50 protein-coding genes and 1 tRNA gene (1 of these 51 running past the window's edge) are annotated in these 57,671 nt (G+C 49.7%); 30 read left to right on the top strand and 21 right to left on the bottom strand.

Features of this window, described 5'->3' with window-relative positions:
- Positions 1 to 787: the 3' portion of an ABC transporter ATP-binding protein gene (locus NZM05_09285; protein ID MCS7013803.1), read on the top strand. The gene continues 242 nt to the left of window position 1, outside the view; the window shows 787 of its 1,029 coding nt (coding positions 243-1,029); the start codon falls outside the window, past its left edge; the stop codon is at positions 785 to 787.
- Between the two features lie 57 nt (positions 788 to 844).
- On the opposite strand, the gene NZM05_09280 is transcribed toward NZM05_09285, so the two are convergent.
- From NZM05_09280 to amrB, 4 genes are all read right to left on the bottom strand, one after another.
- Positions 845 to 1,726 carry a TonB family protein gene (locus tag NZM05_09280; protein ID MCS7013802.1) on the bottom strand — a complete coding sequence of 294 codons (882 nt, stop codon included), beginning with the start codon at positions 1,724 to 1,726 and terminating at the stop codon, positions 845 to 847.
- Positions 1,727 to 1,838: 112 nt separating this feature from the next.
- A complete protein-coding gene (locus tag NZM05_09275; protein ID MCS7013801.1) occupies positions 1,839 to 2,120 on the bottom strand; it encodes a hypothetical protein in 282 nt (93 codons plus the stop codon).
- Between the two features lie 135 nt (positions 2,121 to 2,255).
- A complete protein-coding gene (locus tag NZM05_09270; protein MCS7013800.1) occupies positions 2,256 to 3,188 on the bottom strand; it encodes a DUF2520 domain-containing protein in 933 nt (310 codons plus the stop codon).
- A 5-nt stretch (positions 3,189 to 3,193) separates the two neighbouring features.
- Positions 3,194 to 4,000, bottom strand: a complete 807-nt coding sequence (gene amrB, locus NZM05_09265) for an AmmeMemoRadiSam system protein B (GenBank protein ID MCS7013799.1) — start codon at positions 3,998 to 4,000, stop codon at positions 3,194 to 3,196.
- Between the two features lie 224 nt (positions 4,001 to 4,224).
- Here amrB and NZM05_09260 point away from each other — a divergent pair, with 224 nt between their 5' ends.
- Positions 4,225 to 4,992: an SDR family oxidoreductase gene (locus NZM05_09260; GenBank protein MCS7013798.1), complete on the top strand. Its 768-nt coding sequence runs from the start codon at positions 4,225 to 4,227 to the stop codon at positions 4,990 to 4,992.
- 13 nt (positions 4,993 to 5,005) lie between these two features.
- Here NZM05_09260 and NZM05_09255 read toward each other — a convergent pair whose 3' ends face one another.
- The gene (locus tag NZM05_09255) at positions 5,006 to 6,637 is read right to left on the bottom strand and encodes a hypothetical protein (GenBank protein MCS7013797.1); all 1,632 of its coding nucleotides are present in this window, start codon (positions 6,635 to 6,637) and stop codon (positions 5,006 to 5,008) included.
- A 108-nt stretch (positions 6,638 to 6,745) separates the two neighbouring features.
- Positions 6,746 to 8,464 carry a single-stranded-DNA-specific exonuclease RecJ gene (gene recJ, locus NZM05_09250; GenBank protein MCS7013796.1) on the bottom strand — a complete coding sequence of 573 codons (1,719 nt, stop codon included), beginning with the start codon at positions 8,462 to 8,464 and terminating at the stop codon, positions 6,746 to 6,748.
- 379 nt (positions 8,465 to 8,843) lie between these two features.
- Between recJ and queA the strand changes: the two genes are divergently transcribed.
- The 3 genes from queA to NZM05_09235 are packed head-to-tail and all read left to right on the top strand — an operon-like array spanning position 8,844 to position 11,691.
- Positions 8,844 to 9,884: a tRNA preQ1(34) S-adenosylmethionine ribosyltransferase-isomerase QueA gene (gene queA / locus NZM05_09245; protein ID MCS7013795.1), complete on the top strand. Its 1,041-nt coding sequence runs from the start codon at positions 8,844 to 8,846 to the stop codon at positions 9,882 to 9,884.
- A 13-nt stretch (positions 9,885 to 9,897) separates the two neighbouring features.
- Entirely contained in the window at positions 9,898 to 10,626 is a 729-nt protein-coding gene (gene ispD, locus NZM05_09240) for a 2-C-methyl-D-erythritol 4-phosphate cytidylyltransferase (protein MCS7013794.1), read from the top strand.
- A gap of 6 nt (positions 10,627 to 10,632) precedes the next feature.
- The gene (locus NZM05_09235) at positions 10,633 to 11,691 is read left to right on the top strand and encodes a bifunctional phosphoglucose/phosphomannose isomerase (protein MCS7013793.1); all 1,059 of its coding nucleotides are present in this window, start codon (positions 10,633 to 10,635) and stop codon (positions 11,689 to 11,691) included.
- A 52-nt stretch (positions 11,692 to 11,743) separates the two neighbouring features.
- On the opposite strand, the gene rfaE1 is transcribed toward NZM05_09235, so the two are convergent.
- Positions 11,744 to 12,730 carry a D-glycero-beta-D-manno-heptose-7-phosphate kinase gene (gene rfaE1, locus NZM05_09230; GenBank protein MCS7013792.1) on the bottom strand — a complete coding sequence of 329 codons (987 nt, stop codon included), beginning with the start codon at positions 12,728 to 12,730 and terminating at the stop codon, positions 11,744 to 11,746.
- Between the two features lie 196 nt (positions 12,731 to 12,926).
- On the opposite strand from rfaE1, the gene NZM05_09225 reads away from it, so the two are divergent.
- Positions 12,927 to 13,856, top strand: coding sequence for an energy transducer TonB (locus NZM05_09225; GenBank protein MCS7013791.1), 930 nt, complete (start codon positions 12,927 to 12,929; stop codon positions 13,854 to 13,856).
- 91 nt (positions 13,857 to 13,947) lie between these two features.
- On the opposite strand, the gene NZM05_09220 is transcribed toward NZM05_09225, so the two are convergent.
- Both NZM05_09220 and NZM05_09215 read right to left on the bottom strand, forming a co-directional pair.
- Positions 13,948 to 15,000, bottom strand: coding sequence for a lysophospholipase (locus NZM05_09220; GenBank protein ID MCS7013790.1), 1,053 nt, complete (start codon positions 14,998 to 15,000; stop codon positions 13,948 to 13,950).
- Entirely contained in the window at positions 14,993 to 16,078 is a 1,086-nt protein-coding gene (locus tag NZM05_09215; GenBank protein MCS7013789.1) for an RluA family pseudouridine synthase, read from the bottom strand. The genes NZM05_09220 and NZM05_09215 overlap by 8 nt, the downstream gene beginning before the upstream one ends.
- A 209-nt stretch (positions 16,079 to 16,287) precedes the next feature.
- On the opposite strand from NZM05_09215, the gene NZM05_09210 reads away from it, so the two are divergent.
- From NZM05_09210 to NZM05_09195, 4 genes are all read left to right on the top strand, one after another.
- A tRNA-Leu gene (locus NZM05_09210) sits at positions 16,288 to 16,369 on the top strand.
- Positions 16,370 to 16,538: 169 nt separating this feature from the next.
- Positions 16,539 to 17,351, top strand: coding sequence for a hypothetical protein (locus NZM05_09205; protein ID MCS7013788.1), 813 nt, complete (start codon positions 16,539 to 16,541; stop codon positions 17,349 to 17,351).
- 127 nt (positions 17,352 to 17,478) lie between these two features.
- Positions 17,479 to 18,750 (top strand): asparagine synthetase B, encoded by a 1,272-nt coding sequence (locus NZM05_09200; GenBank protein MCS7013787.1) that lies wholly within the window; start codon positions 17,479 to 17,481, stop codon positions 18,748 to 18,750.
- A 4-nt stretch (positions 18,751 to 18,754) separates the two neighbouring features.
- Positions 18,755 to 19,909, top strand: a complete 1,155-nt coding sequence (locus NZM05_09195; protein MCS7013786.1) for a DUF2029 domain-containing protein — start codon at positions 18,755 to 18,757, stop codon at positions 19,907 to 19,909.
- 42 nt (positions 19,910 to 19,951) lie between these two features.
- Here NZM05_09195 and NZM05_09190 read toward each other — a convergent pair whose 3' ends face one another.
- Positions 19,952 to 20,341, bottom strand: a complete 390-nt coding sequence (locus NZM05_09190) for a DUF2237 domain-containing protein (GenBank protein MCS7013785.1) — start codon at positions 20,339 to 20,341, stop codon at positions 19,952 to 19,954.
- Between the two features lie 168 nt (positions 20,342 to 20,509).
- Between NZM05_09190 and NZM05_09185 the strand changes: the two genes are divergently transcribed.
- From NZM05_09185 to NZM05_09160, 6 genes are all read left to right on the top strand, one after another.
- Positions 20,510 to 20,725 (top strand): hypothetical protein, encoded by a 216-nt coding sequence (locus tag NZM05_09185; GenBank protein ID MCS7013784.1) that lies wholly within the window; start codon positions 20,510 to 20,512, stop codon positions 20,723 to 20,725.
- Between the two features lie 135 nt (positions 20,726 to 20,860).
- Positions 20,861 to 22,375 (top strand): lysine--tRNA ligase, encoded by a 1,515-nt coding sequence (lysS, locus tag NZM05_09180; protein MCS7013783.1) that lies wholly within the window; start codon positions 20,861 to 20,863, stop codon positions 22,373 to 22,375.
- 222 nt (positions 22,376 to 22,597) lie between these two features.
- On the top strand, positions 22,598 to 23,770 hold the full coding sequence (locus NZM05_09175) for a hypothetical protein (protein MCS7013782.1): 1,173 nt from the start codon (positions 22,598 to 22,600) through the stop codon (positions 23,768 to 23,770).
- On the top strand, positions 23,767 to 24,255 hold the full coding sequence (locus tag NZM05_09170; GenBank protein MCS7013781.1) for a Rieske (2Fe-2S) protein: 489 nt from the start codon (positions 23,767 to 23,769) through the stop codon (positions 24,253 to 24,255). Before NZM05_09175 ends, NZM05_09170 begins: the two co-directional genes overlap by 4 nt.
- A gap of 22 nt (positions 24,256 to 24,277) precedes the next feature.
- Positions 24,278 to 25,357, top strand: a complete 1,080-nt coding sequence (locus NZM05_09165) for a cytochrome b N-terminal domain-containing protein (GenBank protein ID MCS7013780.1) — start codon at positions 24,278 to 24,280, stop codon at positions 25,355 to 25,357.
- A 51-nt stretch (positions 25,358 to 25,408) separates the two neighbouring features.
- Positions 25,409 to 26,830, top strand: coding sequence for a cytochrome c (locus NZM05_09160; protein MCS7013779.1), 1,422 nt, complete (start codon positions 25,409 to 25,411; stop codon positions 26,828 to 26,830).
- Positions 26,831 to 26,919: 89 nt separating this feature from the next.
- Here the strand turns inward: NZM05_09160 and NZM05_09155 are convergent, their stop codons facing one another.
- A complete protein-coding gene (locus NZM05_09155; protein MCS7013778.1) occupies positions 26,920 to 28,851 on the bottom strand; it encodes a BamA/TamA family outer membrane protein in 1,932 nt (643 codons plus the stop codon).
- A gap of 11 nt (positions 28,852 to 28,862) precedes the next feature.
- On the opposite strand from NZM05_09155, the gene NZM05_09150 reads away from it, so the two are divergent.
- The 4 genes from NZM05_09150 (at position 28,863) to NZM05_09135 (ending at position 34,635) form a co-directional block, all read left to right on the top strand.
- A complete protein-coding gene (locus NZM05_09150; protein MCS7013777.1) occupies positions 28,863 to 32,492 on the top strand; it encodes a putative Ig domain-containing protein in 3,630 nt (1,209 codons plus the stop codon).
- Positions 32,493 to 32,558: 66 nt separating this feature from the next.
- Positions 32,559 to 33,431: a DUF1207 domain-containing protein gene (locus tag NZM05_09145; protein MCS7013776.1), complete on the top strand. Its 873-nt coding sequence runs from the start codon at positions 32,559 to 32,561 to the stop codon at positions 33,429 to 33,431.
- An 11-nt stretch (positions 33,432 to 33,442) separates the two neighbouring features.
- Positions 33,443 to 33,835: a VanZ family protein gene (locus NZM05_09140; protein MCS7013775.1), complete on the top strand. Its 393-nt coding sequence runs from the start codon at positions 33,443 to 33,445 to the stop codon at positions 33,833 to 33,835.
- Positions 33,836 to 33,972: 137 nt separating this feature from the next.
- Positions 33,973 to 34,635 carry a YdcF family protein gene (locus NZM05_09135; protein MCS7013774.1) on the top strand — a complete coding sequence of 221 codons (663 nt, stop codon included), beginning with the start codon at positions 33,973 to 33,975 and terminating at the stop codon, positions 34,633 to 34,635.
- Here the strand turns inward: NZM05_09135 and NZM05_09130 are convergent.
- Both NZM05_09130 and crcB read right to left on the bottom strand, forming a co-directional pair.
- Positions 34,632 to 34,988 carry a DUF190 domain-containing protein gene (locus tag NZM05_09130; GenBank protein ID MCS7013773.1) on the bottom strand — a complete coding sequence of 119 codons (357 nt, stop codon included), beginning with the start codon at positions 34,986 to 34,988 and terminating at the stop codon, positions 34,632 to 34,634. The two genes, NZM05_09135 and NZM05_09130, sit on opposite strands and share 4 nt — an antisense overlap.
- On the bottom strand, positions 34,985 to 35,356 hold the full coding sequence (crcB, locus tag NZM05_09125; protein MCS7013772.1) for a fluoride efflux transporter CrcB: 372 nt from the start codon (positions 35,354 to 35,356) through the stop codon (positions 34,985 to 34,987). Before crcB ends, NZM05_09130 begins: the two co-directional genes overlap by 4 nt.
- 197 nt (positions 35,357 to 35,553) lie before the next feature.
- Here crcB and NZM05_09120 point away from each other — a divergent pair, with 197 nt between their 5' ends.
- From NZM05_09120 to NZM05_09110, 3 genes are read left to right on the top strand one after another with little or no spacing between them, the layout of a single operon-like run.
- Positions 35,554 to 37,020, top strand: a complete 1,467-nt coding sequence (locus NZM05_09120) for a phosphoglucomutase/phosphomannomutase family protein (GenBank protein MCS7013771.1) — start codon at positions 35,554 to 35,556, stop codon at positions 37,018 to 37,020.
- Positions 37,017 to 37,364: a YbaB/EbfC family nucleoid-associated protein gene (locus NZM05_09115; GenBank protein MCS7013770.1), complete on the top strand. Its 348-nt coding sequence runs from the start codon at positions 37,017 to 37,019 to the stop codon at positions 37,362 to 37,364. Before NZM05_09120 ends, NZM05_09115 begins: the two co-directional genes overlap by 4 nt.
- On the top strand, positions 37,365 to 40,244 hold the full coding sequence (locus NZM05_09110) for a T9SS type A sorting domain-containing protein (protein ID MCS7013769.1): 2,880 nt from the start codon (positions 37,365 to 37,367) through the stop codon (positions 40,242 to 40,244).
- Between the two features lie 116 nt (positions 40,245 to 40,360).
- On the opposite strand, the gene NZM05_09105 is transcribed toward NZM05_09110, so the two are convergent.
- Entirely contained in the window at positions 40,361 to 43,099 is a 2,739-nt protein-coding gene (locus NZM05_09105) for a cation-transporting P-type ATPase (GenBank protein ID MCS7013768.1), read from the bottom strand.
- A 256-nt stretch (positions 43,100 to 43,355) separates the two neighbouring features.
- Between NZM05_09105 and prmC the strand changes: the two genes are divergently transcribed.
- A complete protein-coding gene (gene prmC / locus NZM05_09100) occupies positions 43,356 to 44,249 on the top strand; it encodes a peptide chain release factor N(5)-glutamine methyltransferase (protein MCS7013767.1) in 894 nt (297 codons plus the stop codon).
- A gap of 7 nt (positions 44,250 to 44,256) precedes the next feature.
- Here prmC and NZM05_09095 read toward each other — a convergent pair whose 3' ends face one another.
- The gene (locus NZM05_09095; protein MCS7013766.1) at positions 44,257 to 44,844 is read right to left on the bottom strand and encodes an NUDIX hydrolase; all 588 of its coding nucleotides are present in this window, start codon (positions 44,842 to 44,844) and stop codon (positions 44,257 to 44,259) included.
- A gap of 242 nt (positions 44,845 to 45,086) precedes the next feature.
- Here NZM05_09095 and NZM05_09090 point away from each other — a divergent pair, with 242 nt between their 5' ends.
- The 4 genes from NZM05_09090 (at position 45,087) to NZM05_09075 (ending at position 50,452) form a co-directional block, all read left to right on the top strand.
- Positions 45,087 to 45,653 carry a peroxiredoxin gene (locus NZM05_09090; protein MCS7013765.1) on the top strand — a complete coding sequence of 189 codons (567 nt, stop codon included), beginning with the start codon at positions 45,087 to 45,089 and terminating at the stop codon, positions 45,651 to 45,653.
- Between the two features lie 83 nt (positions 45,654 to 45,736).
- Positions 45,737 to 46,336: a carboxymuconolactone decarboxylase family protein gene (locus tag NZM05_09085; GenBank protein ID MCS7013764.1), complete on the top strand. Its 600-nt coding sequence runs from the start codon at positions 45,737 to 45,739 to the stop codon at positions 46,334 to 46,336.
- A gap of 128 nt (positions 46,337 to 46,464) precedes the next feature.
- Positions 46,465 to 49,698, top strand: coding sequence for a PQQ-dependent sugar dehydrogenase (locus NZM05_09080; GenBank protein MCS7013763.1), 3,234 nt, complete (start codon positions 46,465 to 46,467; stop codon positions 49,696 to 49,698).
- 64 nt (positions 49,699 to 49,762) lie between these two features.
- Positions 49,763 to 50,452 carry a DUF4918 family protein gene (locus NZM05_09075; protein ID MCS7013762.1) on the top strand — a complete coding sequence of 230 codons (690 nt, stop codon included), beginning with the start codon at positions 49,763 to 49,765 and terminating at the stop codon, positions 50,450 to 50,452.
- Here NZM05_09075 and NZM05_09070 read toward each other — a convergent pair.
- From NZM05_09070 to NZM05_09045, 6 genes are all read right to left on the bottom strand, one after another.
- Positions 50,410 to 50,835 (bottom strand): hypothetical protein, encoded by a 426-nt coding sequence (locus NZM05_09070; protein MCS7013761.1) that lies wholly within the window; start codon positions 50,833 to 50,835, stop codon positions 50,410 to 50,412. The genes NZM05_09075 and NZM05_09070 overlap by 43 nt on opposite strands.
- Positions 50,819 to 51,802: a transketolase family protein gene (locus tag NZM05_09065; protein ID MCS7013760.1), complete on the bottom strand. Its 984-nt coding sequence runs from the start codon at positions 51,800 to 51,802 to the stop codon at positions 50,819 to 50,821. Before NZM05_09065 ends, NZM05_09070 begins: the two co-directional genes overlap by 17 nt.
- A gap of 129 nt (positions 51,803 to 51,931) precedes the next feature.
- On the bottom strand, positions 51,932 to 52,126 hold the full coding sequence (locus tag NZM05_09060; GenBank protein ID MCS7013759.1) for a DUF2283 domain-containing protein: 195 nt from the start codon (positions 52,124 to 52,126) through the stop codon (positions 51,932 to 51,934).
- A gap of 385 nt (positions 52,127 to 52,511) precedes the next feature.
- Complete coding sequence (locus NZM05_09055; GenBank protein ID MCS7013758.1) at positions 52,512 to 53,615, bottom strand: CapA family protein; 1,104 nt, start codon at positions 53,613 to 53,615, stop codon at positions 52,512 to 52,514.
- 92 nt (positions 53,616 to 53,707) lie between these two features.
- The gene (locus tag NZM05_09050) at positions 53,708 to 54,580 is read right to left on the bottom strand and encodes an endonuclease/exonuclease/phosphatase family protein (GenBank protein ID MCS7013757.1); all 873 of its coding nucleotides are present in this window, start codon (positions 54,578 to 54,580) and stop codon (positions 53,708 to 53,710) included.
- Between the two features lie 169 nt (positions 54,581 to 54,749).
- On the bottom strand, positions 54,750 to 55,112 hold the full coding sequence (locus NZM05_09045; protein MCS7013756.1) for a hypothetical protein: 363 nt from the start codon (positions 55,110 to 55,112) through the stop codon (positions 54,750 to 54,752).
- Between the two features lie 209 nt (positions 55,113 to 55,321).
- On the opposite strand from NZM05_09045, the gene NZM05_09040 reads away from it, so the two are divergent.
- Together NZM05_09040 and NZM05_09035 are read left to right on the top strand one after the other, a co-directional pair.
- Entirely contained in the window at positions 55,322 to 56,368 is a 1,047-nt protein-coding gene (locus NZM05_09040; protein ID MCS7013755.1) for a YihY/virulence factor BrkB family protein, read from the top strand.
- A partial coding sequence (locus tag NZM05_09035) for an alpha/beta hydrolase-fold protein (protein MCS7013754.1) occupies positions 56,365 to 57,671 on the top strand: 1,307 nt, incomplete at its 3' end. The genes NZM05_09040 and NZM05_09035, both read left to right, overlap by 4 nt.

Below are 57,671 nucleotides of genomic sequence, written 5' to 3'. Positions count from 1 at the left end.
AAACTATGCGCTCTTTCCGCATCTCAATGTGTTTGAAAACATTGCATTTGGCTTGCGTGAAGCGCGCATTGCAGAGCGAGAGATTCAGAAAATCGTGGTAGAGACGGCGAAGGTGCTGCGCATTGAAGAGCGGCTCTACCGTTCAATTGCAGAGCTTTCAGGTGGTGAGCAGCAGCGTGTAGCAATTGCTCGAGCACTGGCAGCACCATCCGAGCTGATTTTGTTCGATGAACCGCTCTCAAACTTAGATGTGGTGCTAAGGCGAGAGTTGCAAAAGGAGCTGAAAGCACTTCAGCGCCAAACGCGCAAAACATTCCTCTACATCACGCATGACCAAGAAGAAGCCCTAATGCTGGCTGACCGACTGATGCTGCTACATCAAGGAAGGTTGGTGGAGATAGGCGCACCAAGAGAAATTTATGAGTGCCCGAAAACCCATTTTGGTGCGACCTTCATTGGCGATGCAAACACGGTGCGAATGAAAACGCTGGATAAAAATCTGCTGACCTCTGAGACAGGTTTGGTGTTAAGACACGCTTGCGATAGCTTGCCTGCAAAGGTCTTTGATGTGGTGATACGCCCAGAGCACATCGTGCCAGTTGCGCGGGCACAGGGTGAGAATGTGTTTCGGGCAGTTGTGCAAGAAGAATTTTTCAGAGGCGCGTTCAGTGAATACCGCCTGCGCGTGGAAGGAGAGCACCTAACGATGAAAACGGTTGAACCCTTCAAAAAAGAAGGCTTTGTGCAGATTCGAAAGTTTTATCTCTTTGCACAGGTGGAAAACTAAAGCTAAGCAGCTGTTCGTGAAGCGGTATAGGCAGAGGCAAAGGAATAGTGAGCAGAGCTACTGGAGCTTGAACTCCACGTAGATAACAGCAGAAGCGGCAACAGGCTGACCGTTCAGGGTAGCAGGCTTAAAGCGGATGTCATCACTGAGCACACGAAACACCTCTTCACTAAACGAGGGGTCAGTAGAACGCAGGATAGTTACCTTTGTTACAAAACCAAGTTTATCGACACTGACTTTGGCAATCACGCCACCTTGCAAACCGCGCTCACGAGCAATAGCAGGGTAGATAATCTTTCGGTTGAGTGCTTCCATTCCACCAATGATTTCTGGTTTAGTATCAGGCTTGACCGCATCACTGGCTGCAACATCTTTGGCTGCCTGAACGGATTGGCGTAACCCTTCTTCTTTGTCAATATCATCGTCCGAAACAGTTTGCGGCTTTGGTTCAGGTTGAGCTGCGGCAGGAGCAGGCGCAGCAGGAGCAGGTGCAGCTGGAGCAGGAGCTTGAGCCAGCACAGGTGGTTTTCCCTCACGCTCTTCCTTTGGGCGAGCCGGCTTAGTTTCCTTAGCTTCTCTGGCCTCCTTTTGCACTGGCTTTGTCTCAGCCGAAGCAATAACAGTTGGCTTTTCCACCAGCCTTACATCAACGCGGAATGTGGAGGCAGCAGAAATGCTAAGTTCTTTTTGCCAACTGGGGAAACCACGCTTGTAAGCTTTGAGCACGTAGCTGCCGAAAGGCAGGTCCAGAAAGGTAAAGTAACCTGAGGCATTGGTAACTGTAGCTTGTGTGAGGTTCGGGCTAACCACATAGACTGTTGCCGCAGCAACAGGGTTGTTGCTCTCATCAGCCACACGACCAACAAGCCGACCTTGCGAGAAAGAAAGTGAGCAGAAAACAAGTGTAAAAACAGCGCTTAGAAGCAGTCTTAGATACATTGTGGAAGCCCCTCTCCAGTTAGTCGGTAAGAGCGCAAATATACGCTCGAGCGGTACTTGGACAAAGCGCCGATACAGCAAAGCCGCTGCGGCGCTATCTTTGGCAGCGGTGTTACAACTGAGAATAGTGGGAATATCGCTGCTCCAGCGCAGCAGCCAGTGCAGCACCCCCTTCCAGTACTCTCATCTGGGAAAGAATGTAGGAAAAGCGCTCATACTGCTTGGTTTCTAAGCAAACCTCAGCGGCTTTTTGCAGATACTCAAGGGCTTGACTGGTGTAACCTTTTTCAATGCAGGCTTTTGCGATGCCTTCATAGATTACAGTATCGGTCGGACTGTGCGCCTCTGGCTCCCTGCAGTAGCGGAGCACGCTTTTGTATAGACGAGTGGTCATTGCTGTGCGCAACTTTCAAAAAGAGCTTATTGAACTACCCTCACCACTGCTGAGTGCATCGCTTGGGCAGAGAGAAACCATTGTAAGCTGCAAAAGAGGAAAAAAATTAAGTGTGAGCTAAATCACAACGCTAAGTTAAGTGCTGGCTTCACGTTTAGCGAAGTGTTCCAAGGCGTCTAAAATTTCAGCCGCCTCAGTTTGTGAGATTGAGCCTTTATGGATAGCCACACGCACTGTTTCAATAGCAAGGGCAACATAGACTGGCAAGATATGCGGCAATTGCTCAGCAAGTTCGCGTAGATGCTTCCGAACAGTGCGTGCATCACCGCGCTCTATGGGGCCTGAGAGAGCGTCACGCAAATCGTTGGCATGGCGCATATTTAGCATCGTGCTTTGCATAATAGGCTCAAACACTTGATACGCTTCGTTAGGTTTGATACCTAAGCCAGCGAAAATCTCTGTGGCAAGGCTGGTAAGGGTAACAAGGTAGTTGCTAACCATTACGCCAGCAATATGGTATAGTGTTTTAGCGTCTTTGGGGATAATCATGACTTTACCACCGAGGTCATGGGCTAACTTTTTACCAATTTCTATGCCCTCGAGCTCAGTGGCTTGCAGACCAAAATAGCATTTAAAGAGGTGGGCATGAGATGAGGTGTTGCGGGTAAAGGTTTGAAACGGGTGAAGGGACAGGGTGATTGCACCTTTATCTGCCAGCGGCTTCAGAACTTCATCGGTGAGCGCACCCGAGAAATGAATAGCCGCTAAGTTTTTAAACCCCAGACGCAATGAAGCAATGGTTTCAGACACCGATGAAAGCGAGCCATCGTTGACGGCGAGCAAAAGTAAGTTGGTCTCTTGCGGAATGTGCTCCAAGCGGTCAGAGGCAAGGGGAATAGACAGTGCTTCAGCCAGCAGGTTCGCACTAGCGAGCGTGCGGTTAATCACCGCAAGAAAAGGGTAGCCTTTTTCGGACATCGCTCTGGCCAAAGCACTGCCAAGTGCGCCACTGCCCACTAAGGTGACACGAAACTGCGAGAGATGAAGATGAGAACGATGCGTAACCATTGCTCTTAGCGCGAAAAGGCCACCGCCACATACAAATCGTCTTGATTGCTACTTCGTTTTTCAGCCAATTTGTGGGCATGCTTTGCAGAAAGCTCTTTGGCCACGCGTGCGGTAATAGCCGCAATGCCAAGTCCTGTGCCCCAATCTTTGCCTTTCATAACGGCGTAGCGCATTAGCTCGCTGTAGTTCTGTGTAGCCAAGGCTTGCCAGTAGTTTGACCACTCCACCTGAAAAGCAGTTTTGAAATTGCAGAGCCCAATCATCAGGACATTTTTGCTCATCAAGACCTCGCTAAGTGCAGCGGCAGTTTCGTCGCATAAATCGACACTTTGCTCACCCATCATAATTGGCAAAATTTTGAACGTGCTATGCTTGCCAATTGTGCGCTGCAAAATTGGTAGTTGAATTTCAATTGCGTAACCTTTCGGCAAACCGTCTTCGGAGATGAAGAAGTCATCATCTTCATCACAAAGTTCGTTGCGCGCATAGTCACTGACCTCCAAGTCGCCCAAGGGGGTCTGAAAAGCCGCATAGCCTGACATCGCAATGCGGTGGAAGGTGTCAACGGCGGGGGAGATAAGCACAACCAAATCAGGTGCAAGATGCTCAACTTGCCGATAAGCTTTGGCAAGCACAGGCAGCACCTCATCGTAGGTGGAGTAAGGCAGAAGCATCGCCTTAACCTCCCCGATGGGTTCTGGCTGAACAGTTGCAAGGGCGGTATCAATCATCGCCATAAGTGCCTCAGGCGCATCTGGGTAGTGCGAACCAGCAAAGATGGGTTTGCGCACGGTGCGAAAAATTGTCAGCATACTGCTCGAGTGCGTTTGCGGTTCTAAGAAAAGCGACTCCCACATTGTCATGCGTTAATTGGTTGAAGTGAAAAAATGTGTGTGTAAAGGTGCTTTATGTTTTGAAATCTGGCTTACGAGTATAACCTTTGCTTGACCATTTTCCAATAGCAGCAAGCAGTTAGTGAGAACAAAGGTATGTTCTGACAAAAAGCCTCTCAAGTGTCACTTATTCGTACAGCCTTATGCAAAAAGCATGGTCGCTTCTTGGCAAAAAAGCACTAATTACTGGCGGCACAAAGGGAATTGGACTAGCGATTGCAGAAGAGTTTCTAATGCTTGGCGCTGAAATTTTCGTCGTGGCAAGAACAGAAAAAGATGTGCAGAACCGTCTCAGAGCATGGCGGCAGCATCGCTGGAAAGTGCATGGATTAGCCATAGATATTGATGATGCGGACGCACGTCAGGCGCTGATGAGCGAGCTAAAAACACAGTGGGGACGGCTGGATATTCTCATCAACAATGTCGGCACCAATGTGCGCAAAGCCACTATGGATTACACCACTGAGGAAGTGGAAGCGTTGGTGCAGACCAACCTGCTCTCAGCCTTCGAAATGTGCCGCCTGCTTTACCCAATGATGCGCACGCCAGAAGGCAGCGCGATTGTAAATGTCAGTTCCGTCGCTGGCTCGCGTGTGGTGCAGACAGGCGCAGTGTATGCAATGGCCAAAGCTGCCTTAGAGCAGCTTACGCGCTACTTGGCGGTCGAGTGGGCAAGTGATGGCATTCGCGTCAATGCCGTAGCACCTTGGTATATCCATACGCCCTTAGCGGAACAAGTGCTGAAAAAAGAAGACTACAAAAAGCGTGTGCTTCTACGCACACCACTTGGTCGGATTGGGAATCCAGAAGAAGTCGCACGTGCCGTGGCGTTTCTTGCGATGCCAGCTGCCTCTTACATCACAGGACAGTGCCTTGCAGTAGATGGTGGGTTTTCCATCTGGGGCTTTTGATGCAGGGGTGCGCTCACCGCATCACTGCAAGCCGTGAGCAAGATTCTTGAAAATCATTTAGCGCACCTTGCCACTCATCAAGTAGGCTCTGGTAATGCTGAGAAGCTGCTCTAAACCAGACTTTGCGCTTCTCTTTTTTTGCCGTTTGCTGAAATGCAGAAATAGACCGAGCGAGCAACTCACGCCGAGCATGTAGAGCCTGTCGCAGTGCAGCAGAAGAAAGCTGTGCGCGTTCCTTGACCGGTGCAAGAGCAGCGTCAGCAAAGCCAACTTCCCTAAGTGCGCCGTAGGCTTTTTCATGCTCCAGCAGAGTAGAGACCAGCATAGTGCGGCAGGTTTTAACCAGCCGTTCCATTTTCTTGAACTGCAGAAAGAGTGCCAGTGTATCGGCTGGCGTTGCAAGGCTAAGCGAGGTCAAATGCGCTTGATATAGCTGTCGCAAGGTATCGAAGGTGGCAAATGAAGCCATCGCCAGTGAATCGACGCGCAAAGCGGCACGCTGACTGAGTTCCAAAAGCCCTTGCTCAGACATTGCCGCGTAATTTGTTGTAGCCACATTCATTTCTGCAGCTTCTTTCAAACCTTGTTTGTAGGCTTTGACAGCTTGTTCAATGGAGGGGCGCACAAAGCGCTCTACCACTTGGAAGAGATACATCAGTGAAGCAATCTCACCAATGTTCAAGTCAAGTTGCTCAATAGGAAGTTTCACAGTGGTCATTCTTTGACTTTCATCGGGCATAGCGCTAAGAGCAAGCAGTGCATTTTTCTCGTGAGCGTAGCCTTGCTTGTAGCGCATTTCGACAACCTGCTCTGCAAGTTTGTCAATGGTTGGGGTGATATACTCATGCACATCGGGCGACACCGTGCTGTCGCTGCGTGCGTCTAAAAGTTGCCCCCGAAGTGTTTTGTAATCACTTGCTGCAATAGCGTATTGCGCTGCCGCATCTACATTAGCTTGATAGGCGGCTAAAATGCGCTTATTTGGATGAAGCGCCCTTCCTTGTGCATTGCGCAGCGTTTGCACGCTATCGCTGAGGCGGCTGAACCCATCTCCAAATTCTTCGGACAGGCGGCAGACTGCCAGAGCAACCGTCATATACTCCTCAATGCTTGCCCCTTGATGACGAAATTCGTTAAGAATGTGGGTCATTTGCTTAGCAAGCGTTTGCTTGAGCTGCAGTTTTTCGTTGGTTTCGGGAGTGTATGTAATGCGTTCTGCAGACTGCTTTGGCTCGAAGGCACTAGGCGGAATAACAAATGAAGGCTGCATTGCCTTGTAGTCAAGATACTGTAGGTCTGTGAGGTTGTACAGAGCAAGCAGCGTATACCGAGGGTTTTTCTGAGCGAGTGCTTGGTTGCGCTCTAAGGCGCGGCGATATTCCGTCTTAGCTTCCATGAATTGGCCACGCCTCTGAAAGATAGTTCCACGCCGAAATAGTGCATAAACACTTTCGGGCAAATTCGGATGCTCGCGGGCGAAGCGTTCAAATTCGGCAAGCTGCTGGTCTTCGTTTGCAGTATCAATGCTTTTGAGCACACTTTCAGGGGTGCTGCAGCCAAAGTAAAGCAGCGCAGAAAGTAAAACAAGAGCCAGTGCAAACCAGCGAGTGTGGAAAGATAACCAAGCAGTCTTCATTTCAAGCATAGTTTGAGTGAATCTTGAGCGCAAAAGAGTCAGGTTTTAAATACGGCTTACGAACTGCTTTTCACGGCAAACACAAGCAAGAAGTTCCAAATTGTGCTTGTGTAATCTCTATGCAGAGCTAAGCTGCACATCACGCAGGCGAAACTGAACAGAGGTCTGCCCGTTGTAACAGTTCTCTTCAATGGAATAGACAATATCCAGCGGGCGAGAGCGGTCTTGCAGCATATCGAGATAATGCGCAAAGTGAAAGCCCACAGCAGGGTAGATAGAACCGTGTGAATGCGAATTCGAAAGGTGAAGGCGCAGGTGCTCATTTTTCATCACTTGCACGGAGCAAGTCTGCCGAACGCCACGCGTAAGAAAAACAGGATGGCGGTTACCAGGGCCGCAAGGCTCAAAGCGCTTTAGCACCGCAAGAAAGTTCGGTGTAATCTCTTCCAACCGCAATTCAGCGTCAATAACAATCTCAGGATTGCGCTGTTCCATCTTCAAGCGCTCAGCACAGGCACGCTCAAAGGCAGCACGGAAGGCTTCAAGCGATGTAATGGGGAGCGACAAGCCAGCCGCTGCAGCGTGCCCACCAAATTGCAATAGGTGTTCTTTGCAGGCAGAAATCGCATCGTAAAGGTCAAAGTCTGCTATGCTGCGTGCTGAGCCTTTGAGAACCCCATTTGCTTCGGTGAGCACAATCGTAGGCACATAGAAATGTTCAGCGATGCGAGAAGCGACAATGCCTACGACTCCCAAGTGCCAGTCGGGCTTATATAGGACAACCGATGACGGGTATATGCTAAGTAACCGTTCTGCGTCGCGGAGTGCTTCCTCAGTCATTTGGCGGTCAATGTGGCGCCGCTCTGTGTTCAATTTTTCCAGTGTAAGAGCCAGATGTGCAGCAAGGTCGCCATTTGCTGTTGTCAGAAGTTCCACCACTTGACGGGCGTGATCCATTCTTCCTGCAGCGTTGATGCGAGGGGCGACGATGAAAACAAGGTCAGAGGTACTGAGGTGAGAGGAGTCGTAGCGGGCACAATTGAAAATCTCAGAGAATGCAAGGCGTGGATTTTTTTTCGTTTGCGCAATCCCGCGTGCAAGCAGTGTGCGGTTTTCGCCGAGAGCAGGCACAATATCAGCGGCAATTGCCGCAGCAACAAGATCGAGGTAGGCGTATGCGCGTTCCGCAGGCAAGCCGCGCACGGTGCAAACCGCCTCCGCTAACTTGAATGCCACGCCGCAGCCTGATAGCTCTTTGAAAGGGTAGTCGCAGTCAGGGCGCTTCGGGTCTAAGACAGCCAAAGCAGGGGGCCGCTCGAGACTGGATTCGTGATGGTCACACACGATGAAATCAATGCCAAGCGACTGAGCATACTTAATCGGCTCAAATGCAGTGATGCCACAATCGACTGAAATGATGAGTGAGACGCCCTTTTCGTGGGCATACTCTATGCCAGAGCGCGCAACCCCGTAGCCTTCTTTGAAGCGGTCATTGATGTAAAAGAGCACCTCAGCGCCCAGCTCACGCAAAAACAGTAGAAGCAACGCCGTGCCTGTTGTGCCATCTACGTCGTAGTCACCGTAAATCATAATGCGCTCGCCTCGCTCAATTGCCTGAGAGAGCCGCTCGGCTGCATGCTGCATATCACGCATCAAAAAAGGTGAGTGAAGCGGCGCTTCCTCTGGGCGGAAAAAGCGCTTTGCGTCGTCAAACGTAAAAATCCCGCGGTTGCACAGCGCCTTAGCAATTGGAAGGCTTGCATTAATAGCTCTGGCCAGTGCAAAAACTTTCTCAGAATCAGGTTGAAGTAGTCTCCAGCGATAGTGCTTACGCATAGTGAATCAAAGAAAGTCAAAACATACAAAAATCTGAAATCACTTAGCATGATTGCAATTGCTGCTTGCCAGTGCGACTAACGTGCATAGCCTCACGTCGGTAGCACTGGAACGTTTTTCTCTCCCTCGAAGAAGCGGCAGAGTTACTCGAAAGACTCCCATTCTTGGGTTAAGGCACGCTTTGCACCAAGCGATTTGCAAAGTTTCTGGCAATTCCGTATCTTTCGCCCCTTTTGAAAAAACGCAACCCAACCAGATGAGCACGGCGCGCACCTTACACATAGCTCAGAGACGGCGTTACTTGTGCTGTGCAGCATGGCTTTCTCCTCAGTCGAAGCATTAGCCAAAGTTTCTACAACGGATCATTGCAGCAAACGAAATGAGGCTCTCTGAATTTCGCTACAACCTTCCAAAAAGTGCAATCGCTCTTTTCCCGAAGGAGCCACGAGACAAGTGCAAGTTGATGGTCTTGGACCGCCGAAAAAAGACCATCACCGACGCAAAGTTCAGCGACATCGTGGATTACTTCCAGAACGGTGACCTTCTCATCTTAAACGACACCAAAGTGTTTCCAGCCAAGCTGTATGGGCATAAGGAAAAGACATCGGCAAAAATTGAAGTGTTTCTTTTGCGTGAGCTAAACAAGCAGGCGGGGCTTTGGGACGTGCTGGTAGAGCCAGCACGCAAGGTCAGGGTCGGCAATAAAATCTATTTTCCCGAAGACCTTGTAGCAGAAGTGGTCGATAATACCACCTCACGCGGGCGCACTATTCGTTTTCTTAACCCTGAGGTAGATATTTTTCAAGTCGTAGAGCGCATTGGGCAAATGCCGATTCCGCCTTACATCAAGCGTGAGCCGGACGAGAAAGACAAGCAGCGTTACCAAACAGTGTATGCCCGTGTGCCCGGCGCTGTAGCAGCGCCAGCTTCGGGGCTGCATTTTACAACTGAGCTATTGAACAAAATCAAGAAAAAAGGCGTCGACATTCTCTCGCTAACCTTGCACCCCGGATTAGGCTCCTTCCGCCCTGTGGAGGTCGAAGACATCTCTAAGCACAAGATGGACTCCGAGTATTACAACCTGCCTTATTCAACGGCAATGCGCATCAACGAGGTTAAAACGGCGCGCTCAGGAAGAGTAATTGCCGTCGGCACAACGGTCTTACGCGTCTTAGAAGCCAACGCAACCGTCGAGGGGCGTGTCAAGTTTGGTGAAGGCTGGACGGATAAATTTATCTATCCACCATATGATTTTAAGGTTGTTGATATGCTGATCACCAACTTTCAGCAACCTGAGACCACACTGCTGATGGCAGTTAGCGCATTTGCAGGGCACGAGTTCTTGATGAAAGCCTACAAACAAGCCTTAAAGTCGGGATACCGCTTTTTGGCATATGGAGATGCGATGCTCATCATTTGACTAATGCGAGGCAATGCAGGGATTGGCGGTGGTCGCAGCAGGCGGGCTGAGCAAGCGAATGAACCTGCCAGCAGGTCAAAGCAAACAATACCTGCGACTGGGACGTTACCCTGTGATTTGCCACACGCTAAAGGCTTTTGAGAAGGCACAAACAATTGTGCGCGTGGCGGTGGCTACCAAGCATGACGATACAGAGCGGCTCAGGCGGCTCATCAAGCGGTATGGATTTACGAAAGTGTGTGCCGTCGTCGAGGGTGGCAAAGAGCGGCAAGACTCGATTTTTAACGCATTGCAAGTGTTTGCAGCTGACATTGAAAAAGCCCAGCACAAAACCGTGATGCTCATCCACGATGGAGCACGCCCACTCATTCAACCGAGCGAAATCGACCAGATTGCGCACTGGGCGTGGAAGTTTGGGGCGTGCGTGCCTGCAACAAAGCCAAAAGACACCATCAAGCAGGTCGATGCTTCAGCCAACTTTTTCCAAAAAACCCTTGAGCGTAGCTCCCTTCGACTAGTGCAAACGCCACAAGGCTTTTGGGCAAAGCTCATTTTTGAGGCGCATCAGCGTGCCAAGGCTGAAAACTTTTACGCAACAGACGATGCAGCACTGGTGGAACGATTTTTCCCAAACCAGCGCATCAAGGTCTTTGAAATGGGGTATCACAATCTCAAAATCACAACACCTGAGGATGTGGCGATTGCCCGAGCGATTCTAAAACGCCTTCAACCTTTGTCTTGACCGCCAATGGAAAAAATCTCTACCAGACTCATTGAGAAGTATGACCGCAGCCAGATGCGCGAAAAACTGGAGACGCTCTACACGCAGTTCCAGACCCCGCTTGAAACCTTAAATCCCAAAGCGCTCCCAAAAGCCGATAAAATCAAAAACGTGGTCATCACAGGCTTAGGGGGCTCGGCGATTGGTGGCGACCTTGTGCGCACCTACCTCAGCGATGAATGCACTGTGCCAATTGTGGTCAATCGCAACTATACCTTGCCTGAGTTTGTCAGCAGCTCCTCGCTGGTCATTGTCTCCTCCTACTCTGGCAACACTGAAGAGACGATTTCAGCGTACAAGCAGGCGATAGAAAAAAAAGCAAAAATTTGCTGCATTTCGTCGGGCGGCGCAGTGCTGAAATTAGCTAAAACGCATCACCACTACACCCTAAAATTGCCAGAAGGATACCCGCCACGCACGGCGATTGGATTTTTGTTCTCAGCGATGCTACGCGTGCTGACCGAGTGTCAGCTCATTGCCGACAAAACAGATGCAATAGCCGAGACAGCCAGTTATTTACAACATGCCTCGCTGCGATATGCCGACTTCAAAGATGAACAGAATTTAGCCATAGAACTGGCGCGTAAGTCCGTGGGCAAAATGCCGCTCATTTACACAAGTGACGATTTCACCAGTGGAGTCGGCTTGCGCTGGAAAGGACAAATCTGTGAAAACGCCAAGATTTTGGCATACACCAATACCTTGCCTGAACTGAACCACAACGAACTGGTAGGCTGGAAACTCAATGAAAATCTGCTAAAGCGAATGCACGTGATTTTCCTGCATGACCGAGACGACCATCCACGCACTGCAATCCGAATGCACATCACGCATCAGATGATTAGAAAATACACCAAAGCAATCTCTCACGTGGAAAGCGAGGGTAACTCGCTCCTCACACGTATCTTCTCACTGGTGCTCTTGGGCGACTGGATGAGCTACTACCTTGCCTTAATGCAGAACATTGACCCAACGCCCGTCAAAGCAATCGACCAGCTAAAGGAAGCCTTACAAAATGAAGCATAGCAGCCACTGGCGGCGTTGAAGAAAATAACTTAGGGCAGTAGGATATAACCGCTCATTTTGAATTAAAGTGCTTTTTGCACTGCTCGTAGAGTTTTTGTCGGTCTACGGCGACAGCTCCCACCTCCGCGCATACAATTCCAGCTGCCACATTTGCAATCCGTGCAGCGTCTAAAATGTCTAAGCCAGCTGCCAGTCCCATTGTAGCCACCGCGATGACCGTATCGCCAGCGCCAGAGACATCAGCCACTTCCAGTGCCACAGATGGAATATGCACCGCAGTGCCATTGTAAATCGTGGCGCCTTTCTCGCTGCGCGTCAGTAGCACATAGTCCGACTTCAGCCGCCGCTGCAACGCAGCACAAGCGCGAGCAGCATCTTCATCGGTGTTTGCAAAATGCTCACCCAGTGCATCAGATGTTTCCTTGAGATTCGGCTTAAAGAGCGTGCATTTTTGGTAGGCAAAGAAGTTTTCTCGCTTCGGGTCAACTGCAACGGGCACATTGTGCTTGCGCGCCAGTGCCGTAATGCGACTAATGAGCGAGGGTGTGAGCACACCTTTGTTGTAATCCTCGAAGATAATCGCATCAATGCGCTGAATCTGTCCAGCAAGGCTTTCAAAAAGTGAGCGCTCAATCTCAGCAGAGATAGGCTTGCGCATTTCCGCATCAATGCGCACAATGTGGTGATTTTGAGCAATCACGCGCGTCTTGCAAGTGGTGGGACGCGAGGGGTCGACTATTAAGAATTCTGCAGAAAAATCCTCCGCTGTCATTTCAGAGACAAGCAACGAACCATCATCGTCTCGCCCAATGACGCCAAACAGCAAGGCTTCAGCACCAAGCGAGTGAATGTTCATCGCCACATTTGCGGCACCGCCAAGTCGGTGAGAGACTTCCTTCACATCAACCACTGGAACGGGTGCTTCGGGTGAGATACGTGAAACAGTGCCAAAGATGTATCGGTCTAGCATAACATCGCCAACGACAGCAATACGCTGGCGCTCAAAAGAACGAAAAAGGTCGCTAAGTTTCTTCGACATAGTGATGACTGTTTAAAAGGACGAGCAAATATAGATAGCTAAGTGCATTTGCAAGTTGGCACACGCCACAAGAAACCGATCCTTGCGCCTACGGCACGGCAGCTAAAAGTCAGATGAAATTTCTGCACTTTTCTTACCTTTGTGTAGTGCAGGTTGCAAGTGCAGCCTTAGGAAGTAAAGGAGAAAGGAGATAACTATGCCAGAAGTATTGGAGCAAAAGCAGGTTGCTGACCTGAGCAAGCTGCCACCTGCCTCACGCAATGTCACGAGCAATGAGCGTCCAGCGAAAACCCACTCGTTTATCCATCTGGATTACTTGGACACAGAAAACCTGCGACACATTGACTATGGTGCATTGAAGCTACGCAAAGAGGTGCACCTCTACCTTGCAAAGGGAGTGCTGATTGCTTCCAGCATTGCGTTGCTAATGATATTTAGCTACGTGAGCTGGAAGTTTATCAAGTCGCATCTGGAAGGGGACGAAGAAGAAGCGGCACAGGTGGTGGTAACGCGCACAGTAAGCATCGTTGATTTGCCGCCACCACCGCCCATAGATGAAAAAGCGCCACCGCCACCGCCGCCTGCAGCCTTCAAGCCACCACAGTCGCCAGATGTCGGAGAAATTAAGCGAGTGCGAGACGAGGAAGCGCCACCCACGCGCACCATTGCGACACAAGAAAAGCTAAAAGAAATGATTGAAAAAGGTGTTGTAACCGGCGACGACACCACAGGGCTTTCAGAAGCGCGTGGCTATGTAGCTAGTGCCTTAGGCAGAGGTGAGCAGTTGGTGTTGGAGCACAAAGAAAAAGAAGAAGATCCAGACCCCGATGTCTTTGTCGCATTGGAGAAAGAGCCGCAATTTGTCAATCAAGTGAAACCAGTCTATCCTGAAATTGCGCGTAAAGGTGGCATTGAAGGACGCGTAGTTGTGCGTGTGCTGATTGATAGAGACGGCAAACCCAAAAAGGCGCAAATAGTTAAGAATCCCGGCATTGATGTCTTTGATGAAGCAGCAATTGATGCCGTGATGCAATCAACCTATTCGCCAGCGATTCAGAATGGCAGGCCAGTGAAGTGCTGGATGACAATTCCAATCAACTTCCGCCTGACAGGGCCGGAAAAATAAGCAGCATATAGAGTTACTGCGAGCGCAGGACGGAGATAAGTGTTAGATACAACTTGAGATAAACTATTTGCAAAGAGGTGGCTTGCTTTGATTAAGGCTGTGATGAGGTATTGCTGGAAGTAAGGGGGATGTTGCTGAGAAGCCAGTCGCTGATTGCCCCCGCAGATTTCCAAATAATGTTGATGTGGTTAGCATCTTGCACGACAAAAAGTTCTCTTGCTTCGGCGTTAATAAGGCGCTTGAGAGATGTATCGGCATCGCAAATGCGCACCAGTTCATCGCGCTGACCTACAACGAGCAAAGTTGGAAACTTTATTTGCCGATAAGCCGCAGCAAGGTCAGTTGGAAAAGCAGCGAAAAGAAATTGCATTGTGTATTCAGTCGTAAGCAGCGTATCGCGCACGGCTTTCTCGACCAGCGCATCGTTTGGCAAAATAAGCTTGATGGGGTAAGGTTTAAGATTGAGCAGCGAAGCAGGAAAGACGGCTGCCATTTTCCATCCATCAAGTGAGGCAAATGCTCCACGTCGGAGAAATTGCCGCCTTGCTTGAAGCTCGAGACTGTCGCACCGAGGATTGCTGAAAAAACCACCCGCCATTAGGATGAGCCCATCAGGCGCACGATACAAGTGTTTGCGGTCACTAAACTCCAGAAGAAAACGGAGTGAAAGCCCAGCTCCAAGGCTATGCCCACCTAAAATGAGCTTTTTGCCCGGAAATCTATACCGCAAGGTGTCAAGAAACAATCTTACATCGCGCACCAGCGCATCAAGCGAAGGAACATCGCCTCTTGGGCCACCGGAGCAACCGTGCCCACGCAGGTCTAATAGCGCAGTGGCAATGCCACGCCGCGCCAGTGAATCGGCAAGTGGAAGATACAATTTGGACTGTGCAGCAATGCCGTGAATGAAAGCAACCACCATATTAGGCTCCTTAGCGGGCAATATCAGACGGTAAGCAATAGGTGTGAGGTCAAACGAAGTAAAATAACAAACCGTTGTGTCAGGCTCGCGGATAAGTCTCTCATAGACGGCTCGGTCATCGGCAGTAATGTCAAACACGGACGCAGTTGGCGTTTGGGAGACGCCGCAGCCAAATGCACCAATCAAAAAGAACAGAGAAAGTCGCTGTAGCCAATTAGTCATACACAGAGTATGATGAATGGATGCGTTTAATTTTTTCAAGGGCTTGGGTCATATCGTTAGGCAAAGGAGCAGAAAATGAAACCTTTTCTTTTCGCTTTGGATGCACAAATGCTAAGTATGCAGCATGCAAAGCCTGTCGTGGCAAAAGTTCATAGAGGTTATTCAGAAAGGCTTCACTTTGAGCAAAGGGCAGTGAGCGTTTGAATTTTCCGCCATACATTTCGTCGGAGACAATAGGGCAGCCAAGATGCTGCAAATGCACACGGATTTGGTGTGTGCGACCAGTGTGCAGCCGAAGTTCCAGCAAAGAAAAATAGGTGTATGATTCAAGAACGGTGTAATCTGTGATAGCAGGCTTGCCTTCAGCGTCAGGGGCTTCGCTATAAGGATACGCAGCCATCATCTTTCGATGACGCTTACTGCGACCAATGTTGGTTTTAATCGTGCCACTTGAGAATTTCGGCTGACCCCAGACAATTGCCTGATAGCGCTTTTCAGTGGTGCGAGCGGCAAACTGCTTGGCAAGCGCTTCGTGTGTGGCGTCATCTTTGGCTACGACGATTAAGCCAGAAGTATCTTTATCTAAGCGATGCACAATGCCTGGGCGCAGCGCATCGCCATTAAAGTTCGAAAGTTGCGAAGCAGTGTGGTGCAGCACGGCATTGGCAAGCGTGCCTGTCCAATTGCCAAAAGCAGGGTGCACGACCATTCCCGCAGGTTTGTTGACGACCAGTAAGGCTTCGTCTTCATAGACGATGTCAAGTGGGATATTTTCAGGCTTCATTTCAGGGGCAGGCGGGTGGGTGTAGATAACTTCAATCACATCGTGAGGAGAAAGTTTGTAATTAGCTTTGGTTGGGTGACCATTAACTAATACACGCCCAGCTTCAATGGCGGCTTGCACACGCGTGCGGGTTGCATTTTGAATCTGGCGTGCCAAAAACTTATCAATGCGCTCTCTACCTTGATGAGCAGCAACACGAATCAAAAGGCGCTTAGGCGCAAGCGGTGCATCGTCATCTAATGTGTCGTCTATTTCGTCTATGAAGTCGTGCTCCGTCATGGCATTGATTTGCATTAGGCATTAGCGAGCGAAATTATTAAAAATGTAGGGAGTTTGTAAGTGCAAATGCTCTAAGGGCACTCCTTTTGGCAAAATAGACTGCAGCTGCGCCCGTGATTCTGACTGCACTAGGAAAAGGCAGTGCATAAAAATCACGCTCACAATACCCCTGTGAAGGGGTTTGGAATATGCGAAAAAAACGTTAGCTTTACAGACGCACTTTTGCCCAGATGGCGGAATTGGTAGACGCACTCGTTTCAGGTGCGAGCGCCGAAAGGCATAGGAGTTCGAGTCTCCTTCTGGGCACAACGAGGAAGGAAACCGATGCAAAACGACAAACGACGGAAACCCGCACTGCATCAATTGTGGAAATTCAGCGATGCACTTCTGCTTCCAGCAATCAAATGGGCAGAAGTGCATTTTGTTTTCGAGCCTATTTGTCCCAAAACTTCTTTAACTCAAACCGGAGACGACTGTGGAAAAGAATCCTCTGCTGCACCTTGTGAAACTGCAGCTACTTGACGATGAACTGGACGCCGTGCTGAGCGAACAGAAAGGATTGCCTGAAGAGATTGCGGCACTGGCGGAGCAAATTGAGGCAATTTCTCGCCAACTGGAAGCGCGGCAGAAGCGCATAGAAGATAACCAAGCAAAGCGCACCAGCCTGCGGGCAGCTATCAAAGAATCGCAGGAGAAAATTAAAAAATACAAAGACGCTCAAACGAAAGCCCGCAACAACAAAGAATACGATGCACTCTCCAAACAGATTGAGTTTGAAGAACAGGAAATCAAACGAGCAGAGGCGCAAATCAAAGCAATTGAAGACATGGAAGAGCGCATCGCTCAAATGGAGCAGAAGGGTAAAGAGCTTTTGGCAGAAAATCGCTACGATGAAATCACGCCAGATATGTATCCAACTGATGAGCTGAAAAAAAATCTGGCAGAGGTGGAAGCTGAGCACAAACGCAAGCAGAAAGAACTAAACACGATTATCAAAAACACGCAGAATGAAGTCAATGAGCTAAGAAAGAAGATTGAAAAGCAGCGTGAAATTGTCAGCAAACACTTAAAGCAGGTCTTAGCAAAATATGACCAGCTGCGGCGTGGGAACATTCAAAACGTGGTGGTGAAATTTAGCCGAAATGCTTGCGGTGGGTGCAATACACGTGTGCCCGCCAGTCGCCATGCTTTTATCTTTCAAGGTGGATTCTACTCGTGCGAAACCTGTGGCAGGATCGTGGTGCACGAGCGGCTTTTCGAAGAAGTCATTGGCGTAACGACCGTCTGAGTGGTCGGCTCAAAAAACCGTCCTTGCTAAAGCGCACAGGTTCATTGCAAATCTGCATTGACCTGCAGCCAGAGTGTTTTTTACCTTACCCCACACTTTTGAAAACAAATCGCTTGGAGTAATGAGAATGCTGCACAGAGCTGTAGGACTATGTATACTGCTGAGCGCAATCGCTTCGCAGGCTGTTGGGCAGAAGTTACTGATTCCAATGGACAAGACACAAACTGACCACCTGAAAGCATATGGTGTAGCGTATTGGTGTTTGCAGAAGGGAATCGTTGTCGATTGGCTACTGAATTATCGTGGAGGCTCTTTTCTCGTTGATGCGTTGCCAGCTGTAGCTTCAGAGCTTGTTGTTCGAGGTGTGCGCTACGAAGAACTCACCAGCGCAGAAACGACACGCATTCTTGCAGAGATTGAGAGTGAGGATAATAATGCAGCCGTAATGCGCCTTGAAAAAGCACCAAAGATTGTCGTCTATGTGCCTCCGACAAACTTGCCGTGGGACGATGCAGTAACGCTGGTGCTGACCTACGCTGAGATTCCCTTTGCCAAAGTGTGGGACGAAGAAGTGCTGCGAGGCGACCTCAAAAAATACGACTGGCTACATGTGCATCACGAAGATTTCACAGGGCAATATGGCAAGTTCTTTGCAGGCTTCCGCAATGCGCCATGGTATATCCGACAAGTGCGAGACGCAGAGCAAATGGCACGTAAATTAGGCTTCACGAAAGTAAGTGAAGAGAAGAAAGCCGTTGCGCGTGCGATACGCGACTTTGTGGGAGAAGGCGGCTTTATGTTTGCAATGTGCTCCGCACCAGATAGCTACGACATTGCCCTTGCGGCTGAGGGTATTGACATTGTACCTGCCGAATTCGATGGCGACGGCGTAACGCCTGATGCAAACAAAAAGCTGGATTTTTCCAAAACCTTTGCTTTTGAAAACTTTACCGTAAGCCTAAACCCATTTGAATACTCCAAGTCTAACATTGACATCAATCCGCAAATGACGGGCAGCGCAACTGGACCTGAGAACGATTACTTCACGCTCTTCGAGTTCAGTGCGAAGTTTGACCCTGTGCCCTCTATGTTGACGCAAAATCATACATCTATCATCAAAGGGTTTTATGGGCAAACCACCTCCTTTCGCAAGTCGCTCATTAAGTCATCGGTGGTGATTATGGGCGAAAAGAAAGGCACAGAAGAAGTGCGTTACCTACATGGCAACTATGGCAAAGGGCAATTTTGCTTCTATGGCGGGCACGACCCCGAAGACTATCAGCATCACATTGGCGACCCACCAACTAATCTGGCGCTGCACAAAAACTCTGCTGGCTACCGCCTAATTCTTAACAATGTGCTCTTCCCAGCGGCGCAAAAGAAGAAGCAGAAAACATAAAGCGATGCACTTTTGGAAGAACTTTTATGTGCTCTTTGCTACCTATACACTGCTGACTATTGGAGCAAGTCTGCAAAAGTATGTGCTATCGCTGAGTGAAGGAGAAGCATCACGGCGGCACTTCAATAACTACGCGATATTCAAGTCGTCCGCAAAGCATCTTCTGGAAGGAAGAAACCTTTATGTCCCACACCCTGAAGACCACGACGATTTCTACAAATACAGCCCAACCTTTGCGGTGCTGATGCTGCCCTTTCTGTGGTTACCAGAAGCTGTAGGACTGGCTGTGTGGAACTTGCTCAATGCATTGACGCTTTTCATCGCACTCTGGCTGTTACCGCTATCGCAGGAAAAACGCGCACAGATGCTTTGGCTGCTTTTGCCTGAGCTGCTGATTAACATTCAGAACAGCCAAAGTAATGGGCTGGTCGCCGCGTGCATGGTCTTGGCATTTGTAGCAATAGAAAAGGAGAAAATGCAGTGGGCAATGCTAGCAAGCGTGCTGTCAGGGTTTGTGAAAGTGTTTGGTATCGTGAGCGCACTGTTTGCAGTGTTTAGCAAGGAAAAAATCAAGGCAGTGTGGTATGGCGTAGTCTGGGCGGTCGGCTTAGCTATCACACCACTGTGTGTTACTTCGTTAGAAAATTTGCTATCACAGTATAGGCATTGGATTGAGTTTGTCCGAGGCGACCTTGCACCGGGCACAAGTGCATCGATCTTTGGCTGGTGGCAAGCATGGTGGGGAAGTGAACCGCCAAGGGCGTATCTGATGATGCTCGGTGTGGGGCTGCTGGTCTTACCGCTTGTGCAAATTGAAAAATATCGCCTTGCATCGTTTCGGCTCACCTACCTTGCGCACTTGCTAATCTGGTCGGTGATTTTTAATCCGCGTGCCGAGTCGCCCAGCTTTGTGATTGCAATGAGCGGCACAGTGATTTGGTTTGTAATCCAAAGAAAGGGCATACTGGATTGGTTGCTTTTCCTAAATGCACTCTTTTTAGCTTCAATTTTGCCATCTGACCTTACGCCGAATGCTTGGACAGAATTTGGCTGGCGCTTCGAACTCAAAGCCTTTGGCGTGATGTTAGTGTGGGCAAAAGTGCTCTATGACCTCTTTGCAGACTCGCTGCAGGAGGAGAGATTTCAAACTGCGGCCTAACCTGCTGCATAATTCTCAGCAAACGGGGGGTGTGCATACGCCTTATGCGCCAGCTTCTTCAGCAGGTAAATCAACAGCATGCAATTTCAAGGCTTTGAGCGAGACGAAATTCAAGACATGTTCGTGTGTGGCGGCAAGCACGACCTTAGGTGCAAGACCTGCGTCGAAGGCTTCTTTCCAGCGAAGTGCGCAGAGACACCACTTGTCGCCGGGCTTCAAGCCCGGAAAACGATACTCAGGGCGCGGGGTAATAAGGTCGTTGCCCATTGCGCGTGAAAAGCGCAGAAATTCCTCAGTGACAATTGCGCAAACCACATGCCGACCTGTGTCGTCAGGACCTGTGCGGCAATAGCCATCACGGTAAAAGCCTGTAAGTGGATCTCGACAGCAGCACTCTAACTTGCCGCCTAAGACATTGCGTTGCTCGGTCATAGCGATAAAAAGAAATTGGCGAAGTAAAAAGTTTACTTGCAAAACCACATTTTTCTGTTAGAAAATTTCCAACACTGCTAATTTGGTAAGGCAGCTTGCCAAATTATCTACGAAGGAAAGAGGTTGAAAAAACTGCCACTTGGCAGTGCAAAAACGGAGGACGTCTGCATGAAAGTCTATTTGCTTAAATCCAAAGGCAAGGGTATTGTGCCTGATTACATTCAGGTGCGCAGCGAAGATTATGCCATCATTGGCTATTTCAAAGCCAGCAATCCCGAAAAAGGGTTAGATGAGATTGGCATTGAAGATGAAGCCCGACGCCAGCAGGCGATAAAAATTTTTGAGAGCCTCGAGTATGGAAAGCTGGTGCAGGTAGAGCTATGAAAAAAATCAACACGCCGCAGCACTGATAAGCGCATTGAGGCTCTGGGTGTATATTTGTGCCTTATGCTCAAGCTGCATGTATCAAGTCGGGAAAAGGTGTTGGGACAAGTTTGTAACTATTAACCTATAAACCGTATGTCAGAACCGCTACGCACATCACTGGAAGAACTCAACGACCAGATGCGAATGCGTCGGGAGAAGTTGCAAAAGCTCCGCGAGCAAGGCATCAATCCGTATCCGTATAGCTATGAAGTGACACACCATGCGCAGACAATTTTAGACACCTTCAAAGATGGCGAATCGACGGATGTGTCGGTTGCAGGGCGCATTATGAGCATGCGCATTATGGGCAAAGCATCATTCTTTCACATTCAAGATTCGACAGGGAAAATCCAAATCTACATTCGCAAAGACGATGTAGGCGAAGCCACTTACGAGACCTTTAAGCATCTATACGACATCGGTGATATTGTCGGCATCAAGGGCTACACGTTCCGAACCAAAATGGGCGAGATTTCTGTCCACACAAAGGAAATTACGCTGCTGGCTAAGGCCCTACGCCCAATTCCGATTGCAAAAGAACAGGAAATTAATGGGCAGAGAGTTGTCTATGATGCCTTTTCTGACAAAGAGCAGCGCTATCGCCAGCGTTATGTGGATTTGATTGTAAATCCTGAAGTGAGAGAGGTCTTTCGCAAGCGCGCAAAAATCATCAACACCATTCGCGCTTTCTTGGATGAGAAAGGTTACTTGGAAGTTGAGACGCCTATTCTGCAGCCTGTCTATGGTGGGGCAACCGCACGACCGTTCATCACACATCACAATGCGCTGGGAATGGACTTATACCTACGCATTGCAAATGAACTGTATCTCAAACGTTTGATTGTCGGAGGATTTGAGGGCGTCTATGAATTTGCGAAGGATTTCCGCAATGAAGGACTAAGCCGCTTCCACAATCCAGAATTTACGCAAGTCGAGTTCTATGTTGCCTACAAAGATTATTTGTGGATGATGGAACAAGTGGAAGCCCTCTTCGAGCGCATTGCACTGACCGTGAACGGCACAACCAAGACACGTTTCAATGGACACGACGTGGACTTGAAACCACCATACCGACGGCTCACCATTCCCGAAGCAATAAAGGAGTTTACAGGCAAGGATATTGAGGGCAAGAGCGAAACTGAGCTGCGGACAGTTGCCAAAGAGCTTGGGGTGCATATAGAGCCATCCGATGGCAGTGGCAAGATTATTGATGCCATTTTTAGCGAGTGCGTGGAGCCGAATTTGATTGCACCCACGTTCGTAATTGACTACCCGATTGAGATGTCCCCACTGACAAAGAAACACCGTTCCAAGCCGGGGCTGGTAGAGCGCTTTGAGCTTATCGTGGCAGGCAAGGAGCTTTGCAATGCTTATAGCGAGCTAAATGACCCAATTGACCAGCGAGAGCGTCTGGAAGAACAAGCACGCCTTCGTGAGCGGGGCGATGAAGAAGCAATGGCGATTGATGAAGACTTTCTGCGAGCGCTCGAGTATGGTATGCCACCAACGGCAGGCATTGGCATTGGTATTGACCGCCTGACAATGCTGATTACTGGGCAGGAGTCAATTCGTGATGTGATTCTCTTTCCACAAATGCGACCAGAGTAAGGGATTTACAGCGCACTGGCTGGAGGCAAGAAAAGTAAGCTATAGACGATTTAGCCGATTTTCTCTCCAAGTTTTCGCAGAATCATCAGTTCCGGCTATTCGCTTGATATAAAAGCGGGGCAGCTCAATGCTTCTTGGGAACTGATTTTGTGCTACTTTTTTGTGCTACTTTATCACTACTCTCGTGAGCAAATGAACAAATGAGAAAGGAGTTCAGTAGTAATGGAGTATCACTTTCCTGCTGTCGACCCAATTCCACTACCCGCTCCTGTCTGGCTCTTCAAACTTCTGCATATCGTAACGCTAGGGCTGCACTTTGTAGCAATGGAAATGCTGATGGGTGGGCTGCTGGTGGCAGTAGCGATGAATGTGCTCTCACGGCGAGAGCCGCGACAGCTTTCAGCCGTGAATCGTGCTCAAACAGGACAGGTCATTGCGAATCGGCTGCCTATCGTGATGACTTATGTGATTAACCTTGGCGTGCCGCCTTTGCTCTTTACGCAAGTGCTATATGGGCGAGCGATTTATACTAGCAGCATTCTCATTGGGCTATACTGGTTTGCGGTCATTTTTCTGCTGATGGGGTGTTATTGGCTACTGTATCGCATTTCAGCACGAGCAACTGAAGGAAAACCTTATTGGCATCTTGGGCTTGGCGCGTGGGTGCTGGCGGTGGTCATTGCACGCATCTACTCAACCAACATGACCTTAATGCTGCGCCCCGAAGTGTGGAACGCGCTATACACTAATTCGCCACTGGGTGCGCAGTTGCCATTTGACGACCCCACGACAACACCGCGCTGGCTCTTTATCTTGTTCGGAGGCTTTTCAGTAGCAGGCATCTGGCTGCTGTGGCTGGCGCCATCCAGCAAGTTCTTCCGAGACCTGCAAACTTATATGAGCGGATTAGGTGGGAGGTTAGCTGCGTCTGGGCTTTTTGCGCAGGGTGTATGTGCGTATTGGGTCGTAGTGGCACAACCACCAGCTGTGCAAGACGCACTCGGGCAATCGCTCTTGGCGACTGTCTCAGGCTACCTTTGGGTAGGGCTAGCGGGCGTGCTTTTTGCGTTAGCTGTATGGAGTGCGGTGCAGTCGCAACCCTCTCGCATAATTGGCTGGGCAGGTTTTGTTATGGCGGTGGTTGCAATGCTATCAATGACGGCTTACCGTGATGCTTTGCGTGATGTAACCTTGCTTACAAAAGGTTTTGATGTGTGGGATAGGGTCGTGGTAACAAACTGGTCAGTTGTAGCAATTTTTCTTGTCCTCTTTGTCATCGGTCTAGGCGTGGTTGGGTGGCTGCTAACGGTGGTGTTCAAAGCCAAGCCAGTTGTGCTAGGACTGGACAATACGATTTTTGAATCCAAATCAAGTGTGGAGGAAGTGGCAAAATGAGTAACGCAGTAGAACAAAAGCTGGCGACTGAAAGCGTGCCAGCAGAGCCAATCAGTCGCAGAACGTTTGCAAAGGTGCTCTTTACTGGCGTAGGACTTTGCTACGCTGGAGCGATTGGCTATCCGATTTATCAATATCTGGCATCACCTATACAGAAGTCAGCTGAAGCGGCAAAAGTCTCAGAGGTACATTTGCCAGAAGCGCATAAGTTAGAGCCGGGTTCAGCCGTGATGTTTAAGTTTGGCACGCGCCCAGGTATTCTCATTCATCACAAAGATGGCTCGTGGACAGCCATGGAGGCGGTCTGCACGCATATGGCATGCACCGTGCAGTATCAACCTGATACCAATCGACTCTTTTGCGCCTGCCATGGTGGTGTCTATGATGTCAAGACGGGAGCAGCAGTGGCGGGGCCACCGCCAAAGCCGCTCAAAACTTACAAGGTGGAAGTCGGTGAAAATGGTGTAACCATTTCAAAAGCCTAACCCCTGAAAGGAGTCGTAAGCTATGATGAAAGCCCTTTATCGCTGGGTGGATGAGCGGCTCAGCATTAGCGACATTATCAAGTTTGCCTCAAAGAAGACGGTGCCTGTGCATCAGCATTCGTTTTGGTATTTCTGGGGCGGCATTTCGCTCTTTTTCTTCATCGTGCAGTGCGTAACAGGTGTCTTGCTACTGGTCTACTATCGTCCAGGACACGAAGCATATGAATCGGTACGGCAGATTACAAATGAAATCCACTTTGGCTGGCTGATTCGCTCAGCACACTCGTGGTCAGCAAATCTAATGGTGGTAGCGGTCTTTGTGCATATGTTTTCTGTCTATTTTATGAAGGCCTATCGCTCGCCACGTGAGTTTGGCTGGTGGAGTGGGATGCTTCTCCTCATTCTCACACTGCTATTCGGCTTTAGCGGCTATCTTCTGCCAATGGACGAGCTGGCATACTTTGCGACCAAAGTAGGACTGTCTATTCCAGAAGCCTTGCCAATCATTGGCCCGCCAATGACCAATCTCTTTCGAGGTGGCTTGGAGGTCAGTGATATAACGGTGCAGCGCTTCTTTGCGATGCATGTGGTCGTGATGCCGGCAATTTTTCTGCCGATTCTCATTTTTCACCTTTGGCTGGTGCAGAAGCATGGCAATGCCGTGCCACCCAGTGAAGAAGCCAAGCCCGAGTGGCAGCGAAAGTCCGTGCCATTTTTCCCCAACTTTTTGATGCAGGACCTTGCAATGTGGCTCATTGCGCTCAATGTGCTAGCGCTTTGTGCATCAATTTACCCGTGGGGTATTGGTGAGGAGGCTGACCCCTTGAAGCCTGCTCCAGAGGGCATTCACCCTGAGTGGTATTTTATGAGTGCCTTCCAGACGCTAAAACTTTTGGGTAAGCTCTTTTCGGGCGATATGGCAGCCTTCGGGGAAGCTGTAGGTATTACACTTTTCACCTTAGGTTTGCTGCTTTGGGCGCTGATTCCACTCTACGATGGCAAGCACGAAAATGGGCGGCGTGCTCGCAATGCTACATATTTCGGACTCTTGGCACTCGGTATCATTGTGGTCACGACTATCTGGGGATACCTTGCATTGTAGTTCAAACCTAACCAAAACCAACTTAAAGCAAGAGAAAGGAAGTAAGAGACTATGAACTATCCATTTTGGGACGTGCCCTTTATCGGCAGTGGTTGGGTGATTGGCCTTATCTCAATTATGCATGTGCTCATCTCCCAATTTGCCGTAGGGGGAGGCTTGTATTTGGTGATTGCAGAACGCATAGCGCTGAAACAAAATCGCTTGGACTGGCTGCCACGCCTACAAAGGCACTCGCGCTTTTTCCTGATTATGACTGGCGTGTTCGGGGCTATTTCAGGCGTTGGTATCTGGTTTGCAATTGGACTAGCACACCCTGAATCAACCAGCACACTCATTCACAACTTTGTCTTCGGGTGGGCTATAGAGTGGGTGTTTTTCGTGATTGAACTCTCGGCAGCGGCGGTGTATTACTACTCATGGAATAAGATTTCGCACGAGGCGCATCAGCGCGTAGGGTGGGTGTATGCCGTATCGTCATTTTTAACGCTGGTGATTATCAACGGCATTCTCACCTTTATGCTCACGCCTGGTGATGCATGGCTTGCGGTAGCAGGCACAGGGCAAGAAGCATCACAGTTCTGGTCGGCATTCTTTAATCCAACTTATTTCCCCAGTCTCTTTCTGCGTTTCTTGGTGTGCATTTCGCTGGCAGGAATTTGGGCGCTGGTCTCTTACAGCCGCTTAGGAAATGACGATGAAGCAAAAGGTGAGCTGATTACTTGGAGCTCCAAGTGGCTGATTCCCTCGTTTGTGGCAACGCCGCTGGCATTTCTCTGGTATCTTGCCAGTGTGCCTGAAGCGAATCGCTCACTGCTGGAGCTTGGCATTTCTACAATTGGTTCTGGCGCGTTTACGCAAGTAACGCGCATTGCGCTGGTAATGGTGATGACATCCGCCACGATTGTCGGCGTAGTGTATTTCTTTGTGCGCCGTGCGCCTCAGGACTTTACATTCGGACATGGCTTAGCCGTGCTGTGTCTGGCGGCTGTCGTAACGGCAACAGGAGAGTATGCGCGCGAAATGCTCCGTAAGCCATATGTAATTGCGCAGCATATGTATTCCAACGGTATTCGCCGCAGCGAAGTCGCTGAACTGAATAGCAAGGGCTATCTAAGCAAATCAATGTGGGTGCGTCAGGTAGCAGATAAGACCAATGAACCTGAACTCATTTTAGCTAAGGGCGAAGCGATGTATCGTGGGCAATGCCTAAACTGCCACACCACAACGGGCTATCGCTCAATAGCCAAGTTCTTATCGGGTCGAGACCATCAAGCAATTGGCAACTTCCTAAAAACCCTACACGAGTATCAAGATGGTTCGCCCTACAAGAAGTATATGCCGCAGCTGGTAGGTACCCCTGAGGAAATTGCAGCGCTGAACGATTACTTGGACTACACCGTGAACAAAGACAAAAGCCGTATTGCGCAGCTTATGCGTGAGCGCGAAAACCAAAGGGTAGCAGAAGCAAAGTAAGCGACGCCTCAGAACGAAAAAATCAAGGGGGCGAGCAGTAGCTCGCCCTTTTGCTTGCACAGGTTCTTTTAGTGGGGTCTCCACAGTCGTCAAAATTGGTTAAGGAGGTTGAAGTGCACTTTGCCGCGTAGAATCGTATCACCTTCGCCCAGTGCATAGCTGATGCCAACAATGCCAAGTGGTGTATCAATTCTGGCGCCAGCGCCGAAACCCTTTCGCCAGCCTTCTTGCATTCTATCCAGCGGATTTAGTGGATTTTGCGGCTTGAAAAAGTAGCCTACGTCATAAAAGACAAATGCAAAGGACTTGGGCGAAAGCTGCAAGCGATACTCAAGGTTGAGAAACGCATAGCGCGAGGCTAAAAACTCTTGCTCACGGTAGCCACGTAGAGTCTGCGCACCGCCGAAGCGAAAAAGGTCGCTCAGCTGCACTTCTTCAGCAAGAAGCGCTTGCCCAACAAGACGCAATGCAAACACTTGACGCAAAAAGGTAGGCTGATACCACTCTGCTTCAAGACTTAGGCGCTGCTGCACCACGCTGCGACGCACTTGTAGAGCCTGCAGAAGTGAATCCGATGCGTTGAGCGTTTTCGTGCCAATACGGTATTCATTGCGAAAATAAATGCCGCTGCTGGGGTTTAGAAGATTGTCGCGCGAGTCATATGCAATCGCTGCACCAGTAAGCGTGATGCTGCTTTGCAGAATTGGGTCAATTCGAGCTGTGCCTTGAAAAATCGGATTGATAGTCTCAAGTTGCAAGAGACCACTAACCGATAACTGCTCACTAAGCTGATATGAGAGCGCGCTAGAAAGAAGAAGTTGAGAAAAAGAGGAGTCTTGCTGCAGTTGCATGACGTTAAAGGTGGCGGTGAGTGGAATGCCCAGTATCCAAGGCTCTTGATAGCTAAGACGTAGTTCTTGCGTGAAATTGTTAGGACGAAGCCAGCGTACGCCCAGTTGCCGCCCTGTGCCAAAGAGGTTGCGTAAGCCGATGTGGACGAATCCCGTAACAATCCCTGCCTCCTCAGGTGGAATAGGAGGCTGATAGCCCACGATGCCATCAAAGGTATTGACATGACCTTCCACAAGGTCAAGGCGAATGATGGCATAAAGCGTGTCGCTATCCTTGTGCTGAGGTGGAATCACTAGCAGCTCTGGCTCACTGACTTTTTCAAACCAGCCTAAGCGCTCTAAGCGTGGTCGAAGGCTGAGAAATTTTCTCTCACTGTATGGCTCGCCAATTTTAAGCGAAAGCTCTCGCAGAATGGTCTCTGGCTGTGTGTTCAAGCTATCTGAAAACTTGTAGCCAGCAATTTTGACTAATGCACCCTCTTGCACGCAAATCACAAGTCGCAGCACTGGCTCACTGGCTTTATTCTGAACTCGCTCTAATGCAGCGATAGAGATTTTGCTAAAAGGTCGCCCAAGTTCTTCATACTTCTCCAAAATCGCATTAAAATCTTGTTCCAGAGTCTCACTGTCTAAGGCATCACCTTCGTGGGTGCGCATCAAAAAACGCAAAGCATCAGTAGAGAGGGTGCGGTTGCCGACAAGGTGAATTTCGCCAATGCGCGTCGGTTTGCCTTCTGTAAAAAAGACTTCAGCATGCACTTGACTGCTGTCAGGGGAATAGACCCAGCGCACACTGTCGAGCTGAAAATCGTAGTAGCCAAGTCGTAAGTAGATGTCTCGAAGGCGATTGAGAGCCGCGTGGAAAGAAAGCGAATCAAGCGGTGCAGGAAGAGAAAAAAGTGTGCTAAGAGAGCTGCTGGCAAGTTGCTGAGCGCCGACCAATCGCACAGATGTAAGTGTGGGCGAAGTGGTGGGGACTTGTGCAGCAGCCAGTGCAGCCCATAGTGAAAAAGCAAGCAGCATAGATAGGGCAAAACTCACATTGCAAAGCGCAAGCTGTTTCGTAAATTTGTCCCTGTGCCGTAAGTCATTCATTTGCCGAAAGGTCTCACGATGTAGCAAGTGCTCAGCTGCCACGCTGAATGTGTAACCATAAAACCCAAAATGCATTCCATTTACCAATGAGGCGTATTCTGTATCCTTCTCACCCAACTGTGAGGCTTTGTCTTTTCTTAGTACTGGTTCTTTTTGCAAGTTCAAAAACCGCTGCACAGTACACACCATACAGCGCCGACGCACTAGCGTCATTCAATAAGCTGGAACGAGTGGGCGACCCGATTTTTGCTCGAGATGGGATTGCTGCCATCTGTGTAGAAGGGGATGTGCTCTACTTAGCCGCAAACACGGCAGGTTTATACACATATGACATCAAAAATCGCCTCGAGCCGCTCCAGCTGGGCTTCTCAAAAGAGATTTCACTGCCGACTGCAGGTATGGTAAAAAAAGACAATTACCTCTACCTGAGCGACAATACCAACGGCATTGATGTCTTCAATGTCGCTGACCCTACACAAATTAAGTTAGTGGGCAGTTTTCAGACACTCTCGAAAGAATCATATGATTTATGCACGGACGATGAAAAAAACTACCTCTTCGTCGCCACAGGCAAAGGTGGCATTGAGGTCTGGAGCTTGCGTAATCCTGCCAAGCCTGAGCGGATTGCGGAAACCTCACAGCTCTTGCCTTGGAACTATGCTTGGGGAGTATCTTACAACAAGGGCAAGCTCTTTGTCAGCGACCGTGAGGGGGGGCTGCGCATTTTAGATGCAACAAACCCAAGTAGCTTAAGGCTGCTTTCTAATTACCCTAGTGCTAAAACACTGCGCTATGCAATTGCAAACGATACGCTGGTCTTCTTAGCCAACGCAGCCAATGGCTTTGAAGTTCTCTCTATCTCAAATATCAATCTGCCAAAGCGCATTTTTTCATACAACTTTCGGACATATGTGGGAGGGTTAGCATACTACACGCTGAACCCGCGCTTCTTTTTCGTAGGTGCAGGACGCGGTGGCATAACGGTCTATGACCTTAAAAAGATGTTCTCGGATTCAGACGAAGCCGATAACCCTGTGGAAAAAGCAGACCGCGGCATTGGTGAAATTGGGAGAATGGTGGTGGCTGACCATGCCATCTATGCTGCAACAGACAAGAACGGGCTTTTGGTCTATAACTTCAATCTCACGCCGCTCCTTACGAATGTCAAGAATCTTTCTGCTGACGAAGACCAACTGCTCACTTACACCTTTGAGGGGAATGACCCAGATGGCAGCCCTGTGCGCATTTCGCTACTGCCGGCAGCAGGAAAGATGCCCGATAGCTGTTTCTACAACACAGAGACGCGCACCCTGACTTGGAGGCCAACTTACGACCAGTCAGGCGTCTATGATTTCAAGGTGCGTATTACGGAACTTTCACGCGATTCACTCTACAGCGAATTGCCACTGCGCATTACAGTCAATCACGTCAATCGCGCACCCAGCTTACCAGAGCTTCAAGCTCAACTCACGCTGGAAGATAGAGAGCTAAAATACCAACTGCCCGAAGCCAAAGATCCCGACAAAGAAGATGCTGGAAAGCTTACTTACTTTGCGGACAATTTGCCCCGAGGCGCCAGTTTCGACCCTGCTACACGCACACTGACTTGGAGACCCGATTTCACGCAGGCAGGAGACTACAGCGTTAAATTCACCGTGCAAGATGCAAATACGGATAAGCGCGGTGCAAAGACCGATTCCAAAGAGCTGAAAATTCGAGTCGATAATGTCAATCTGGCACCGAAATTTACCCGGATGGAAAAGCAAATCTTCACTGAAGACACAGATGGCAACTTTGTGGTTGAAGCCATTGATCCCGACAAAGAGGATGAAAGCAAACTAACCTACACAGCCAGCGCCCTTCCGAAAGGCGCAACCTTCGACCCGCCAACGCGCACCTTCAAGTGGAAGCCTGACTACACACAAGCAGGCGAATACACGGTGCGCTTTAAGGTCGAAGACCAAGGACTTGATGCTAAACTAATGCCCAGTAACAAGCGCCTCTCAGACACAATGACCGTTTTTATCACGGTGAAGCAAAAGAACCGTCCGCCTGTGGTGGCAGCAATTCCCAGCAAGCAAGTGCGTGAAAATGCACAACTGACGTTCACTGTAAGCGCAAGTGACCCTGACAAAGAAGATGAGGGCAAACTAACTTTCTCTGCCGATAGTCTGCCACGAGGGGCAAACTTTGACCCCAAAACGCGCACATTTGCGTGGAAACCCGATAACACACAGTCAGGCACTTATCGCGTAATTTTCCGCGCGACTGATACAGGAATTGATGGCACGCCACTCTCAGGCGAAGCCGTTGCAACCATTACAGTTGAAAACACCAACCGTCCACCAAAACTTGACCCAATTGCTGATGCCAAAGGCAGTGAAAATGCAGAGCTGAAGTTTGACATCACGGCACAAGACCCCGATGTCGAAGACGAAGGTAAGCTGAAAGTGACGGCAGAAAACTTGCCCGAAGGCGCAAAGTTCGATGGCAAAACCTTCACTTGGACGCCAAACTTTGAGCAATCTGGCACTTACAAAATTAGCTACACTGTAACCGATGTAGAAGGTCTCACAGATAAGAAAACACAGACCATTACGATTCAGAACACCAATCGGGCACCGAAATTTGTGGCGGCGCAACCCATCAAAGCAATAGAGCGACAGAATATTTCATTCAAAGTTTCTGCCGAAGACCTTGACAAAGAGGATAAGGGCAAGCTGGTCTTTTCTGCCGAGAATTTACCTGCGGGTGCAAAGTTTGACCGCACAACGCAAACGTTCTCGTGGCAGCCTGACTACGGCCAGCGTGGCAGTTATGCGGTGTTGTTCCGTGTGCGGGATTCTTTCGGTGGAGAAGATACAATGAGTGTGGCAATGACGATTGAACGGCTTAACCGAAAACCTGTGCTGCAGCAGCCCAAAGATGTGGTGGCGAAGTTAGGCACGCCACTTGAAATTCAGTTTGTCGCCACCGACGAAGACAAAGAAGATAAGCTCACTTTTACAGCTACGGGCTTACCACAGGGTGCAACACTCTCGCCTGAAGGCAAGCTCACTTTCACGCCCGATGATGCGCAGAGTGGCACATATAATGTGCAAGTAACTGTGAAAGACGACCTTGATGGTGCAGATACCAAGTCGTTTGTCTTACGTGTGCCTTATCGTCCGAAGTTTGTGCGGCAGAACGCGATTCAAGCCAAAGAGCGAGATAAAATTTCATTCCGCATCTCAGCCAGCGACAATGACCGTGAGGACACACGCTTGAGCTATACGGCGGCGGGCTTGCCGCAGGGCGCACAGTTTAGCAATCAGCAATTTACTTGGCAGCCTGACTACGGTCAGCGTGGTAGTTACGAAGTGAAGTTTAGCGTAAAGGATTCTTTTGGCGCAGAAGACACAATGAGCGTGTCGCTAACAATTGAGCGACTAAATCGAAAGCCGAAACTGGAAAAGCCGAAAGATGCGACCGTGAAAATAGGCGAAACGCTTGATTTGCAACTTGTGGCAACCGATGAAGACAAAGAGGATAAGCTCACCTTTACGGCTACGGGCTTACCACAGGGCGCAACGCTCTCGCCTGAAGGCAAACTAACCTTCAAAGCCAGTGAAGAAACTATCGGTCGGTTCACAGTACAGATAACTGTGAAAGATGACGCGGGTGGTGAAGATACGAAGTCGTTCAACATCACAGTGCCAAAGCCAAGCAAAAAGTAAAGTGTAGTGTCAATCGCGTAAAGGCAGTCGGTGCGTAACCGATTGCCTTTATGTTTTTGCGGAAGTATGCGAATTGTCCTGACTTTGTTTTTTCTTGTTCAGCTCTCACCAGTGCTAGCGCAAAGCTGGCGCACGGCGTTCCTTCGTAGCAATTTTGAGCCCTTGCTGGCAGACCCAAAAGAGCCGCGTATTGCAGCCTTGGCACATCTGGGCGATACAGGTGTCTTGCTCGACATCGGTGGCTCATTTGACCTGTTACAAATCGACACGCGCAGCGATTCTGTAGGGGTAACCACGCTGGGCTTCGGAGCCGATTTTGGCACCTTCTCGCTTTTGCGTCGCCTCGAAGGGTTCAAGTTCCCAGTTGATGCCGCCGATTACATGTTCGGTGTGAACCTAAGCTGGCGTATGCCGCTATCTGGAGGAGCACTTCCAGTAATATGGGCCTCTCGCGTGCGACTGTCGCATATTTCGGCGCATCTGGTCGATGGCAGTTTCAACTTAGATCAATTAGCGTGGCAAAGTGGACGGCTACCTTTTACATTCAGCCGTGAGTTTGTGCAGCTAACGCTGGCACTAATGTTACCAACTATGCGTCTCTACATCGGCTATGAGTGGCTCTTTAACAGTGTGCCTGTTGATGTAGCGCGTCACAGTGCGCAGGCAGGGGTGGAAGTGTTTGCGCCACTGGTGTTGCCAGTGCGGATCGTGCCGTTTGCAGCGATAGATGTCAGGCTCTCCCCAATTTGGCGTCGTGAGTTAGAGCGCAGCGAAGGTTACGGAAGCACCCTTAGCGTGCAAATTGGCGTGAAAACAGGCGCACTGGGCGCACGGGGTCTGCGGCTCACCTATCACTATTACTCAGGTCTAAGCTGGCGCGGAATGTATTTTGGCGACTCTGTAACAGTCAGTGCGATTGGCTTGATGATCGATCTATAAATGCGTGCGTAATGAGCCAAGCTCACTCAATGTTTATCTGGTTGCCTGCAATATGCTGCGCAATCGCAATTTTCATTCAATCCAGCATTCCCGGCGAAAAAATCCCTCCGTCTGCACTCTTTACTTACGATAAGCTCATTCATACAGGGATTTACTTTGTGTTCGGACTGTCATTAGCCTTTGCGCTTTGCAAACAGAGACGCTTTCCGTATTTGCGAGAACACTGGTTCGTGTCGGGAATGCTGATAGCGGTGCTTTATGCAATTAGCGATGAGACGCACCAGCTCTTTGTGCCGAAGCGAGCGGCTGACATAGTAGACCTCAATGCCGATGTGCTGGGTATTGTGTTAGCCTTTCTGCTCTTTCGCTGGTTGGAAGCACGCCAGTATCATTCCGCCAAATGAAAAGCAAGCATCCTTGAATCGTCTCTCGTCACTCTTAAAGATGACCTCTTGCAGAACTTGCCAGTGTATGCTATACTCCGCAAAAAGCACATTTGCCCAGCATAACCCAAACAACAGGATAATGACGCAAGATGGATATGAGAAAAATCATTAGTCATCTGGCATGGTCAGTCTTTACCTTTGCACTCTCGCTTTTTGTCGGAATGCTGGTGCTGATCAATGTAACTTGGATGCGATGGGAAGAAGCAGAGCGACCTGAGCTACATGCGGCAATCATCTTAGGCAATCGACTGCAGAACGGGCAGCCTTCCCCGACACTGATGGCACGCTTGGAAAAAGCGCAAGAACTCTACGATGCAAAACTGGTTAGCATACTGGTGCTGAGCGGTGGCATCATTGGCGATGAAGAGACCAGCGAAGCGCAAGTGATGAAAAGTTATCTTGTGCAAAGAGGCTTGCCCGATACTCGTTTGATTTTGGAGACCCAATCAACTTCTACGATTGATAATCTCTATTACAGCAAACTTTTGATTGACAGCCTCGATTGCGAGCCAGTCTATCTTGTAACCAGCAAGTCGCATCTTTGCCGAGCGATGATGATTGCAGAGCGATGCGGCGTCGATGCGCGCGGCGTGCCAGCTGAAATGGCAGGTTCGCTACCTGAAATCTGGGCAGAATACGCCTACGAAGCACTGCGAACACTGTATTTCCTTGCTTTTGAGCAGTGGGAGCTGGTCAACCCTGACAAGTTGCCAGACACACGACCTGAGCTGAAATACGCAAGTCTCTCTATGCCTTAGCGCTGCTGGCTCGGCTTGTAGCGAATGACCTCAGCTTTCTCAATGGTAATGAGACCGCCTGCTTGGCTTTCTTCAAAGAGCGTATCAACACGCTCAACAAACTTGCGGATTTTTTCCTCGACATCAACAATTTCAATGACAATCGGCAAGTCAGAAGAAATTTCCAGCAGTTTTGCCGTGTGAATAATGGAGTTGGCACCATAGCCCATTATGGCACGAATAACCGTAGCGCCCGATAGCCCGTGTTTTTTGGCTTCGAAGACAATGGTTTCATAAAGCGGCACTGCGCCATGCTTATCGGACTCACCAACGAAAATTCGCAGGAGCTTTGCGTCAGGATGTTTTTCGATCATAGTGCTCTCAGAATCGCATATCCCAAGAAAGTCGCTGAAACGCCAAGCAAAACACTCAGCCCCACATAAAGCCCAGCGTAAAGAAACTGCCCATCACGCAAAAGAGCCAGCGTTTCATTTGAAAAGGCTGAAAAAGTAGTAAAGCCACCGCAAATGCCCGTAGCAAGAAATAGCCGCCACTCTTGTGAAAGCGCCCCTCGGTCGCTGAGAGCAAAAACTAAGCCAATCAGGAAGCAGCCAATAATATTAACTCCTAATGTGCCAAAGGGGAAAGTCGAGAGCACACTTTGCTGAATTTTTTGTGAGAGCACGTAGCGCAATGCGCCACCAATGAAACTGCCGATACCAATCATTAGAATCGTCTGCATTTCCGTCTGGTTTTTGAGCTGCGTAAGTGAAAGCCAAGTTTAGGCATTTGCGGTGCTAAGCAAACTTGAAAACAGCAGCGGAGAAAAAGAAGTCAAGTGAGCACCGCTCTCAGCACTCAATTTTCGGCGCACATTTTGCCGCATGAATCTGTATTTTTGCATAGTCAAGTTTTCTCAAACAATTCGTGGTAGTAGTTATGACCATCAAGTTTGGCACTTCGGGCTGGCGAGCCATTATTGCGGATGAATTTACCTACGCAAATCTGACCCTTGTGCTGGAAGCCATCACGGAATATCTGCAAAAAAATCAGTTATCGGAAAAAGGGGTGGTGCTTGGACGCGATACACGCTTTGGGGGAGAAGCCTTTGCCGAGTATGCTGCACGTGTCTTAGCTACACGCGGCATTAAAGTCTTTCTATGCGAGCGCGATACACCAACGCCTGTCATTAGCTATGAAATTCGCCGCCGTGGCGCAGGGGGTGGATTGAACTTTACGGCTTCGCATAACCCACCTGAGTATCAAGGTCTGAAATTTTCCACTGCAGACGGTGCACCTGCTTTACCTGAAATCACCAAGCAGTTTGAGCAAACTTTCTTACGGCTGTGGGAAGAAGAGCGCACCAACCCGAAACTGCGCAGTTACACCGACTTTCGCACGCTCGTCTCACAAGGAAAGATTGAAATGATTGACCCAAATCCACCCTATCTCAAGCGTTTAAGTGAAATCGTGGATACTAAAGTCATCGCAGAGTCAGGCATTAAGGTCGTCTATGATGCAATGTATGGCACGGCGCGTGGCTACACAGATAAATTTCTCAGAGACTTAGGCGTTGAGGTCGAGACGCTGCACGACTGGCGCGATGTGTACTTCGGTGGTCGACCACCTGAGCCATCGGAAAAAAACATTCCTGAACTGATTGCACGCGTAAGAGCGAGAGGTGCGCAAGGCGAATTTGTCATCGGCATTGCCAACGATGGTGATGCAGACCGATATGCAGTGGTGGATGCCACAGGCACCTATCTGCAAGCCAACCAGCTCCTTGCAATTCTTTTTCATTACGCCTTGCAGCACAAGCCAAATTGGAAAGGCTGTGTGGTGAGAACCCTTGCCACCACACATCTCATTGATGCAATTGCTAAAAAAGCGGGTATTCGGCTCTATGAAGTGCCTGTGGGCTTTAAGTATATCGGCGAAATTATGATGCGTGAGGATATGATTGTAGGTGGAGAGGAATCTAACGGTTTATCGGTCTATCAGCACATTCCTGAGAAAGATGGAATTCTGGCCTGTCTGTTGTTCGTTGAAATTGCGGCTCGCACCAGAGCACCGCTGTCGGAATACTTGAAAAGGCTGCACGAAGAGTATGGCTATTTTGCGACGGTGCGAGAAAATTTGCGCCTAAGCGAAGAGATAAAGCATGCATTGCTAATGCGCCTGCAAAACGACACGCCAACTGAGCTGGCAGGCAGGAGAGTGGTAGAGGTCGACAGGCGCGATGGCGTCAAGATGATATGCGACGACGGTAGCTGGCTGCTGGTGCGCTTTAGCGGTACAGAGCCAGTGGTGCGTTTTTACGCTGAATCGCATAGCGACGCACGCACCAAAGAGATAATGGAGTTTGCGAAAAGTTTAATTCAACCAACTCAAGTACACGCACTATGAACCTCAAAGATATGGCAGGAATGCTGAAGCAAGTTCAGCAGATGAGCCAAAAAATGGAAGAAGTACAGAAAGAACTTGCGCGGCTAACGGTAGTCGGAGAAGCAGGGGGTGGAATGGTCAAAGTAACTGCTAACGGCAAGCATGAGATTCTGAAAGTTGAAATTGAAAAAGAATTACTCACACCCGATGAACAGGAAATGCTGCAAGACCTCATCGTGGCTGCAACCAATAAAGCCCTTCAGGAATCCACGCGTGTGGCGCAAGAAGAAATGATAAAAGCCACAGGCGGAATGATTAGCAGCATGGATTTCCTGAAGGACCTAAATCTGGGAGGGCAGTCGTAAATGCAGAGAAAAAGTGTAGGGCTTTCTCTAACACTTTTGCTCTTACTGCTGCCTGTTGTGGTTTATGTGGTGCATAAGTATCCTCAGTGGCTGGTTTCCGCCGAAGCCGATAGAGAGCAAGAAAGGGAAGAACAAGACCGATACGAAAATCCGCAAGCTCGCTATGAGTGGGAACTGATGCAACTGGTTGACCCCCACACAGGGAAACTACCCAAAAACATTCGCCAAAAAGAATTGGCGTATGCAAATACGCTGCCCAGCGATGCGGAGCTGGTGGAGCGTTTTTCGCTGAGCAGAATAGACCAGTTTCAGACGGCCCCGCCAGAGCGGACAAAGTCCCTAAGTGCTCTGCAAACCGTGCAGTGGATGTTTCGTGGGCCGGTTAACGTAGGCGGGCGCACACGCGCAATGGCAATTGATGTGAGCAATGAAAATGTCATCCTTGCAGGGGGCGTCTCTGGCGGAATGTGGCGCAGTGAAGATGGAGGCAGAACATGGCGCAAGACCACTTCGCCTGATGACCTGCATAGCGTCTCTTGCCTTGTGCAGGACACACGTCCGGGTCGGCGCAATGTGTGGTATTATGGCACAGGTGAGCTGCGTGGCAATAGTGCTAGCTCTAACATTGGAGGCGGACTCTATCGTGGCGATGGCATCTTCAAATCAGTTGATGGCGGCAGAACGTGGGCACGTCTGCCTTCAACCGTTACAAACGCACCACAGGTCTTCGATAACTACTTCGATTGGGTCTGGAATGTCGCAATCGATCCCTCAAATCTGAACGAAGATGAAGTCTATGCGGCAACCTTAGGCGCAATTCACCGAAGCATTGATGGCGGCAATAGCTGGCGTGTGGTCTTGCCACAAGGCGGCAATTTCTCTAATGCAACCATTTCGCCCCGCTTTACTGATGTGGCCGTAACTTCTACAGGCGTGGTCTATGCGGCCATGAGTTCCGCAACCAGCGATGCAAATGTAACAGTCGCACAAGGGCGTGGGATTTGGCGCTCAACTGATGGCATCAATTGGACAAATATCACGCCGCCAAATTTCCCCGAAACATACAATCGCTTCGTGATTGGCATTTCGCCCTCGAATGAAAATGTGGTGTATTTTCTGGGTGAGACGCCCAACAGTGGCTTTAACGGTGCAGAACGCGACTGGACAAGCCTTTGGCGCTACACTTACCTTTCTGGCAATGGTGCGGGCGCAGGCGGACGCTGGGAAAACCTTTCGCAAAACCTGCCCAACTTCGGAGGCCCTGTGGGCAATATGAACTCACAGCAAAGCTATAACCTTGTCGTGAAGGTCAAGCCTGACAACCCAAATGTGGTGTTCATCGGCGGTACAAACCTGTATCGCTCCACCGATGGCTTTACCAGTCCGAACAACACCACTTGGATTGGCGGCTATGCCACAACCAATGATGTGCGGCTGTATCCGAATCACCACTGCGACCAGCATGTCATTGCCTTTCTGCCTTCCAACCCGAATGTGATGCTGACCGCTAACGACGGCGGCGTGCAACGCACGAATAATTGCTTAGCCGCTCAGGTTGTCTGGGAAAATCTCTCGCGCGGTTACATCACCTCGCAGTTTTACACCGTTGCAATTGACCAAAGTTCAACCAGCAATGTCATCATCGGTGGGTTGCAAGACAACGGCACATACTTTGTAAATTCCACCACTGTGGATACAGACTGGCGAAGCATTGCTGGTGGCGATGGTGGGTACTGTGCAATTGCCATCGGGGGCAATCCGTGCTTTGCCTCGTTTCAAGAAGGGCGCATTCTACGCCTCTCCTTAGCCAGCGATGGACGAGTGCTGGCTTCAACCAACATTACGCCATCAGGCGCAAGCAATCCACTGTTCATCAACCCATTTGCTTTGGATCCAAATAACAGCGAGATTCTCTACAGTTTGGGAGGCGACCGAATATTCCGAACCACGCGTGCACTCACCGTCACATCGACATCGGGCTGGGATACGCTCTCGCCACCATTTGCAGGCGCGCGGCTGACCACGCTGTCCGTCTCACGCCAGCCTGCGAATCGACTTTACTACGGCACAAATACTGGCAGAGTGTTCCGTGTCGATGATGCTCACACGGCGACTCCGACAACAACAGAAATTACAGGGGCAAACTTTCCACGCAATGCAAGTGGCGCAACAGTCGGCTATGTTAGCTCCATTGCAATTGACCCCAACGATGCGGACAAGGTTTTGGTAGCGCTATCGAACTACAACATTCAGAGCCTATACTACACGGAAAACGGAGGTATAAGCTGGACAGCCGTTGGCGGTAACTTGGAAGAAAATCCTGATGGCACGGGTAGCGGTCCTGCCGTAAAGTGGGTAGATATTTTGCCTGTGCAAGGTGGGGCAGTGTATTTTGCAGGCACGACCACAGGACTCTACGCCACCACACGGCTGAACGGAATGCAAACGCAATGGGTGCAGCAAGGTCGCAATCTCATTGGCAATGTCGTCGTCGATATGATTCGCTCACGGCAGACAGATGGGCTGGTGGTGGTGGCAACGCACGGGGCAGGCGTCTACAGCACAAACATCACAAGTTTGGCGCCACTTTCAGCACAAACAGATGCACCAGTTGCCAAGTCCTTCCGCTTGATGCAGAACTACCCGAATCCCTTTAACCCGTCAACCACGATTCAGTATCAACTGCCCATAGCGGCAAATGTGGTGCTGAAAGTCTATGATGCTTTGGGGCGAGAGGTCGCAACGCTGGTAAATGAACGCAAACCAGCAGGCTTGCATCAAGTAGAATTTCGTCCTGTAAACCTTGCAAGCGGCACTTACTTTTACCGGCTTCAAGCAGGCTCATACAGCGAAACCAAAAAAATGATGCTCATCAAGTAGCATTGTAGTGTGAAAAGCAATGTTAGGGCGTGTCTGTCAAGTGTCGCTGAGGCAAAGAGCAAAAAAACGATAGTGCTGAACACACATAATAACTGATTGATGAACAGTTAAATGGTCTACGAAGCAGAAGCAGCGCGTTTGTCGAATCGACCGTATTCGTAGTATTTCAGGATGCCAATTACGATGTAAATCACAAGTCCGGGCACAGTGGAAAGAAGCCAGTCTTCGGCAGTGAGCGGGGCGCTCTGGAAGGCAAGGTTCATAAACGGCACATAAGTATAGAGAATCTGCACAAGAAGCATTCCACCGACGCCGACCCAGATAAGGGGATTGGAGAAAAGCCCAATTTTGAACATAGAGTAGCGGAGCGAGCGGCAGTTAAAAAGATAGAGCAGTTCGCCTAAGATAAAGATATTGACAGCTATCGTGCGCGCTTCTGCATCGGTGCGCCCAGCTTGAAGAGCAAGCTCAAAAAAGAGCAAAGCTCCAGCACAAAGCAAAGTACCGACGATAACAATGCGCACGACCAGCGAGGTGCTCAAAATAGGCTCATTTGGCTGACGAGGCGGACGCTGCATAATGCCCGGCTCCTTCGGCTCAAACGCCAGCATGAGACCAAGCAACACAGCCGTCGTCATATTAATCCAGAGCAATTGCACAGGCAAAATGGGCAAAGTAATGCCTGCCACTACTGATGCCAGAATCACCAAACCTTCTCCGAAGTTGGTCGGCAATGTCCAAGTAATGAACTTCACAAGGTTATCATAAACCCCTCGCCCTTCCTCGACAGCAGCTTCAATAGACGCAAAGTTGTCGTCTGTAAGAATCATGTCAGCTGTTTCTTTAGCGACATCAGTGCCTGTAATGCCCATTGCAATGCCGATATTTGCTTGCCGCAGTGAGGGCGCATCATTGACACCGTCGCCCGTCATTGCCACAATAAAGCCGTTATGCTGCAAGGCTTTGACCAAACGCAGCTTATCTTCTGGTGCCACGCGTGCAAAGACGGAGACATCTCTAACCATTTCAGCAAGCTGTGCCTCAGAAGCTGTGCTTAAAGTTTTGCCATTGACAACGGCGTGATGCGTGTCGTGTCCCTTAGCAATGCCTAAGCGTTTGGCAATCGCAAGTGCCGTTAGCTCATGGTCGCCTGTAATCATCTTGACACGAATGCCAGCAGTCTGGCACTTTGCCACCGCCGTAATGGCTTCAGGGCGAGGTGGGTCAATCATGGCTTGCAAGCCAAGAAAAATCAAGCCGCGAGAAATATCATTATGCGAAAGCGACTGTTTGGAGTGGTCAAATGGCTTGTATGCAAACGCTAACACACGCAAGCCTTCTGAGGCCATCTGGTCAGCAAAGGCAAAAACCGCCGATTTATCTAACGGCACAACTTCGCCCGTGTCTGAAAGTGCAAAGTCCGCTCTCTCTAAGAGTCGCTCTACTGAGCCTTTGACATAGGCGATGGTATCGCCGTGCAAGCTACGCTGGTGAAGCGTAGCCATATATTGGTAAGCGGATTCGAAGGGAATCGCATCCAGTCGCGGCATGGCTTGAAGAAGCAAAGGGCGTTCTATGCCTGCCTTCTGTGCCGAGACAATCAACGCTCCTTCAGTAGGGTCGCCCTCAATTTTCCACTGCTGGCCTGTCCGCACAAGATTAGCTTCGTTGCAAAGCAAGCCACACTGCAGCGTTTCTTGAAGCGCAACATTTTTAGACAAAGAGAGAGGTTGATTCTCGTAAAGAAACTCGCCCTTTGGCTCATAGCCTACGCCCGTTACATCAATCAAAGCACCCCCAGCATAGATTTTTTGCACGGTCATTTGGTTTTGCGTAAGTGTGCCCGTCTTATCAGAGCAAATCACCGATGCGCTGCCCAAGGTTTCGACAGCAGGCAGTTTGCGAATAATTGCGTTGCGCTGCGCCATTTTGGCCACGCCAATGGCAAGTGTAATGGTCACAGCAGCGGGCAAACCTTCAGGAATTGCCCCAACAGCCAGTGCAACTGCTGCCATAAACATATCGTCCCACTTTTCGCCGCGCAGCACGCCGACAAGAAAGGTAACCGCTGCTAAGCCTAAAATCACATAAAGCAGCACTTTGCTAAACTTTGCAATAGATTGTGTCAGCGGGGTCTCGAGCACATCTGCTTCGGCAATCATCTGATTAATTTTGCCAATCTCCGTATCGCTACCAATCGCAACCACAACGCCAAGACCCGTGCCGTAAGTAACCAGCGTAGAAGAGTATGCCATATTGGTGCGGTCAGCCAGCACAGTATCGGCACTAAGCGAACTGAGTTGCTTGGCAACAGGCACCGATTCACCCGTTAGCGCCGATTCGTCAATTTGAAGTTCGCGAACTTGAATCAGCCGCAAGTCTGCAGGTACTTTGTCGCCCGATTGCAGCACCACGATATCTCCAATCGTCAGCTCAGATGAAGGAATGCGCTGCTTTTCACCACTCCGAATTACGGTGGCTTCACTGGCAACTGCTTTGGAAAGTGCCTCAATCGCTTTTAGAGCCTTCGATTCTTGAATAAAGCCAATGATGGCATTAACCAACACGACGCCAAAAATCACGCTGGCATCGACCCACTCCTGCAGAGCAAGCGTAACCACAGTGGCAATCAAAAGAATGATGACCAGCGGCTGATTAAACTGCTGCAAAAAAAGCTCTAACGGTGTCTTTTGCTTTTTCTTGGGAATGACGTTGGGTCCGTAGCGAGCTTGTCGCTGCTTGACTTCTTCGAGGGAAAGTCCTTGCGTAGGGGAGGTGCCAACTTGCTCAAGCACCTGTTCTGCCTCCAAGCTATGCCAAAGGCGGGTGCGTTCCGTAATTGTTTCAATAACCATACTGCAATCACATTTGGTTGAAAGATGGCGGCAAAAGAAAAACACACGCGCAGGCTACGCACACAAGGCATTATTCTCGAGCGTCTCCGCTGATTGCCGGTTCAGTGAGCAACACACATTTGACACTTTCCGCAACGCCGCTGCCAGCAGTGCAAACAAGTAACGCACTTCTGCTGAAAAAACAAAAAATTCGGCGAGGGCTTGCACGTTGCACAGGCGAGGCGTTTATTATACCTTCACGCAGAGCGGAAAAACGATGAACCAATCTAATGCCCCAGAAAAAGAGTGGACTGTAGTCTCGCTACTTAAAACCAGTGCCGATTTTTTGAAGCAAAAAGGCATTGATGATGCGAGACTAAGTGCAGAGCTGCTGCTGGCAGAAGTGTTAGGACTGCAGCGAATGGAGCTTTACCTTAACTTCGAGCAACCTATCTCGCCAAAGGAGCTGGAGCAATTTCGTGGGCTGGTGCGTCGGCGATTGGCAGGCGAGCCAGTGCAGTATATTCTTGGCTGGGAAGAATTTTTCGGGCTGCGCTTTGAAGTCAATCCCGCTGTGCTAATTCCACGACCAGAGACTGAGCTTTTGGTAGAAAGTGTGCTGGATGACTGTGATGGGGCAACGCTCAGCATTCTCGATATCGGCACGGGCAGTGGAGCAATTGCCGTAGCTTTAGCAAAGTCATTGCCTGCAGTGCGCATTGTCGCTGTAGATATTTCAGTGCCAGCGTTGGAGGTGGCGCAGCGCAATGCAGCAAGGCATGGCGTAGAGAGTCAGATCCAATTTCTGGTGTGTGATGCGCTGCAACCCGATTTTGCAGTGCAGTTTCCAGAGCGCTTTGATGTGATTGTGTCCAATCCGCCTTATGTGCCGCTTGCAGAGAAAGAGAACTTGCAAAAAGAGGTGCGCGACTTTGAGCCAGCGATTGCCCTTTTTTGCCCAACAGGATTTGAATTCTATGAGAAAATTGCCACTGATGCGTTGACGCTGCTCAAGCCGAAGGGCAAACTGTATCTTGAACTGCATGCCGATGCAGCGGAGAAAGTAGGTGATGTGCTAAAGCAAAAGGGGTTCCAAAACATTCTGTTTAGGAAAGATTATCAAGGCTTCAGACGCATTGCGGTAGCAGAGTTACCGCCAGCGGAGCGCTGAAAGGCACTTATCGCAGATGGTGAGTTTGGTGGCGGCAGCGGTGAAGAAGGTATTTGAGCAAAGGTGCCGCATGCAGAGACTGAATCATCTCACCTTCTTCCAAGATGCGTTCTACTTCCTGATGCGATAAGATATGCACGGCAATCTCTTCCGTGTGCTCCAACGATTGTGTCGATTGCTTTCTTAAACCGCGTGCCAGAAAAGAGTAAGTAATGTTTGTTTGAATCGCAGGGTTGGCGCAAAGTTGCATCAAAAGTTCCCACTCACCGCCACCGTAGCCCGTCTCTTCCAACATTTCTCGCTGCGCCGCTTGCAGAGGGGTTTCACCCTTATCGACCACACCAGCAGGTAGCTCGAAGTACACTTTGCCAATTGCATACCGGAACTGGCGAATCAGCACAACCTCATCATCAGTGGTGATGCCTACAACATTCACCCAAGCAGGGTATTCTGAAACATAGAATTCATCAATAATTGCGCCAGTGGGAAGTTGCACCTTATCTTGGCGCAAGACCAGCCACGGTGCTTTCTGAAAGATATACTGTGATTCCAGCGTCTTCCACGCTTTTGGGTCGTTTGGATAGGTGCGAGACATCGAAGAGATGTTAGTTTTACAAAGATACCGATTTTTAAGATTGCGCTCAATGTTGTACTTTTGCGCCACTTTTTGAACACGCTACACTGCTATTGACATTCCGATTAACCTTGACCATCCAGTTTAGCATTTTTTGAGTGTAAAGCTCCGTGTTGCGAGGTTGCAACCGGTGGCGCAAGACATTCGTTCAAGCGTGCAGTAACAATCATCAATCTCAACTAAAACCATAAACCAAACAACGCATGCTGACAGTTGGAGATAAATTCCCTGAATTGGAGCTCGATGCAGTTGTCTCGCTCGAGAAAGGCAAAGAATTTGCCAAGATTCACACTGCAGACCACCGCAAACACGGCAAATGGATGGTGATGTTTTTCTGGCCGAAGGATTTCACCTTTGTTTGCCCAACGGAAATCAAAGGCTTCAATGACCGCTACGCCGATTTCCGAGACAACGATGCGGTGCTGTATGGCGCCAGTACCGACACTGCATTTGTGCATCTGGCTTGGCGCCGAAGCCATGAAGACCTGCATGACCTGCGCTTCCCAATGCTCTCTGACCATGGCAAGCATCTCAGCCGCGCATTAGGCATTCTCTATGGACCAGAAGAAGTGGCATTGCGTGCAACCTTCATCGTTGACCCTGCTGGTATCATTCAGTGGGTAAATGTGAATAACCTCGATGTCGGTCGCAATGTCGATGAAACCTTGCGCGTGCTGGAAGCTTTGCAGACAGGCGAGCTTTGCCCCTGCAACTGGAAAGAGGGCGAAAAGACGCTCAAGGTCGAAGGCGGTTCATTGGTAGAAGTCTGAGCAAAGCGGAGGACGACCTTGCGTCGTCCTCACTTGTTTTTTCGCAAAGTGTCGCAAAACGGCAAAAACCATTAAATCGTCAAATGGAAGAAACCCGAAAAGATTTGCTTGCTGATTTAGGCATCAGCGATGGTGCATTTGTGAGCCTAGACGCATATGTGAAAGGCGATTACAAGTATATCCGCGATTTGCGCATTAATTTGAAAAATGTGTTGGAGTCACCTTCGCTGGGTGGAAAGAAAAATGCCTACCTTTTAGCGCTGGCGGTCGCCGTCAATGAGCGCTGCACGCCGCTTATTCTTGCTTTCACTGAGCAAGCACGTAAGCACGGTGCCAGCGAAGCGGAAATTGCTGAGATGCACGCTATCGCATCGCTCCTTGCGACCAACAACGTGCTCTATCGCTTCCGACATTTCTCAGAAAATAAGGTCTATGAGCAAATGCCCGCAGGCATTAAGATGACTATTATGGCAAGACCTACAGTGCCAAAGGTCTTCTTTGAGCTGGTCTCGCTGGCGATTAGCGCGGTCAATGGCTGCGAGGTCTGCGTGAACAGCCATGAGAAGTCGGTGCGTGAGCACGGGGGCACGCAAGAGATGATTTTTGATGCGATTCGCTTGGCGGCTGTGGTGCGAGGCTTAGCAGTCAATATGCACGAAATTGAGCCTGCCGCTGCACTGTAACCACATGGCAATCGAGTAGGCAAAGGAAGGCGAGCCATTCTAAGCTCGCCTTTTGTTTTGCGGGGAGCGCTTCGATTTGACTGAGGCATCACTTATTTTCAATACACCACACAAAACGACAAACCAAAATGAAGCAGTTTGGAATATTAGCATTCGTTTTATTCTGCGGTGCGATGCGCTTAGAGGCGCAAGTAGGCTACACAGATGCTTTTCCCTCACTGCCAAATTTTTCTCTCCTGCTTGAAATGGTGCATGCAGGCGATGGTACCAATCGCCTTTTCGTGGTGGAAAAGATTGGACGCATACGGGTCTTTCAAAATCAAAGTGGGGTGTCCAGTTACAGCACGTTTCTGGACATTACTGACCGTGTGGTAACCAATGTAAATGCAGATGAGCGTGGGTTGTTGGGTCTGGCTTTTCACCCAAACTATGCGGCGAACCGATGGTTCTATGTCTATTACACACGCGATACGGTTATCAGTGGCGTGGGGACGAGAACCAAAATGATTGTGGCACGCTTTCAAGCCAGCAGCTCAAACCCAAATGTAGCCCTGCCAAATAGCGAATACCGCATCTTGCAGTTTGTGAAAAATCAAGTGCATACAAATCACAATGGCGGTAAAATTGCGTTTGGGCCTGATGGGTTGCTGTACATCTCAGTTGGGGATGGCGGTGGCGCAGGCGACCCACAAAACAACGCGCAAAATGTGAATAATCTCTTCGGCAAACTCCTGCGCATTGATGTCGAAGGCGATGACTTTCCAAGCGACAACGACCGAAACTTTCGCATTCCACCCACTAACCCATTTGCATCTGGCGGAGGTCGTCCAGAGATTTTTGCATGGGGTTTGCGCAATATGTGGAAATTTTGCATTGACAATATCGAAGGCATCATTGGCGGTGATGTAGGGCAAAATGCGCGCGAAGAAATTGACCGTGTGCACATCGGTGGAAACTACGGCTGGCGCTTTATGGAAGGCAACTTGCCATACAACATTCCCAACCCTGCAGATACCAACGGCTTGAACCTTGTGCCGCCAATTTATGTCTACCCGCACTCAGTGGGGCAATCTATAACAGGAGGCTATGTCTATCGCGGCGGCGCCTTGCCAGAGCAAGTGGGACGATACATCTACGGCGATTTTGTGTCAGGACGCGTCTGGTCACTGAATCTTGCCACGCTAACCAATACCCTGCTCTTTCAGGCAAGTGGCATTAACATCGCAAGTTTTGGCACAGACCAAAATAATGAGCTTTACTTTTTGGGCTTCAACACAGGCAGGATTTATCGCCTGACGAATACAGCATCGCCACCATCAGGCACGGCAGTGCCGGGCGTAGGAGTGTGGTCAGCACTGGGAAGTGGCGTAAATGGCACTGTGCGTGCGATTGCAGTTAGCGGAAATCAAGTGTTTGTTGGGGGCACTTTCACCGCAGCGGGAGGCACCCCTGCTCACAACATTGCACGATGGAGTCCCAATGAAGGGTGGGTAGCGCTGGGCAGTGGTGTGTCAGGTACAGTGAATGCGTTGGCGATTGACCAGAATGGTCATCTTTTAGTGGGCGGTGCTTTTACGCTGGCAGGCGGCACGGTGGTAAATAACATCGCACGCTGGGACGGGAGCACGTGGAGTGCACTGGGAACAGGCACAAATGGCTATGTCAGTGCAATTGCCGTTGCGCCAAATGGCGATGTGTTTGTCGGTGGGGCATTTAGTCAGGCAGGGGGCGTAACGGTTAATAACATTGCGCGTTGGAATGGTAGCACTTGGACGTCCCTCTCAAGCGGAATGAACAACGAGGTGCGGGCACTGGCTATCAATGCCAGCGGCGAACTCTTTGCAGGTGGCAACTTTACGCTGGCAGGTGGCACATCAGCCACCAACATTGCACGCTGGAATGGAACCAGTTGGAGTGCCTTGGGCACTGGTGTGAATGCCTTTGTGAATGCGATGACGATTCTGCAAAATGGTGATGTCGTTGCAGGGGGCATTTTCCTTAGTGCAGGTGGAACACCCGTAAACCGTATTGCACGCTGGAACGGGAGCACTTGGAGCCCACTGGGCGCAGGGGTGAGCGGAGTGGTCTTGGCACTGACATCCATTGGCAATACGCTTTACGCAGCAGGTGGATTTCTGACCGCCGAAGGACGCATTGTCAATCAAATTGCGCGTTGGAACGGAACCAGTTGGGAAGCACTGGGGCATAGCACAGTTGGAGCAAATGGTAACATCAATGCGCTAGCACTAAGCGGGCAAACGCTATTTGCAGGAGGTAGTGCAACGGCATTCGGCGGTATCTCCGCAAATGGTGTGGCACAGTTAGAGCTGCCAAATGTCGCCGAAGTGCGAGCCATAGCTACTGGCAACAGTTCTCACGTGTTTTTGGGCACAGGCTTGCAGATTGATTTTACAGGTGTCGCAAGTGATGGGTTCGTGAGTGTCGAGCGGTATGATTCACCGCCGCGCAACATAAGCGGTGTTCCGCAAGCGAATGTCAGCAGCTACCGTTTTCTCATCTCTCAAACAGGGCTGGGGACATTTAACGCCCTGCTGCGCTTCAATCGAAACGAGATTCCAAACAGCGGGATATGGCAACCCGCAACGGTGCGCGTGTATCGGCGACCAACGCCGAATACAGGGACATTTTCTGTATTGCCCAATGCATTTAACCCAAGTTTCCCGGATGAGGTGCGCGCCACTACGTCGGAATTTTCGGAATTCTCCTTAGGAGGCGATAGCGATAACCCATTACCTGTTGAACTGCTGTCATTCACAGGGCAGCGAACCACAAACGGGATTCAGCTTAGCTGGACAACGGCTTCAGAACTAAACAACGCAGGCTTTATCGTGATGCGCTCGAGCAGCACAAATCCGCAGCCAGTAGAAATTGCTTCGTATCGCACCATGCCAGAACTACGCGGCAGAGGCACAACCAGCAACCAAACCACCTACACATTGCTGGATAGAGCTGTCGAGACAGGACAATCTTACACCTATCGCCTGCGTAGTGTAGATTTAAATGGCGCTGTGCATGACTACCTGCGCACAGTTACGGTGGAGTGGCAGCGCTTGGAGGCAGAGCAAGAAGCACAAAAGGTTTATGACTATGCCTTGATGCAGAACTATCCAAATCCATTCAATCCGACCACCGTTATTCGCTTCACGATGCGGCAGGCGGGAAAAGCTACCCTGACGGTTACTGATGTGTTGGGTAGAGTCGTAAGCAGAATGACGCTGGACGCCGCAAGAGGTGAAAACCAAGTCCGCTTCAATGGTTCGGGCTTGCCGAGTGGACTATACTTCTATCAACTCACAACGCAGGGCTTTGCAGCGACAAGAAAAATGATGCTGGTAAAGTAGCCGCCCATACAAACCTGTGTTTTTTCCTATCTTTGCGCCACGACAGCAATAAAGCGATAAGCGAATGACCTTTGCGGAACGCGCAATTCAGTTTTTCTCTACGCTGGAGTTTGCGTTGCCACTGCCAGAAGGCGTTAGCGCAATGAACCCCTACAAAAATCCAGAAGTCATGCAAGTGGTCAGCACATTTTTCCAAAAGTTTTTTGGTGACGAAGAACGACGCGTCTTTGCCTTTGGCATCAATCCTGGGCGATTTGGGGGTGGTCTGACAGGCATTGCATTCACTGACCCGATTGCCCTGCAAAAATACTTGGGCATTCATAGCTCGCTTAAAGGACAGCGAGAGCCATCTTCGGTGTTCATCTACGATTTCATTGAAAGTATGGGGGGCGTAGAGGCGTTTTATGCTAAGTTCTACTTTACCTCGCTGTCGCCAATTGGGTTTGTGAAAGATGGCAAGAACTTCAACTTCTACGATAACCCAGATTTTGCAGAAGCCCTAAAACCCTTTATCCGAGAAAGCATTACACGCCAAATTGAATTTGGTGCAATAACCAAAGTAGCCATTTGCTTGGGCACAGGCGAAATTTACAAGTTCTTCAAGGCGCTCAATCACACGGAACGGTTCTTTGAGGATATTTTGCCTGTGGAGCATCCGCGTTTCATTGTGCAGTATAAGCGCAGTCGGATTGAGCATTACCTTAAAAAGTATCAAGAAGCATTTGAAGCAGCCTTAAAGATGTCAGAGTCATAAGGAGGAAGGATGCTGTTCTGGAAAGCTTCTTGTTCGAAGGGATTGCCGTAGTAAGCGTGCTTGCCAGAAAGCAGAGCCCAAAGTGAGGCAAGGAAGTAAGCGGGAATGAAAAAAATCCCGAGTCGTTCATATTGCTGAATGTGAATATGCTCGTGTAGGCGAGTAGCGCGAAGTGCCTCAGGAGTTTGTCCGAGAATGACATGTCCAATAGTCATAGCTGTAGCACACCAGAGTTTAAGCCACAGCGTAACCAGTCCGCCGCAGGTCTCCACCGCACCCTGAACAATCTGCACACGTCCGCCTGAGCAGAGCGCAAGAGACACAAAAAGCAAGCCCAGCGCTGTAGCCGGAAGCACCCAGAGGTATTTAAGCAGGCGTCTCATGAGGCAAAGTCGTTTTGCGTCTTAGAACTTTCTTAGCCTTTTCTACAATCTGTGCAGTCGTAAGTCCATACTTTTCAAGCAGCTCAGCAGGAGTGCCGGACTCGCCGAATTTATCCATCACTGCAACCATTTCTATTGGCACAGGAAAATGGCGCACAACGACATTTGCAACCGCATCACCAAGCCCACCGTTGATTTGATGCTCCTCAGCCGTTACAATCGCCCCTGTTTCCTTTGCAGCTTGGAGAACCGCTACCTCGTCAAGCGGTTTGATAGTGTGCATATTGAGCACGCGGGCGGAAATGCCTTCTGCCCAAAGTAGGTCAGCCGCTTGAAGTGCACGCCAGACCATCACGCCGCAAGCAATAATAGTCACATCGTTGCCACTTTGAAGTTCAATCGCTTTGCCAATTTCAAAAGGAGGGGAGTCATGCGAGAAGTCAGGCAATGCGGGTCGGCTGAAGCGCAGATAAACAGGCCCCTTGTGCTGAGCAATCGCATAGACAGCGCGCTTTGTTTCGCTGTAGTCGCACGGCACGACAACCGTCATATTCGGCAAAGAGCGCATCAGGGCAAGGTCTTCCAAGATTTGATGCGTGGCGCCATCTTCGCCCAGCGTCAGCCCAGAGTGCGAAGCACAGATTTTGACATTTGTTTCCGAGTAGCAAACTGACTGACGAATTTGGTCAAAACTGCGTCCTGCAGCGAAGTTGGCAAAAGTGCCCACAAAAGGAATTTTGCCCGAGAGGGCTAATCCCGCGCCAATTGAAATCATATTCGCTTCGGCAACCCCTGCATTGAAGAAGCGATGCGGAAAGGCTTGTGCAAACTTCTTCATATAGAGCGATTCAGTTAAGTCTGCGCAAAGTGCCACGATGCGTTCATCTTGCGCGCCGATTTCCAAAAGCGCTTCACCGAAGCCTGCGCGGGTAGCTTTGTCGCCCCGTGATAGATATTGAATGCGCATAATGGTGCATGAAAGCGTTGAAAAAATCAAAGATACAAAATAATGGACTGGCACGCACTTCTACCTCACCCCCGACTCCTCTCCTTACAAAGTTTGCTCACAAGCAAAAACAGGGTAGGGTCAGTGAGGTTACACCGTCTCCAACAGCACCTGCCAAAGCGCATCAGGGCTGCGCTCACTCACCCTCAAAATCTCAATGCCCACTACCTGTCTCTTGCGATTGTAGTCGAGAATAATCCCATCACTGACTTCCTCCGAATCTACAATTTCCGACTCATCCAAGCGCAAATACAGCGCATCGTCTTTGTGCACGATGAGTTTCATTTGACCCTTCTATCAAAAAAGAGCGTGATTGTGGCGATGCATTCGGATTGACAATCACCCTCAGCCACCGATGCTCAAAGGCTTCAATGCGTTTGAGATAATGCACATTTCCACTTGAATCAGCAAGAACTTCAACCCGCTCTGGCGCTTCAAGCGTTGTGGCAATCCAAGCGGCCTCAATGCGGCGTTCTCGCATCTGAGACTGGGCATGCTTGGTAAGCTCAAAGCCTGCTATCGTTATTCGCTGCCTGAATCACTTTTTGCGGTTGCGACCTGCCTCACCTCACCCCCGCCCCCTCTCCTTGTAAGGGAGAGGGGAGCAAGCATAGTCCCTCTCCTTCCAGAGGGAGAGGTTAAGGAGGTTTTTAAGAGCCAGCTAAGCCTTTCAAGGGAAAGTATAGGGCAAGGGTTTAAAGAGTGTATCGGACTTCTGAAACCGCGCTTCGATGTCGTGCTGCATCGTGCGCATATCTGTAACTACGCTGGCTGGCAAGAGCTTTGCTGTTTCACCCTTGCACCATGCAGCCAAAGGTAAAATCACACGCGTGCGTGGTGTGCCTGATGAGGCCTTAGCTGCACGCTTTGTAAGGTGCACATAGGTGAGCACATACTCCGTATTCCGAAGATGCACCGTGCCCGCTGAGTCCTTTTCCAGTGTCAGATAGACGATAATCCCCATCGGTCGGGGCAACTGTCGCTGATTGGAGAGAAAATTTCCCATTGAGTAAATGATGAAACACTCAGTTGGCGTGCCGTTGCGGGAAACCGTCACACGCTCAGTGGGCTGAACTACATGTGGATGAGAGCCTAAAATATAATCTACGCCTGCTTCGAAAAGCCAGCGCGCCATCTTACGCTGAGAATCGCGGGGCATCAATTCGTATTCATATCCCCAGTGTAGCGAAAGCAGAATCTTATCGGGACGCAGGCTATCGGGCAAGCTGCGCAACCATGAAATGTCAGCCTTGATATGCGTGGTGTCGTAAAGATTGAGCATCGCACGGTGTGAAGCAGGGATGGTGTCGTTGGAAAAGGTCGTGTAAGCCAGCCAGCCTAACTTGATGCCGCGAATGTTGAACAAAGCAGGCTTTGCACGAAGGCTGTCGCTACGACTGGTGCCAGTGTGGAGAATGCCCAAGCTATCTAGCACATCAAGGGTGCGGATAATGCCGATAGTGTTGCGGTCGTAAGCGTGGTTGTTGGCGGTGGTGAGAAAGCTAAAGCCAGCACGCTTCGCTGCTAGCGAAAATTCGTCTGGCGTGTTGAAGCGAGGATAGCCTGTAAAAACTTGCGCTTTGCCAGCGTGAACCGTTTCAAGATTGCCGGTTGCAATATCTGCTTTTGTGAGAAAGGGCGCAATCAAGGCGTAGCAGGTGTCGAAAGAGTAAGTGCCATTATGGTAAGCCTCTTTAAGTTGCGGCTCATGGCACATAAGGTCGCCCACTGCGGCAATCACAGCACGCGATTGTGCCTGTGCTGCAGTGCTCATTCCAAGAAAGCAGAAAAGAGCTACAGCAGAAAGAAAAGTGTAAAAATGAGATAAAAGGTGCATCTGACACAGTGGTTGATTTGCGCGCAAACTTAATCCTTCAGGCGAAATTCGCCGAACACAGGGTAGTGATCAGAGAAAGTAAATTCCTTGATAACCTCATAGCGCTCAACTTCCCAGTGATGAGAGAAAAGAATGTAATCGAGTGTTCGGTTGGGCAAGCCAGTTGGGTAGGTGTAGAAGGCTTCGGAATCTTCGTGCTTCACCATCTGTAAGCCAGCTTCAGCAAGAATCTCGAACGTGCGGTCATTCTTGTAGCTATTGACATCATTGTCGCCAGCTGGGAAACCGGTCTGGCGGCAGCCGGGAGGTACGGTGTTAAAGTCGCCCATAAAGAGAATCGGCACATCACCGTGTTTTTTGACCTCAGCTGCAATGCTACGCGCTTGGTCTTGCCGATCGCGTGGATTGAACGGATGCAAGTGCGTGTTGCCAATCCAAACTACCTGACCATTGAAAACAAAAGGCGCAAGCGTAAAGCCACAAGCCGCCAGAAATGCAACGCGCCCAGGCAAGAGGTAATTAATTTGCGTTTGTCCAATCTTTTGAAGTTGCGACAGGAGTAAGTTCTCATAGCGGAACGCTGCAAAACCCACCCCATGCGCAATCACAGAGCGGTAGCCAGCAATAAGCCGATAGTGGTCACGCTGGCGGTATTTGCGAAAGAGCCGGTCACCGAAACCTAAAATGCCGCTGAAGACTTCCTGCAAACCAACCACATCATACTCGTGGCGGTGTTGATGCAACCACTCGGCGATAAAGTAAGTGTAAGCACGGGTATCATGCAGCAGCTCAATGCGCTCTGCTTCGTCCAAAGAGGCTTGTGCCAAAAGGTAAGGAAGTTTTGGTCCTCTGCCACGATGCGTGTTGATAGAAATACAGCGAATGGTTTGACGCTCCTGCATAGAAGCGCGCAAAACGTTGCGCTTGGCAATAGTGGTTCAAAAGCCGCGCAAATATACGCACATCTGCTGGCTCGCCTGAACTATAAAGTGCAGCCTGCGCATTAAATTTTTGTTAAACACACGTAGGGCAACTCCCACGCAAGGTGGCATATAGATGTCGGCACGCCACTTACTGAATGATGGGGAGCTTGAAGTCAATACCGTGCAAGGCGGCAATCTTGGTGATAATCTCCTCAATCATTGCAACGCGGTCGACACTGTCAGCTTTGAGTTTGGTGTAATTGTCTAGATATGCTTTGCGGCGGACGGCTTCATACTCAGCAAGTTGCGCTTCGTATTGAGCAATCGCTTCATCAATGCTAAGGTGAGCAGGTTTGTAAAACTTCGGGCGGTCTCGATCCCAAATCGCATCGCCTTCCTTTGCGACCATTTGGGCATAGCGCAGAGTAATGTCAAAAAGCTCATTAATCTGGGTGCGCAGGTTCTGCCAATCTTGGGCAGTAACGGTAGTCATTTTAGCGGGCGTTTCCATAGTTCCTGTCTTTACAGTTTAGCGTTTGCAAGAGTTGAACGGCGTGTGTGAAACTACAACATTATGCAGCCAATCGCAAGTTACATCTTCGTTAAAACTGGGTGCGGCAAGTGCGCCACAGTGGCTTGATACGTCAAAGAACTTTAATAATGAAGGTTTCGTATTTGGAGCATAGCATCTAACTTTGCAACACCAACTGGGAGCGCGAAATGAAAAAAGTGCTGCGCATTGCTAGAATCTTTGTCAAAAAACTGGATCAAGACGACTGCTTAGGATTGGCGGCGGAAATGGCCTATAACCTTGCGCTGGCAATTGTGCCAGCGATTTTGCTCTTTGTCAGCTTGATGAGCTTGATTCAATCTCCGAAAACAGCATTGCTGATTTCCGACCTTGTGGGAGCGGTCTTGCCGAAAGAAGTCTATCAGCCTATTGACCAAACAATTGACCGAGTGCTGGCAGAACGGCGAGAAGGTATCTTCACCGTCAGTCTCATCTTCTCGTTCTTCTCAACCGCTGCCGTCTTTACGACTGTAATGAAAGCAATGGAACGCATCTACAATATGAAGCTGGAATACAGCTTCGTGCGCCGTCAGTTGGTTGCAGCAGAGTTGGTCTTGCTGGTTAGCTTAGCGTTAGGCATCGTGTTCAGCCTCATTCTCTTTGGGGCGGAGCTGGAGAAAATGCTCGAAAAGCAATTCAGGCTGCGCTGGCTGGGACATCTGGTAGAGTGGACGCGCTTCCCAATTGCTTTTCTGGTTATGACACTTTCTGCACTGCTTGTCTACAAGTTCTCGCTCAGAATTGGACAAAGGCTGAGCCATGTCTTGCCCGGCGCAACGCTGATGGCCACACTATGGATTGTAGTGTGCCTCTGGTATGGCGATTACCTGAAATATCAATACTATGGACAAGGTTATACGGTGCTGGCAAAAAGCTTGGCAACGCTGGTCTGGCTCTACATCAATTCGCTGATTTTCCTCATTGGGGCAGAAGTGAACTGGCTCTTTTATAGCGGCACCATTGGTAAAACGAGGTCAGAGCCAGCGAGAACCATCGCTGAACCCCAAAAAGCAGAAACAAAGTCAGACCGAGTGGAAGCGGCAGAACCTGTGCCCATAATGCTACCCGAGGATGCCCTACCGCTAAATCGAGTTGACTTGCCGCTTCCTGCAACCAAACCGCCGCAAGAGATAGCCACTGAAAAAATCATCTCAGAACACACAGCGCAATCACAAGTGCCACATCGCAAGGAATGAGCAAGTATCTTGGAATACTGACGCTGGCAGCGATGCTGTTACTTTGCGCACATTCCCCACGCGCGCAAACCAATGCGTCAGGGGAAGTCGCCATCTCGCTCAGCGGAGAGTGGCGCATTACATTCGGATTTTATGCTGCCAGTAGCGAAGCGCTCTTGCCAGCTTACAGCGATTCCAACTGGCTCAGGGTGCCCGTGCCAGCCTTCTGGAACGACTATGAAGTCTTACGCGGCTTTTCTGGGCTAGCGCTTTACCGAAAAACCGTTTTGGTGCCAAAGACAGCAGCGGGCAAGCCCCTCTACCTGCTACTTGGTCGCATCAATAGCATTGATGAAGCCTACTTCAACGGCAAACTGATTGGTAAAACAGGCGATGTAAAAAATCCTGCAGATGGCGAACTGCGCGTCTATCTTATTCCTGATTCGCTCATTCAATATGATAAGCCTAACACACTGGCGGTGCGCGTGTTCTGCAATAATCTCGATGGAGGCATTTATGCAGGAGGTGGAAAAGATAAAAAGCAGCTAGGCATCTACACGAAAACTGCGCTGCGCAGCGTCTTAGGACAGCCAGCTACGCTTGCAGCCGACAGCATTGCGCGTCTCATTCGTCGCACTGTGGAGGTGATGGATACGATGCTGATTTCGCGACAGCCCGAAGCGTATATGAGCCTTGTCTCCGAGCGATATTTCAACAACGGCACAAGCTACACAGAACAAAAACTGTTTGCGCAAACCATCACGCAGCGTTTAGCGGGTGCGCGCATCACCTACCACGATTTTCAAGTCTATCAAGTCTCCAAAGATGTGGTAGTGGCGGACTATGATTCTGAGATTGAGTGGCAGAATCGATCCAATTACCTCGGTCACGATGAACGATACTTCCAGCTTCAGAATGGAAAATGGTTGGAAATCGGCAATCAGTCGCGCTTTTTTGATTTGGAAATCAATTCGGCCTATATGCGGCGAAAGATGACGGTGAGCGTCTATTTGCCACCATCGTTTCTTAGAGAAAGGCGGCGGCTGTATCCTGCACTGTATCTGCTGCACCCACAGGGCGGCTCAACGATGATTTGGCGCGAGATTGAGCTAGACCGCTTGCTGGATTCACTCATCGCAAAAAAGAAAATCGTAGAAATGGTGGTCGTGATGCCCAGCGAACATCAGTCGTATTATGTCAATTCAAAGGATGGAAAGCGAGCATTTGAAAACTTTTTCTTGGAAGAGCTGCCCGACTTAGTGGAAGAAGATTATCGCGTAGCGCGGAGGCGAGAAGCAAGAGCCATTTCAGGCGTCTCGTGGGG

Source organism: Chloroherpetonaceae bacterium (assembly GCA_025056565.1).
GTDB lineage: Bacteria > Bacteroidota > Chlorobiia > Chlorobiales > Thermochlorobacteraceae > Thermochlorobacter.
This window is presented reverse-complemented; position numbering and strand designations above follow the sequence as displayed.

Coding starts and splice junctions, on each gene's coding strand:
- NZM05_09280 (MCS7013802.1), bottom strand. CDS start 1,726: ATGTATCTAAGACTGCTTCTAAGCGCTGTTTTTACACTTGTTTTCTGC.
- NZM05_09275 (MCS7013801.1), bottom strand. CDS start 2,120: ATGACCACTCGTCTATACAAAAGCGTGCTCCGCTACTGCAGGGAGCCA.
- NZM05_09270 (MCS7013800.1), bottom strand. CDS start 3,188: ATGGTTACGCATCGTTCTCATCTTCATCTCTCGCAGTTTCGTGTCACC.
- amrB (MCS7013799.1), bottom strand. CDS start 4,000: ATGCTGACAATTTTTCGCACCGTGCGCAAACCCATCTTTGCTGGTTCG.
- NZM05_09260 (MCS7013798.1), top strand. CDS start 4,225: ATGCAAAAAGCATGGTCGCTTCTTGGCAAAAAAGCACTAATTACTGGC.
- NZM05_09255 (MCS7013797.1), bottom strand. CDS start 6,637: ATGCTTGAAATGAAGACTGCTTGGTTATCTTTCCACACTCGCTGGTTT.
- recJ (MCS7013796.1), bottom strand. CDS start 8,464: ATGCGTAAGCACTATCGCTGGAGACTACTTCAACCTGATTCTGAGAAA.
- queA (MCS7013795.1), top strand. CDS start 8,844: ATGAGGCTCTCTGAATTTCGCTACAACCTTCCAAAAAGTGCAATCGCT.
- ispD (MCS7013794.1), top strand. CDS start 9,898: ATGCAGGGATTGGCGGTGGTCGCAGCAGGCGGGCTGAGCAAGCGAATG.
- NZM05_09235 (MCS7013793.1), top strand. CDS start 10,633: ATGGAAAAAATCTCTACCAGACTCATTGAGAAGTATGACCGCAGCCAG.
- rfaE1 (MCS7013792.1), bottom strand. CDS start 12,730: ATGTCGAAGAAACTTAGCGACCTTTTTCGTTCTTTTGAGCGCCAGCGT.
- NZM05_09225 (MCS7013791.1), top strand. CDS start 12,927: ATGCCAGAAGTATTGGAGCAAAAGCAGGTTGCTGACCTGAGCAAGCTG.
- NZM05_09220 (MCS7013790.1), bottom strand. CDS start 15,000: ATGACTAATTGGCTACAGCGACTTTCTCTGTTCTTTTTGATTGGTGCA.
- NZM05_09215 (MCS7013789.1), bottom strand. CDS start 16,078: ATGCAAATCAATGCCATGACGGAGCACGACTTCATAGACGAAATAGAC.
- NZM05_09200 (MCS7013787.1), top strand. CDS start 17,479: ATGCTGCACAGAGCTGTAGGACTATGTATACTGCTGAGCGCAATCGCT.
- NZM05_09195 (MCS7013786.1), top strand. CDS start 18,755: ATGCACTTTTGGAAGAACTTTTATGTGCTCTTTGCTACCTATACACTG.
- NZM05_09190 (MCS7013785.1), bottom strand. CDS start 20,341: ATGACCGAGCAACGCAATGTCTTAGGCGGCAAGTTAGAGTGCTGCTGT.
- NZM05_09185 (MCS7013784.1), top strand. CDS start 20,510: ATGAAAGTCTATTTGCTTAAATCCAAAGGCAAGGGTATTGTGCCTGAT.
- lysS (MCS7013783.1), top strand. CDS start 20,861: ATGTCAGAACCGCTACGCACATCACTGGAAGAACTCAACGACCAGATG.
- NZM05_09175 (MCS7013782.1), top strand. CDS start 22,598: ATGGAGTATCACTTTCCTGCTGTCGACCCAATTCCACTACCCGCTCCT.
- NZM05_09170 (MCS7013781.1), top strand. CDS start 23,767: ATGAGTAACGCAGTAGAACAAAAGCTGGCGACTGAAAGCGTGCCAGCA.
- NZM05_09165 (MCS7013780.1), top strand. CDS start 24,278: ATGATGAAAGCCCTTTATCGCTGGGTGGATGAGCGGCTCAGCATTAGC.
- NZM05_09160 (MCS7013779.1), top strand. CDS start 25,409: ATGAACTATCCATTTTGGGACGTGCCCTTTATCGGCAGTGGTTGGGTG.
- NZM05_09155 (MCS7013778.1), bottom strand. CDS start 28,851: ATGCATTTTGGGTTTTATGGTTACACATTCAGCGTGGCAGCTGAGCAC.
- NZM05_09150 (MCS7013777.1), top strand. CDS start 28,863: ATGAGGCGTATTCTGTATCCTTCTCACCCAACTGTGAGGCTTTGTCTT.
- NZM05_09145 (MCS7013776.1), top strand. CDS start 32,559: ATGCGAATTGTCCTGACTTTGTTTTTTCTTGTTCAGCTCTCACCAGTG.
- NZM05_09140 (MCS7013775.1), top strand. CDS start 33,443: ATGAGCCAAGCTCACTCAATGTTTATCTGGTTGCCTGCAATATGCTGC.
- NZM05_09135 (MCS7013774.1), top strand. CDS start 33,973: ATGAGAAAAATCATTAGTCATCTGGCATGGTCAGTCTTTACCTTTGCA.
- NZM05_09130 (MCS7013773.1), bottom strand. CDS start 34,988: ATGATCGAAAAACATCCTGACGCAAAGCTCCTGCGAATTTTCGTTGGT.
- crcB (MCS7013772.1), bottom strand. CDS start 35,356: ATGCAGACGATTCTAATGATTGGTATCGGCAGTTTCATTGGTGGCGCA.
- NZM05_09120 (MCS7013771.1), top strand. CDS start 35,554: ATGACCATCAAGTTTGGCACTTCGGGCTGGCGAGCCATTATTGCGGAT.
- NZM05_09115 (MCS7013770.1), top strand. CDS start 37,017: ATGAACCTCAAAGATATGGCAGGAATGCTGAAGCAAGTTCAGCAGATG.
- NZM05_09110 (MCS7013769.1), top strand. CDS start 37,365: ATGCAGAGAAAAAGTGTAGGGCTTTCTCTAACACTTTTGCTCTTACTG.
- NZM05_09105 (MCS7013768.1), bottom strand. CDS start 43,099: ATGGTTATTGAAACAATTACGGAACGCACCCGCCTTTGGCATAGCTTG.
- prmC (MCS7013767.1), top strand. CDS start 43,356: ATGAACCAATCTAATGCCCCAGAAAAAGAGTGGACTGTAGTCTCGCTA.
- NZM05_09095 (MCS7013766.1), bottom strand. CDS start 44,844: ATGTCTCGCACCTATCCAAACGACCCAAAAGCGTGGAAGACGCTGGAA.
- NZM05_09090 (MCS7013765.1), top strand. CDS start 45,087: ATGCTGACAGTTGGAGATAAATTCCCTGAATTGGAGCTCGATGCAGTT.
- NZM05_09085 (MCS7013764.1), top strand. CDS start 45,737: ATGGAAGAAACCCGAAAAGATTTGCTTGCTGATTTAGGCATCAGCGAT.
- NZM05_09080 (MCS7013763.1), top strand. CDS start 46,465: ATGAAGCAGTTTGGAATATTAGCATTCGTTTTATTCTGCGGTGCGATG.
- NZM05_09075 (MCS7013762.1), top strand. CDS start 49,763: ATGACCTTTGCGGAACGCGCAATTCAGTTTTTCTCTACGCTGGAGTTT.
- NZM05_09070 (MCS7013761.1), bottom strand. CDS start 50,835: ATGAGACGCCTGCTTAAATACCTCTGGGTGCTTCCGGCTACAGCGCTG.
- NZM05_09065 (MCS7013760.1), bottom strand. CDS start 51,802: ATGCGCATTCAATATCTATCACGGGGCGACAAAGCTACCCGCGCAGGC.
- NZM05_09060 (MCS7013759.1), bottom strand. CDS start 52,126: ATGAAACTCATCGTGCACAAAGACGATGCGCTGTATTTGCGCTTGGAT.
- NZM05_09055 (MCS7013758.1), bottom strand. CDS start 53,615: ATGAGCACTGCAGCACAGGCACAATCGCGTGCTGTGATTGCCGCAGTG.
- NZM05_09050 (MCS7013757.1), bottom strand. CDS start 54,580: ATGCAGGAGCGTCAAACCATTCGCTGTATTTCTATCAACACGCATCGT.
- NZM05_09045 (MCS7013756.1), bottom strand. CDS start 55,112: ATGGAAACGCCCGCTAAAATGACTACCGTTACTGCCCAAGATTGGCAG.
- NZM05_09040 (MCS7013755.1), top strand. CDS start 55,322: ATGAAAAAAGTGCTGCGCATTGCTAGAATCTTTGTCAAAAAACTGGAT.